This window comes from Herbiconiux liukaitaii (assembly GCF_041927495.1).
GTDB classification, from domain to species: Bacteria; Actinomycetota; Actinomycetes; order Actinomycetales; family Microbacteriaceae; genus Herbiconiux; species Herbiconiux liukaitaii.
In genome coordinates this window covers 53,850-110,875 of the sequence record NZ_JBHFHG010000005.1, presented here as the reverse complement: position 1 = coordinate 110,875, position 57,026 = coordinate 53,850, and the positions used below count along the sequence as shown (strand labels likewise).

The window sequence follows — 57,026 nt, the reverse complement described above, 5'->3', positions numbered from 1 at the left end:
TGGTGTCGTCGAACTCGGCGCCGGAGGATCTGCTGCCCGACCCGGTCTGGCACCGGATCATCGAGCCGGGCATCGCCCTCATCCTCGCCGGCATGGACGTGGTCGAGCTCGCGGGCGCCACCGACTACCGCACGGTCGAGACGCCCAGGGCGATCGGCGGCGGATCGGGTTTCGCGTCCGGTGCCTGGCTGCACCCGGAGGCGCTCACCGCGCACGGGCTGCGGCCACCCTCGCCCGAGGAGCGCACCCGGCTCGCCCTCGGCGGCCGGGAGTTCTCCGTCGACGCCGCCCGCGAGAGCGAGGGCGAGCTGTGGGTCTCGTTCGCCGAGCTCTGCGACCGACCGCTCTCCACCATGGAGTACCTCGACTGGGCCGGCCGCTTCGGCGAGCGCTGGGTCATCACGGGGCTGCCGTCGTTCGCCCGCTCGCCCCGCTCGGCGCAGCGCCGGTTCCTCATGGCGATCGACGTGCTGTGCGACTCCGAGATCCCCACCGTGCTCGTCTCCTCCGTCGACCGGCAGCAGTACCTCACCGAGGTCCTCGCCCGCCCCTCCGCGGCCCGCCTCGCCAGCCGCCTCTCCCTCCTCCGCTCCGCGTGAGCTACCCTCAACGGAACGGCAGGGGTGCTGAGGGAATGGGTGCGATGACGACGACGATGCGTGCACGTGGGATCGCACTGGCCGTGACGGTGGCTCTGCTGCTCGTCGGGGCGACCGGCGGCGCCGCCGCAGCCGACGTGCCGGTCCCCACCGAGAGCGCGATCGCCGAGACGGACCCCGCCACGTCCGCGGCTCCGGACGAGGCTGCGGACGCCGGCGTCGACGTGAACGTCGCAGCGGCCGAGGCTGCCGCTACGCCTGCCCTTCCGTTCGGGTCGCACGCCGTTGCCTACCCGAGCGGGGCGGCGGTGTCGCCGGGCGGTGTCGCGGTGGCGGACTCCGCCACCGCCGCCGCCTACGACAGGTGGAAGGCCGCCTACGTGCGGCAGGGCTGCGGAACGGGCCGCTACTACGTCGACGCCTCGAGCTCGGTGGCCGCCGGCAAGCGCGTGGTCTCGGAGGGCCAGGGCTACGGCATGGTCATCACCGCGCTCATGGCCGGGCACGATCCGCAGGCCCGCACCGTCTTTGACGGGCTCTTCCGCTACGCCGACGACCACCCGAGCGCGAGCGACGCCGACCTCATGGCCTGGCACCAGAACGCCTCGTGCGCGAGCACGCCCGGCGACAACAGCTCGGCCACCGACGGCGACCTCGACATCGCGTTCGGCCTGCTGCTCGCCGACACGCAATGGGGATCCGAGGGCACCATCGACTACGCGGCCGAGGCGCAGCGCATCATCGCGGCCATCAAGCGCAGCGAGATCAACCCGCAGACGTTCCTGCCGAAGCTCGGCGACTGGGTCTCGCCCGAGAGCCCGTACTGGTTCGGCACGCGCACCTCCGACCTCATGCTCGACCGCTTCACGGCCTTCGAGAACGCCACGGGCGACGCCTTCTGGGGCCAGGTGGGCCGGGCGACGTCGGCGCTCGTCACCGAATTGCAGACCACGTACTCCCCCGGCACCGGGCTGCTCCCCGACTTCGCGGTCGGCACCGTGCCGGCGCCGGCTCCCGCCGCTCCCGGCTACCTCGAGTCGCCCTACGACGGCGACCACAACTGGAACGCCGTGCGCACTCCCTGGCGCCTCGCGTCGAGCGCCCTCCTCGTGGGCGACGCCTCGTCGCGCGCGGCGGCCGAGCGTGTGAGCTCGTGGATCATCGAGTCCACCAGCTCTCGGCCCGACCGCGTGCGCGCGGGCTACGAGCTCGACGGAACGCCCCTGCAGACCTACGGCAACCTCGCCTTCACCGCCCAGTTCGGCGCGGGGGCGATGGCCGACGGGCGGCAGCAGCGCTGGGTGGATGCGGTCTGGACCGCCATCCGCGACGCACCAGCAGCCGGCTACTACGCCGATTCCCTGGCCTTGCAGAGCATGCTCCTGATGTCGAACAACTCCTGGCTCCCCACCCTCAGCGCTGCGCCCTCCGTGCAGCGGATCGGCGGCGCGGACCGCTACGCCGTCTCCGCGGCGGTCTCGGCCTCCACGTTCTCGCCGAGCACCGCCACGGTCTACGTCGCCTCCGGTCAGGTCTTCCCCGACGCCCTCTCCGCCTCCGCCGCGGCCGCAGCCGTCGGCGCCCCCGTGCTCCTCACCACGCGCGACGCCCTCCCCGCCCCCGTGCAGGCCGAGCTGGCGCGCCTCACCCCCGAGCGGATCGTCGTGCTCGGCGGGCCCGCCACCGTCTCCGGGGCCGTCGCCGCGGCCCTCGGTGCCACCGGCGCCGACGTCGTGCGGGTGGGCGGCGCCGACCGCTACGAGGTCTCGGCGGCGATCTCGGCCATGACCTTCGACGACGAGGCTCCACGCACGGCCTACGTCGCCTCCGGCCAGGTGTTCCCGGATGCGCTCTCGGGATCCGCGGCAGCCGGCGCCGACGGCGCCCCGGTGCTCCTCACCGCCGGCGATTCGGTTCCGGCCGCGATCGGCACCGAGCTCGACCGTCTCGATCTCGAGTCGATGGTCGTGCTCGGCGGCGTGAAGACGGTCTCGGCCCAGACGTTCGCCGCACTGAACGCCAGGGCTCCAGCCACCCGCGTGGGAGGTGCCGACCGCTACACCGTGGCGGCGGCCGTCTCGGCCCGCACGTTCTCCCCCGAGCGCGTGCACACCGTCTACGTGGCCTCCGGAGCCGTCTTCCCCGACGCCCTCTCAGCCTCGGCCACCGCGGCCGCGAACCACGCGCCCGTGCTGCTCGTCACGAGCGATTCCGTTCCGGAGTCGACCGCGGCCGAGCTCTCGCGCCTCGCGCCGTCGCGCATCGTGGTGCTCGGTGGCACCGCCACGGTCTCCGACGCGGTGGCAGCACGCCTCGCCGACTTCCTCGACCGCTGATTCAGAAGCGCTGAGTCACAAGCGCCCGGTCACAAGCGCCGGATCAGGAGCGCTGCTGCTCCTCGCGAGCACGGATGAGGTCGGCCACCGTCACGCGATGGGCCCGCTCGGGGAGCATGTCGGCCGTCATGCCGTCGAGCAGCACCGCGGGGTTCAGATTGAGCGCCCCGGCGATGCGAAGAATGGTGTGGAGAGACGGGTTCGCCTGGCCTCTTTCGATCTTGCCGAGGTTCGTGAAGTGCAGCGCGGCGAGGTCGGCGAGCTCCATCTGGTTGATGGCGAAGCGCTGGCGCTCCTCCCGGATGCGCGAGCCCAGCAGACGGGCGGCCTCGGAATTGACTGAACTCACACCACATGCTTACCTGCCGCATGCTCCTGTATACAGAGTGCAGGATCCGCATGCGTTCCAGCCACAGGTACAAACACTTCAGGAGAACGTCGGCCGCGACTCAGTGCATCCGATTTCGAGCATACCTCATCCCTCCCGCAGTTGATCGGAGTTCACCCACCAGTGACATGATGTGGGGATGGACGACGACATGATCTCGCTCGATGCCGGAGTCGGAACAGACTTCGACGACGACTACGACGAGCTGGCCGTGACCGCTGCGGGGCCCGCCCTGCCCGACGGTCGCTACCTCGACCGCGAACTCAGCTGGCTGGCGTTCAACACGCGAGTGCTCGAACTCGCCGAGGACAGGTCGCTCCCGGTGCTCGAGCGCGCGAACTTCCTCGCGATCTTCGCCTCGAACCTCGACGAGTTCTTCATGGTGCGCGTCGCCGGCCTCAAGCGCCGCATCCTCACCGACCTCGCCGTGCCCACCAACGTGGGCCGCCGCCCCACCGACGTGCTCGACGACATCTCGGTGAAGGCGCACGAGCTGCAGCTGCGCCACGCCCACGCCTGGAAGGATCTCGTCTGCCCGGATCTCGCCGAAGCCGGCATCCGGGTCATCACCTGGGACGACCTCGACGAAGCCGACCGCGAGAACCTGCACGACATCTTCTCGCAGCAGATCTTCCCCGTGCTCATGCCGCTCGCCGTCGACCCGGCGCATCCCTTCCCCTACATCTCGGGACTCTCGCTCAACCTCTCCATCCGGGTGCGCAACTCGAAGACCGGCAAGGAGGAGTTCGCTCGCCTCAAGGTGCCGCAGGTGCTCAACCGCTTCATCCGCGTCGACGACCGCGAGACCCCGGACGAACTGCGCTACATCGCCCTCGAAGACCTCATCTCGAGCTTCCTCGGCGACCTCTTCCCCGGCATGGAGATCGTGGAGCACCACGTGTTCCGGGTCACCCGCAACGAGGACGTCGAGGTCGAGGAGGACGAGACCGAGAACCTCCTGCAGGCGCTCGAGAAGGAGCTGCTGCGGCGCCGCTTCGGCCCGCCCATCCGCCTCGAGATCAGCGACGACATGGATCCGGTGACCCTCGAGCTCATCGTGCGCGAGCTCGACATCACCGAGCAGGAGGTCTACCGCCTGCCGTCGCCGCTCGATCTCGGCGGCCTCTTCGACCTCACGCGCATCCCGCGGCCCGACCTCAAGTACCCCAAGCACGTGCCCACCACGGCGGCGGCGCTGCTGCCGCCCGAGCCCAACGCCAAGCCCGACATCTTCAAGGCCATCTCGCGCGGCGACATCCTGCTGCACCACCCCTACGAGTCGTTCGCCACGAGTGTGCAGGCCTTCCTCGAGCAGGCCGCCGCCGACCCGAACGTGCTCGCCATCAAGCAGACGCTCTACCGCACGAGCGGTGACAGCCCCATCGTGGAGGCGCTCATCGATGCGGCGGAGGCCGGCAAGCAGGTGCTCGCCCTCGTGGAGATCAAGGCCCGCTTCGACGAGCAGGCCAACATCTCGTGGGCACGCAAGCTCGAGAAGGCCGGTGTGCACGTGGTCTACGGCCTCGTGGGGCTCAAGACGCACTGCAAGCTCGCCCTCGTGATCCGCCAGGAGAAGGGGCGGCTGAAGAGCTACAGCCACATCGGCACCGGCAACTACAACCCCAAGACCTCGCGCATCTACGAGGACCTGGGGCTGCTGACCGCCGACGACCAGGTGGGCAAGGATCTCACGAGGCTCTTCAACGAGCTTTCCGGCTACGCCATCGAGAAGAAGTTCAAGCGACTGCTCGTGGCGCCCCTGCACCTTCGGAAGGGTCTTCTCAAGCGGATCGCGACCGAGGCGGAGAACGCCCGCAACGGCCTGCCGTCGGGCATCCGCATCAAGGTCAACTCCATCGTGGACGAGGCGATCATCGACGGCCTCTACCGGGCCAGCCAGGCCGGGGTGCCCATCGAGGTGTGGGTGCGCGGCATCTGCGCGCTCAAGCCGGGGCAGGAGGGCCTGAGCGAGAACATCCAGGTGCGCTCGATCCTCGGCCGCTACCTCGAGCACTCGCGCATCTTCTCGTTCGTGAACGAGGGGGATCCGCAGGTCTTCATCGGCAGCGCAGACATGATGCACCGCAACCTCGACCGCCGCGTCGAGGCGCTCGTGCGACTCGTCGATCCGCAGCACCTCGCCGAGATCGACGACCTGTTCACGCGGGCCATGAGCGACACGGTGGCCTCCTGGTCGCTCGAAGCCGACGGCACCTGGGTGCGCAACGACGTCGACGCCGAGGGAGCTCCGCGCATCGACCTGCAGGACGAGCTCATGCAGCGGATCAGCAAGCGCAAGCGGCCCGGAACCACGCGGTGACGGTCTTCGCGGCGGGGGGTGTGGTGTGGCGGCTCGTGGAGGGCCGCATGATGGTGCTCGTCATCCACCGCACCGCGCACCGCGACGTGTCGCTGCCGAAGGGCAAGGTCGACCCTGGCGAGACCCTGCCGCAGACCGCCGTGAGGGAGATCGAGGAGGAGACCGGGCTCGCCGTGACCCTCGGCGTTCCCCTCGGCGTCACCCACTACACGATGCCCAACGGCCGCGAGAAGACCGTGCACTACTGGGCGACCGAGGCGACGGACAAGTCCGTGCGCGCCTCCACCTTCGTGCCGAACGGTGAGGTGGCGGCGCTCGAGTGGCTGCCGATCGCTGAGGCGGCAGCGGCGCTCACCTACGAGCGCGACGCCGAGATCGTGGAGCGCTTCGGCATGCTCGTCGATGACGGGGTCACCCGCACCTTCGCCATCATCGCGCTCCGGCACGCCAAGGCCACCCCGCCCTACCAGTTCGCCGGCACCGACGCCGAGCGACCGCTCACCGAGCGCGGACTCGTGCAGGCGCGGCTGATCGCGCCCAGCCTCCAGGCGTTCTCCCCGCAGAAGCTCGTGACGAGCACGGCCAGGCGCTGCCGCCAGACCGTGGCCCCCGTGGGCAAGCTGCTCGGGATCGAGCCCAAGACCACCGCGCTCATCAGCCAGGAGTCCTACGAGGAGGGCACGAGCGACGTGCGCGAGATCGTGGGCAAGCGCGTGCGCAAGCGCGTGAGCGCCGTGATCTGCAGCCACGGGCCCGTGCTGCCGGATATCGTGCGGGAGGTCGCCCTCGCCACGGGCACGGCCCCCGCCGCCACCATCTCGCGTGCGGCGGATCTGCCCGTCGCGGGTTTCTCGGTGCTTCACCTCTCGGTCGACCGCCCCGGCTCGGGCATCGTCGCGATCGAGACGCACGTACCCCAGTAGCCGCAGGCCCCTCCTCACGAGCGATCCGGTTGTTCACCTCCCGTTCACCCCGGGGCGGCAGTCTCGTAAGTCCCGTCGCTTAGCGTCTAGGTCGGGCCCGCACCGGCCCGAACTGAAATCACTCCGAAAGGGATTCCTCGTGAAGCTCAAGCGCTATGCCGCCCCCGCGGTCATCGCCCTCACCGCCGCCCTCGCCCTGAGCGCGTGCGCCTCGAACGAAGGCGGCGCCCCCGCCGCTGAAGGAACCGACTCCGGTTCCACCCTCTCCGGCACCCTGACCGGTATCGGCGCCTCCTCGCAGGGCTCGGCCCAGGAGGCCTGGATCGCAGCCTTCCAGACCGCCAACGAGGGCGTCACCATCAACTACGACCCCCAGGGCTCCGGCGCCGGCCGCGAGAGCTTCATCTCGGGTGCCGCCGCCTTCGCCGGCTCGGACTCGTTCCTCTCCGACGAGGAGCTCGCCGGAGAGTTCGGCAGCTGCGTCGCCGACACCGGCGCGATCGACCTGCCCGTCTACATCTCGCCGATCGCCCTGATCTTCAACGTCGAGGGCGTCGACACGCTGAACCTCGACGCGACCACCGCGGCGAACATCTTCAACGGCAGCATCACCACCTGGAACGACCCGGCCATCGCCGCGCTCAACCCGGAGGCGACCCTCCCCTCGGCGAACATCACCGCCGTGCACCGTTCGGACGACTCGGGCACCACCGAGAACTTCACCGACTACCTCGCTCAGAACGCGGGCGACGCGTGGGGCGAAGAGGCATCCGACACCTGGCCCTTCCAGTCCGGTGAGGGCGCTCAGGGCACCTCCGGTGTCGTCGACGCCGTCACCAACGGCGTGAACACCATCGGTTACGCCGACGCCTCGCGCGCCGGTGAGCTCGGCGTCGCCGCCCTCAAGGTCGGCGAAGAGTTCGTGGACTACACCCCCGAGGCCGCTGCAGCCGTCGTCGAGGGCTCGCCCCGCGTCGAGGGCCGTGGAGACAACGACATCGCCATCGAGGTCAACCGCACCACCACGACCGCCGGCGAGTACCCCCTCGTCCTGGTCAGCTACATCATCGCCTGCCAGGAGTACACCGACCCGGCCTCGGCCGAGCTGGTGAAGGCCTACGTCGGCTACATCGCGAGCGACGAGGGCCAGGCTGTCGCAGCCGACGCCGCCGGCATCGCGCCGCTGTCGCCCGACCTGTCGGCCGATGTCGCCGCAGCGATCGAGTCGATCAAGTAAGACTGCTCCACCCACTCTGTCCGGTTCCGTTCTCTCGAGATACGGGACCGGACAGAGTCGGGTCCGGCCCCAAGCCGCGACCCACCCCCTCGCACACACCCGCTCCTAGTCCGATGTCAGGAGACCAGGTCCTATGACCATCGCCCCCGCGAAGCAGGAAGCACCGCGTCCGATCAAAGCGAAGCAGCGCCCAGGTGACGCCATCTTCTCGGCCTCCACCGTCGTGGCCGGATCGCTCATCCTCGTGGTGCTCGCCGCCGTGGCCATCTTCCTGATCGCCGAGAGCATCCCGGCGTTCACCGCAGGGTCCGACGACCTCAAGGGCGGTGCGGAGAACTTCTGGTCCTACGTCGCCCCCCTGGTGTTCGGTACCGTCTGGGCCGCGTTCCTCGCGCTCCTGATCGCCGTGCCGCTCGCCATCGGCATCGCCCTCTTCATCTCGCACTACGCCCCGCGCAAGCTCGCGCAGGGCCTGGGCTACATCATCGACCTGCTCGCCGCCGTGCCGAGCGTCGTGTTCGGGCTCTGGGGCATCACGGTCCTGGCCCCCTTCGTGCAGCCCTTCTGGGCCACGCTCACCGAGCTCTTCGGCTGGATCCCGCTCTTCGCCGGACCCGTCTCGGGCACCGGCCGCACCGTTGCCACGGTGGCCATCGTGCTCGCGGTCATGATCCTCCCGATCGTCACGGCGCTCTGCCGCGAGATCTTCCTGCAGACCCCCAAGCTCCACGAGGAGGCCGCGCTCGCGCTCGGTGCCACCCGCTGGGAGATGATCCGCACCGCGGTGCTGCCCTTCGGTCGCGCCGGTATCGTCTCCGCCTCGATGCTCGGCCTCGGCCGCGCCCTCGGCGAGACGATGGCCGTGGCCATGGTGCTCTCGCCGCAGGTGCTCATCTCCTTCGCCCTGCTGCAGTCGACGAACCCCACCACGATCGCCGCGAACATCGCGTTGAACTTCCCCGAGGCCAACGGCGTCGGCGTCAACGTCCTGATCGCGACGGGCCTGATCCTCTTCGCCATCACCTTCGCCGTGAACTTCATCGCCCGCGCCATCGTCAACCGCCGCAAGGCCTTCTCGGGAGCCAACTAGATCATGTCGACGATCACCACTCCCCCGCCGTCGAAGACCTCGGCGCCGATCGCCAACACCCTCACCTCCGGCATCCTGCCGAAGCCCGTGCCGTGGATCCTGCTCGGCGCGAGCCTCGTGATCATGGCCGCCGTCTTCGGCATCCTGCTCGCCGCGGGAGTCAACGAGAGCTACAACGTCATCGGGGCCGTGTTCTTCGGAACCGTGCTCTGGGTGATCGTGAACTACGCGGTGTCGCGCTCGTTCGAGGGCGCACGGCCCGCCATGAACCGCTTCATCACCTCCCTGGTGACACTCGCGTTCCTGGTGGCGCTCCTGCCCCTGATCTCGCTGCTCTTCACCACGATCTCGAACGGCCTGCCGAGCTTCAACCTCGACTTCTTCACGGGGTCGATGCGCAACGTGGTCGGCGAGGGCGGCGGCGCCCTGCACGCCATCATCGGAACGCTCGAGATCACGGGCATGGCGACGATCATCTCGGTCCCCGTCGGCCTCCTCACCGCGATCTACCTCGTGGAGTACGGTCGCGGCCACCTGGCGCGCGCCATCACCTTCCTCGTCGACGTCATGACGGGCATCCCGTCGATCGTCGCGGGCCTCTTCGCCTTCGCCTTCTTCGCCCTCGTGCTCAACCAGCCCGGCATCCGCTTCGGCTTCGGTGGAGCCGTGGCCCTCTCGGTGCTCATGATCCCCGTGGTCGTGCGCTCGAGCGAGGAGATGCTCAAGCTCGTGCCGAACGAGCTCCGCGAGGCCTCGTACGCGCTCGGTGTGCCGAAGTGGCTCACGATCGTGAAGGTCGTGCTCCCCACCTCGATCGCCGGCATCACGACGGGTGTCATGCTCGCCATCTCCCGTGTCATCGGTGAGACCGCGCCGCTGCTCATCATCGCCGGCTTCACGCAGAGCATGAACTACAACCTGTTCAACGAGCGCATGATGACCCTCCCGGTGTTCGTGTACACCCAGTACGCGAACCAGGGTGTGCCGGCGGAGGCCTACATCGACCGGGCCTGGGCGGGTGCGCTCACCCTCGTCGTGATCGTCATGCTGCTCAACCTGGTCGCGCGAGTCGTCGCCAAAGTCTTCTCCCCCAAACTCGGCCGCTGACGCGGAACTGAAACCCGAAGGAACCCTCGTGTCAAAGAGCATCGAAGTCAACGACCTCAACGTCTACTACAGCAGCTTCCTCGCCGTCGAAGGCGTCTCGCTGCGCATCGAACCGCGCACGGTCACCGCGTTCATCGGCCCGTCCGGTTGCGGCAAGTCCACCTTCCTCCGCACGCTCAACCGCATGCACGAGGTCATCCCCGGCGCTCGCGTCGAGGGCGAGGTGCTGATCGACGGCAACAACCTCTACGGCCAGGGCGTCGACCCCGTGCTCGTGCGCCGACAGGTGGGCATGGTCTTCCAGCGCCCCAACCCGTTCCCCACCATGTCGATCGGCGAGAACGTGCTGGCGGGCGTCAAGCTCAACAACCGGCGCATCTCGAAGTCGGATGCCGACGACCTGATCGAGAAGTCGCTGCGCGGTGCCAACCTCTGGAACGAGGTGAAGGACCGCCTCGGCCTGCCGGGTTCCGGTCTCTCCGGCGGTCAGCAGCAGCGTCTGTGCATCGCCCGCGCGATCGCCGTCTCCCCCGACGTGATCCTCATGGACGAGCCCTGCTCGGCCCTCGACCCGATCTCGACGCTCGCCATCGAGGACCTCATCGAGGAGCTCAAGTCGGAGTACACGGTCGTGATCGTGACCCACAACATGCAGCAGGCCTCGCGCGTCTCGGACCGCACCGCGTTCTTCAACATCGCGGGCACCGGCAAGCCGGGCAAGCTCATCGAGTACGACGACACCACCACGATCTTCTCGAACCCCACGGTTCAGGACACCGAGGACTACGTCAGCGGCCGCTTCGGTTGATCCGCAGCCTCACAGCGAAGAACCCCCGCGCCCTTCTGGGTGCGGGGGTTCTTCGCTGCGTGCTGCGCTCTGTGATTCGTGCGGTGCAGGATCGGGTTGCGGCTAGGCCGACTCGACAACGATCACGGGGTCGGTGGTGGGCGACTCGGATCCGCCGGCGGGTTCGACCGTGACTCCCACCGTGACGCCCTCGGCCATGGTGCCGTCGAGCACGTGCCAGGCGGTGCCCGATCCGGCGGTGAACGTGCCGGCGGGCACGGCGCCCTCGGCGTCGATGTACCAGGCCTCGTAGACCTTGTCGTCGGGCAGGGCGGGCAGACCGTCGGCCACGACGGCCGAGCGGCCGAGCTCATCGGACCACACGAGGGTGGCCGTTGCGCCGCCCTCGAGCTCGACCGTGGTGCGCTGGGCGTCTGAGGCCGCGCTGATCTCGGCGAGCTGGGTGGCCGAGGCCTCGGAGACGGTCGGGGTTCCGGGGCCGGAGAGCGATCCGCCCACCACTCCTCCGCCCACGAAGAGGGCGGCAGCGGCGGCCACACCGGCCACGAGGCCGACCGGGCCGGCGAACCAGCGACGGCGCGCCTTGGCCTCGGCGGCGGTTGCGACAGGGGCCACGAAGACATCCCGATGCGCGTCGTCGACGGGCTCCGGAACGATCTTCTGCTCGGCCACCGGCATCTCCGTGGGCGTCGTCGACGTCGCGGTCGGCTTCTCCACCGGCAGCTGGGGGGTCATCGCGATCTTCGCCATCAGGTCGGCCTTCAGCCGCTCTGAGGGCTGCACGGGCGGGGCGGAGAGGGCGAGCACGAGCGCGGTCTCCCGCAGCTCGTCGGCCTCGGTCTGCAGCGAACCCGCTGCATCGGTGGCTCGTTCCACGGCGGCGCGCTCGTCGGCGTCCACCGCATCGAGGGCGTAGGCGCCCGTGAGTTCGCGCGGGTCGATGGCATCTCGGCGGTCGTTCATGAGCTAACCCCCATTTCATCTCGAAGTCTGATCATTCCGTCGCGCAATCGCGTCTTGACGGTTCCCACCGGTATTCCCAGAAGCCCCGCCACCTCGGTGTGGCTGTAGCCGCCGTAGTAGGCGAGCGAGATCGCCTGTCGCTGGAACTCGGTGAGCTGGGCCATCGCCTTCTTCACCCGCTCGTGCTCGATCCTGATCTCGACCGCCTCGGAGACGTGGTCGTACGAGGGCTCGATGTCGCGGAGCCCGATCCGCTCGTCTCGGTCGTGACCGGACTGCGAGGAGCGCACCCGGTCGACGGCCCTGCGGTGCGTCATCGTGAGGATCCACGACATCGCACTGCCCCGTGTGGGCTCGAACCTCGTGGCCGTGCGCCAGATCTCGAGGAAGACCTCCTGGGCCACCTCTTCGGACTGGGCATGGTCGACGAGCACGCGCTTCACGAGACCCAGCACCCGAGGGGCTGTGCGGTCGTAGAGCTCGGCGAACGCCGGCTGGTCTCCCCCGGCGATGTCGTGCATCAGCGATTCGAGCGACACCTCAGGCTCTGAAGCATCGTCTGGCCCTCGATCGGAAGTCACGAGTTCAAGCATGACAGGACTCGCTCTCTCTTGCTGATCCGGCACGGTGGTCGTGCACGATCGTTATTCGGAGAGGAGCCGGGATCGGATTGGCCGCGCGGCGGAGATGCGCCCGGGGGAATCACACCGGAGATGACACCGGGCCGCAGAAACGCCTCTCGGCGGAAGGCCGCTCGTAGCGGCGAATTTTGGAGCCCGGGGTTACTGCGGCCCGGCGAACACCATTCTACCGATCAGTCGAGGCTGTCGTGTCGCCAGAGGGTGGCGGAGTGCGCCAGATCGGCGGCGATGCTCTCGAAGCGCAGGGCTCGGGTGGTGAGTGTCGAGGCCGTCTCGGGGGCGCCGATCTCCGCGTCGTCGGCGATCGCGGCGCATCCCTGCGCCATGATCCGGCAGAAGGCGGCGGCCCGATCGAGGGCCACCGCAAAGTCCCCTGTGAAGAGTCCGCGCAGGATCTGATCGGCCAGATCGATGATCTCCTTGGGCCCCGTCGGCGACTCGGCGCCGGCCAGCACGGGGTCGATGCCGCGGAGCACCGTGCTGCCGCGCTCGTAGAAGTAGCTCGTCTGCTCAGGGTCCTGCCTGATGAGCACACGCAGCAGGTAGATGCGCCAGAGGCTGCCGGGAAGGCTGTGCGCGCTCGCCCGCGACCACAGCTCGGCGACCGCGTCGATGCCGTGCTCGTCGGTGAAGGTGAGCAGCCGTTCGATGATGTCGGGCTGCGGATCGTCGCGCACCCGGCTCAGCAGCGCACCGGCGGTCTCGTGTGCGACCCGGTTGATCTGCGCGGGATCCTCGCCGCCCTTGAAGGCGTCGAGCGCCCCGCTCTCGAACAGAGCAGGCTTGTGGAAGTCGTCGGCCATGGCGTCCATCCTGCCCCTTCTCCCCGCGCGTCGGACCCAGCAGCAGGCGCTAGTCTGGAACCGAGGGCCTGTAGCTCAGTTGGCAGAGCATCGGACTTTTAATCCGCGGGTCGAGGGTTCGAGCCCCTCCGGGCCCACCAACCTCTCCGGCACCTGCCACCGGAATGTCACCGAGCCCCCGACATCCGCAGCCGACGCCGACGCCGATCTCAGATGCTGCCGGCGGAGCGATCCCGCGTCCCGCATAGATCGAACACCTTGACGAGGGCAACGTAGAGCACCGCAATGAGCGCGGTGAGAACGAGAACCAGAACGATCGCAGCCACGACGAACGCGACGTAGACAGCACTGCTCATCCCCATGAGCCGATCGTATCCGACCCGCAACCAGCACGGTCTCGACGCCGGTCCGCCACGAACTCTGATCATCGGCCTCACGCCGACCTCGTCAGAACAGGCACTTCCAGCGCCGATCTGAGGGCGGAGGAACTCCGCACCGAGGCCCTTCCGTGTGCGCGGGTCGGCCCTTATAGCCATCAGCACCTCGGGTGGGTCTAACGCTCACATTGCGACCGCAGCCGTTCCAATCCTTCCAAGGAGTCCTCCTCCAGTCGGCGCATCAGTCGAAGCGGCTCCGTTTAGTCCGGACGGTCAGGGGGCTCGCGGGCTAGAGGCGGGGCCCTGCGCATCGAGGGTGGCTTGGAGGTGGGCTATCTGGGCGGAGAGGGCCTGGAGGTCGCGGCGCGTGGCCGCCGCGTCGTCATCCTCGCGGTGGGCCACCTTCTCGACGATCCACGAGGCGATCGTGGCCGTCACGACTCCGAGCAGCGCGATGCCGCCGAGCATGAGTCCCACGGCGATCAGGCGCCCCTCGACGGTGACGGGGAAGTAATCGCCGTAGCCCACGGTCGTGATCGTCACGAAGGCCCACCACAGAGCGTCTCCGAAGGTCTCGATGCTCGATCCGGGCGCACCCCTCTCGGCGTCGAGCACCGCGAGCGAAGCGACGAAGACGAGGAGAGCCGAAGCGCCCGCCACGTAGATCACGACCCGACCGCGGAAGGCACTGCCCGCTGTCCGGTTCAGGATGCTGAGGAGGGTGACCAGCCGGAGCAGCCGGAGCGGTCGGAGCATCGGGAGCACGACGATGGCGAGGTCGAGGAGATGCCGGGAGAACCATCTCCACCGCTGCCGCGCGAGGGCGAGGTTGACCAGGTAATCGACGACGAAGACGAGCCAGGTGATCCCGATGACGGTCTCGGTAATCACCGCCGCGGGGCCGGAGAGGTCGGCGATGATCTGCCAGGCGTAGACGAGGAGGAAGAGGGCGGCGACCCCGGCGAGGGGCCATTCCGTGAGACGCCGCCATCTCTCCTGGGTCATGCGCGAGCTCGCTGACCGACGCGGGTCAGCGGGGGGTTGCTTCTACCGTGAGGCGGGCCTGCTCCTGGAGGAGCTCGTCGAGGATCGTGACCGTGTAGGGGCCCGGGCCGATGTCGTAGCCGACCTGGCCCGTCGACCTGTCGCCGACCGGGACGTCGCCGGATCCGAGGGGCGTCTGCAGCGCGATCGCGTAGCCGCCCTGCACGCCGTTCGCATCCTTCGCATCGAAGTAGAACGGGTTCGACGACGTCACACCCTCGCTCGTCTCCCACAGCACATCGAGGATGAGATAGCCGCCGTTGCTCGCGGGGATGTCGAAGTCGCTGCCGGTCGTGGGGCCGTAGGTGGCTCTCAGGATGGTGATCTGCGCCACTCCCCCGCTCTGCACGAGCTCGATCGGCACACCGATCTGCAGCTCCTCGCCACCGGGAGACGGCTCGGTCGAGGTCTCGGGCGACGGCTCGATCGATGGTGCCTCGGTGGGGAGCACCGGCACCGGCTCCGGGGTGTACGACGAGATCGCGTCGTCGATCGACGTGATGGCCGCTCCGGCGAGCAGGAACGCGTAGACGAACGTCATGACGATGGCGAGGATGAACGCCAGCCCCGAGAGGATGGTGCCGATGAGCGCCCGCGTCTTCGCAGGCCCCTTCTTGATGAGCGCGATGATGCCGATGATCACGCCGGCCAGCGCCACGACGACCGCGAACACCGACACGGCCGGGATGAACGCCATGACGATCGAGACGATGCCGAGGATGAGCGCGGTCGTCGCCAGCCCGGTGCCCGCCTTCGGCGGCTGCGCCGGGGGCTGGCCCTGGGGCTGGTAGGGCTGCTGCCCGTACCCCGGATGCTGCTGCTGCGGCTGCTGGTACCCCGGCTGCTGGTAGGGCTGCTGCGCCTGGTAGGCGGGCTGCATCGGCGGCACGGGCGGCTGCGACTGCTGCGCCGAGGCGAGGGGCCTGCGCTGCTCGGTCCACGCCGATCCGTCCCAGTACCGCTCGGATGCCTGCCCCTGTTCCGGATACCACCCGGCGGCGGGTCGAGGACTCTGTGGATCGGTCATGGTGTTCCCCCTTGTAGCTGTGCTGCCCACCCTAGCGGCACCCTCCTCCCGACGATCCCCCTGGTGGGGCCTGTAGCGTGCGGGGGTGGATGACGTGCGCATGATGTGGGAGCTGCTGCTCGAGCGGGCCGCGGCGCCCGTGGGGGTGTCGGTGCTCGTGGCGGCCGGGATCGCGCTGCTCGTGGTGGCGATCACGCCGATCTGGCGCGTAGCGCGGTACGCCGTGACGCTCGCCCACGAGGGAGCCCACGCGATCGTGGCGGTGCTGGCGGGGCGCCGGTTGAGCGGCATCCGCGTGCACTCCGACACGAGCGGACTCACCATCTCCCGAGGGCGACCGCGCGGGCTCGGAGTCGTGCTGACCTTCGCGGCCGGCTACCCGGGGCCCGCGATCATCGGCCTCGCCGGAGTGTGGCTCACGGCCGCAGGTCAGGCGGTGGGGGTGGTCGTGGGGCTCGTGGTGCTGCTCCTCCTGGCCCTCGTCCTCGTGCGCAACGTCGTGGGCGGGGTGGTGGTGCTCGCGGTGGGGGCCGTGCTCGTGGCCGGTCTGCTGCTGCTCCCGATCGGAATCGGATCGGCGCTGCCGCTCCTCCTCTGCCTCGTGCTCGTGGCGGGATCGGTGCGCTCGGCGATCGAGCTGGGGTTCACCCGCCGGCGGCACCCGGGCACGTCCGACGCCGATGCGCTCGCCCGGCTCACCCACATCCCCGCCGTGGTCTGGGTCGCCGTCTTCGTGGTCCTCACCACCGGCGGCGCCGTCGCGGCCCTCGCGGCGCTCCTGACGACCACGGCGACGGCGACGGCCGTCACGGCTGCGGCTACGGCTGCGGCCGTGATGTGAGACGGATCCCCCAGCTGAGCGTCCACTCCTCCCCCGGCACGAGCCAGCGCAGACCCTCCCCCGAGTTGAGCGCGTTCGCGGGAGCGGTCATGGGCTCGAGCGCCACGGCCAGACGCGGGCCGTCGATCGAGGCGAAGTTCGGCGGCGTGAAGGCCTGCAGGTAGCGGAAGTTCTCGTCGGCCCACAGCTCGACCCGCCGCCCGTCCGGCGCATCCAGGGTCTGGCTGCTGCGGCCGTCGGTGAGCCGCACGCCGCCGAACCCGTGATCGATCGAGAGGTCTCCCACCCTCCGCCCCAGCGCGAGATCGAAGTCGGTGCCGGCCACGGCCTCCTGCGACACCGGGATCTGCTTCTCGTCGGTGAGGAAGCGGGTCTCCACGTCGAGCGTGAGCACGAGGTCGGAGCTCGGCACGTCGCCGATCCGCAGGTACGGATGCGCCCCGACCGCCACGGGCGCCGCCTCCGCGGAGTCGTTGCGGATGGTGTGCGTCACCGTCAGCCCGTCGGCCACGAGCTCGTGCTCCACGGTGGTCTCGAGCAGGAAGGGGTAGCCGTGCTGCGGATGCACGGTGGCCGCCTGCCGCACGCGGTGCCCCTCGTGCGCCAGCAGCCGGTAGCCCGTGTTGCGCAGCAGCCCGTGGGTGGCGTTGCCCTTCGCGGGCTCGGTGAGGTCGAGCTGCTGCGGCTCGCCGTTCAGCTCCCAGCGCCCGCCCGCGACCCGGTTGGGCCACGGCACGAGCACGATGCCCGCGGCCCCGGGAGGTGTGGCCGATTCCGCGAACGTCTCCACGAGCGCCGTGCCGTCGACCTCGAGCACGCGCAGCCCCGCCGCCAGCTCGGTCACGACCGCCGTGACGACGGATCCCCCGCTCTCGAGGCGGAGCGGGTACTGGGTTCCGGTGGGCGCGCGCACGCTCCCAGCCTAATCAGCGAGCGGCCCGGCGCTCCGCTTCGGCCACGACGTTCTCGACGAGCATCGCGCGCGTCATCGGCCCCACTCCCCCGGGAACGGGCGACAGGAATCCGGCCACCTCGGCCACTCCGGGGTCGACATCGCCGATCAGCCGCGCCTTGCCCGTGGTCTCGTCGACCACACGCGTGATGCCCACGTCGAGCACGGCCGCGCCGGGCTTGACCCACTCGGGCTGGATGAGGCCGGGCACGCCCACGGCGGCGATCACCACATCCGCACGCCGCACCTCCTCGGCCAGGTTCGTGGTGCGCGAGTGGGTGAGGGTGACCGTGGCGTCGATGCCCTTGCGCGTGAGCAGCAGCCCGAGCGGGCGGCCCACCGTGAGACCGCGACCGACCACCACCACGTGCTTGCCCGGCAGCGAGACGCCGTACCGGGTGAGCATCTCGACGATGCCCGCGGGCGTGCAGGGCAGCGGCGAATGCAGCTCGCCTGCCACGCCCAGCACGAGCCGGCCGAGGTTGGTGGGGTGCAGCCCATCGCTGTCTTTCGCGGGGTCGATGAGTTCGAGCATGGCGTTCTCGTCGATGCCCGCGGGCAGCGGGAGCTGCACGATGTAGCCCGTCACGGCGTCGTTCTCGTTGAGCGCGGTGATTGCATCCCGCACATCCTGCTCCGAGGCGGTGGCCGGGAGGTCGACGCGCACCGACTCGATGCCCACCTCTGCGCAGTCGCGGTGCTTGCCCGCCACGTACGAGAGCGATCCGGGATCGTCGCCCACCAGCAGCGTGCCGAGCCCGGGCACGATGCCCTGGGCCTTCAGACCGGCCACGCGCGAGGCGATCTCGGACTTGAGGGCCGCCGCGGTCGCGTTGCCGTCGAGCTTGGTGGCTACCACTCTTCGAGCCCCGGGTAGAGCGGGAAGCCGTCGGTGAGGGTGAGCACGCGAGCACGCAGCGCCTCGACATCAGGAGACGGCTTGAGCGCACTGCCGATGATGTCGGCCACCTCGGTGAACTCGACGTCGCCGAAGCCGCGCGTGGCGAGGGCCGGCGTGCCGATGCGGAGGCCGGAGGTGACCATCGGCGGGCGCGGGTCGAACGGCACAGAGTTGCGGTTGACCGTGATGCCCACCTCGTGCAGCACGTCCTCCGCCTGCTTGCCGTCGAGCGCGGAGTGGCGCAGGTCGGCGAGCACGAGGTGCACGTCGGTGCCTCCCGTGAGCACGTCGACGCCGGCGGCGCGGGTGTCGTCTGCGGTGAGGCGCTCGGCCAGGATGCGGGCTCCGGAGAGGGTGCGCACCTGGCGATCCTTGAACTCGGGCTCGGCCGCGAGCTTGAAGGCCGTGGCCTTGGCCGCGATCACGTGCATGAGCGGGCCGCCCTGCTGGCCGGGGAACACGTTGGAGTTGAGCTTCTTCGCGAGCTCGGTGTCGCGGCTCAGGATGAAGCCGGAGCGCGGGCCGCCGATGGTCTTGTGCACGGTGGAGGAGACCACGTCGGCGTAGGGAACGGGCGAGGGGTGCAGGCCCGCGGCCACGAGGCCGGCGAAGTGCGCCATGTCGACCCAGAGCTTGGCGCCCACCTCGTCGGCGATCGCGCGGAACGCGGCGAAGTCGAGCTGGCGCGGGTAGGCCGACCAGCCGGCGATGATGACCTGCGGCTTGTGCTCGAGGGCCTTGTCGCGCACCACGTCCATGTCGACGAGGAAGGTCTCGGGGTCGACGCCGTAGGCGACGGCGTTGTAGAGCTTGCCCGAGAAGTTGAGCTTCATGCCGTGCGTGAGGTGGCCGCCGTGGGCGAGCTCGAGGCCGAGGATGGTGTCGCCGGGGGTGGCGATCGCCGAGAGCACGGCCGCGTTGGCCGTGGCGCCGGAGTGGGGCTGCACGTTGGCGAACTCGGCACCGAAGAGCGACTTCGCGCGAGCGATGGCCAGCTCCTCGGCGATGTCGACGAACTCGCATCCGCCGTAGTAGCGGCGCCCGGGGTAGCCCTCGGCGTACTTGTTCGTGAGCACGGAGCCCTGGGACTCGAGGATGGCGCGGGGCACGAAATTCTCGGAGGCGATCATCTCGAGGGTGCCGCGCTGGCGGCCGAGCTCGAGCTTGAGCACCTCGGCGATCTCGGGGTCGACCTCGCTCAGCGGGGCGTTGAAGGTGGAGGGTGTCGCGGTGGCGGGGTCGGACATGACGGGCTCCTTTTCGGCGTGACGGACGTAGGGGTGATGTCGGGATCCGTATCGACCCAGGCGCGCGGCCGAATCCCTGTCCGTCGCTTCCCGATGGTGACCATCTGAACGCCAGTTGCGACGAGCCCAGCCTACCTCAGGAGCGCTGGGCGCGGCGAGTGAGAGCGGGGGTCGCCACGAGCAGTGCGAAGCCGCAGACGAGGCCGATGAGGTAGATCCACGGCAGCGAGGCGAGGCCGAACGAGTCGAGGAAGATGCCGCCCACGAGAGCGCCGAGACCGATGCCCGCGTTGAACGCCGTGGAGTAGAACGCACTGGCCGAATCGCGGATGGCCGGGCTGGCCTCGTGCATGAGCCTCGTCGGCAGCAGGGTCGGGATGACGCCGAACGCCACGCCCCACACGAAGAAGGCGCCGATGGCCACGACGGGGTTCGATGCGAACAGGGCGATCGCCAGCACCGAGGCCCCTGTGGCGCCGAGGGCGATGAGCAGCCCCGTGGTGGGTCGGCGGCCGAACACGGCGCCCGCCGCGATCACACCGAGCGCACCCGCGGCCCCGTAGACGAGCAGCAGCAGACCGATCTGCCCCTCCGGCACTCCCATCTCACCGATCATGAACGGCGCGATGTAGGTGTAGAAGGAGTAGTTGCCGATCATGATCACGGCCACGAGGATGCAGATGAGGGCGACCACGGGGATGGTGGGGTCGAGCGGGCCCTTGCGGCGCTGGGCGCGCAGGGCCGCCGTGCTGGTGGAGACCTCGAGGTGCTTGCGGTGGTCGACCCGAGGCAGCAGCACCCAGATGAACACCGCGCCGAGCAGGGCGAGCACACCGATGCCGAGGAACGGCACGCGCCAGCCGAAGGCGTGGCCCACCGCGGTGGCGAGCGGAACGCCCAGCACGAAGGCGAGCGTGCCGCCGCCCGTGGTGATGGCGACCGCACGGCCGATCTGCTCCTTGGGCACGAGGTGGGCGGAGTAGGCGCCCACGACGCCCCAGAACACGCCGTGCGCCATGCCGCCCACGATGCGGGCGACCACGAGCACCTCGAAGCTGGGGGCGAGCCCGCCCACGATGCTCGAGGCGGCGATGGCCACGAGCACCATCATGAGCAGCAGGTGCCTGGGCACGCGGCGGAAGAGGAAGGTCAGCGGAACGCTCGTGAGCACCACGGCGAACGCGAAGAAGCTGATGAGCAGGCCGACCTGCGACTCGGAGACGCTCAGCCCCTCGCTCATCTCGGGCAGGAGGCCCGTGGGGATCATCTCGGCGGTGACCGAGAGGAAGACGGAGACGGCGAGCACGAGCAGGCCGCCCCAGGGGAAGGGCTTGACGGCGGGAACGGATCCCGTCTTGGGCAGAAATGTGGTCACGGAGGCGCACCATTCGAAGACAACTCGAAATTCGGCGGACAGAGGAGGCTCGAGTGCCAGTCCTGACGACCTGAAGCACCGATCCGCTGCATCAGCGGGGACCACCACGATTACCGCGTGATCAGCTCGGCGACGACTTCGTACATGCCCGTGGCCGAACGATGACCGTGCGACCACTGACTATTCTAGCTGAGAGCCGCTCGCTGGCAAGAGGAGAACCGCATGACCCTTCCGCACAACCACCTGGTGCTGACCTTCGTCTGCGCCGACCTGCCCGGCATCGTGCACGCGGTCAGCGGAGCGGTGGTGCAGTCGGGGGGCAACATCACCGAGAGCCAGCAGTTCTCCTCGGCCGACACGGGTCGCTTCTTCATGCGGCTGCAGGTGGAGGCGCAGGCCGGTCGCGACGTATTCGAGGCCGCTCTCGCCCCCGTGGTGGAGCGCTACGACATGAACTGGCGGCTCGACGAGGTCGGTCGCCCGCTCCGCACGCTCGTGCTCGTCTCCACGGCCGCCCACTGCCTCAACGACCTGCTGTTTCGGCAGAGGGCGGGCCAACTGCCGGTCGAGATCCCCCTCGTGCTCTCGAACCACGGGGTGCTGCGCGATCTCGCGGGCTTCTACGACGTGCCGTTCGAATCGCTCCCCACGGTCGACGCCGCCTCGAAGGCCGCGTTCGAGGATCGCGTGATCCGCGCGGTGGAGGAGCACGACATCGAGCTCGTGGTGCTCGCCCGCTACATGCAGATCATCTCGCCCGAGCTGTGCGAGCGGCTCGCGGGCAGGCTCATCAACATCCACCACTCGTTCCTCCCGGGCTTCAAGGGCGCCAACCCCTACAAGCAGGCGCACGCGCGCGGGGTGAAGCTCATCGGCGCCACCGCGCACTTCGTGACGAGCGACCTCGACGAGGGGCCGATCATCGAGCAGAACGTGGTGCGTGTCGACCACTCGCGCACACCCGCCGAGCTCGTGGCGATCGGGCAGGACGAGGAGAGCCGCACGCTCACCCAGGCCGTGAAGTGGTTCGCCGAGGACCGCGTGCTGCAGGACGGCGCGCGCACCATCATCTTCCGCTGACCCTCGGGGTCCGCCCCTCGGGAGACGGGTCTCAGACGATCACGGGGTCCCAGGTGGGCTTCTGCGCGAACGCGTCGCGGTAGTACTCCTGCTCCGCGAGCATGCTCGCGGCCTCCTCGTCGACCACCACGGTGGCCCGCGGATGCAGCTGGATGGCCGAGGCGGGCAGACTCGCTGTGAGCGGGCCCTCCACCGCGGCGGCCACCGCGTGGGCCTTCTGCGCCCCGAAGGCGAGCAGCACGAGCCGCTTCGCCCGCAGGATGGTGCCGAGACCCTGCGTGATGCTGTGCACGGGCACCTCGTCGATCGAGTCGAAGAAGCGGGCGTTGTCGGCCCTGGTCTGCCTCGTGAGCGTCTTCACCCTCGTGAGCGAGGCGAACGACGATCCCGGCTCGTTGAAGCCGATGTGGCCGTCGGTGCCGATGCCGAGCAGCTGCAGATCCACGCCGCCCGAGGCGCGCAGGGCGTCTTCGTACCGCTCCCCCGCGGTCTCGATGCCGAGCGGCCGGCCATCCGGAACATGGACGGCCGCGGAGTCGAGCCCGAGCGGCTTCACGACCTCCCGCTCGATCACGCTGTGGTAGCTCTCTAGGTGGGTGGCGGGCAGCCCCACGTACTCGTCGAGCGCGAAGCCGCGCACGCGCGAGAGGTCGAGGCCGGCGCGCACCCTCTCGGCGAGGGCGCGATAGACCGGCAGCGGGGTGTCGCCCGTGGCGAGCCCCAGCACCGCGTCGGGCTTCGAGCCGACGAGCCGCTCGATGGCCTCGGCCACGAGGGCGCCTGCCGCTCGACGCGAGCCCAGGATGATGACTTCAGCCATGGGAGATCCTCTCCACCTCCGGCGCCAGCGGCGCACCCACGAGCGCAGCTCCCACCGCCGCCACCGGGAATCCGGCGGGCACGAGCAGCACGCGCCCGTCGAGGCCGAGGGAGGCGAGGAACGGCGACTCCTCGGCCCAGGATGCCAGAACGCCGCGCACGTCGTCGAGCAGCCAGGGTCCGAGGTTGCTGAGACCTCCCCCGATCATCACGGTCTCCACGTCGACCGTGAGCACGAGGGTGCGGATGGCCGCGGCCACACCCTCGACGAACCGGTCGCGGATGCGCACGGCCGTCGCGTCGCCCCCGCTCGCCGCCGCGAGCAGGGAGAGCACGGGAATGGGGTCGTCCGTCGCCCACTCGCGCGCGATGGCGGATCCGGAGGCCACGGTCTCGAGGCAGCCGCGCTGCCCGCACGGGCACAGCACGCCGGCAGGATCGACGGGGATGTGGCCGATCTCGCCCGCGGCACCACGGGCCCCGCGCCAGAGCTCGCCGTCGATCACGAGCCCCGCCGCGAGCCCCGTGCCGAGGTTGAGGTAGGCGAGGGAGCGGGCGGCCGCCGTGGGGTCGCCCGCCGAGGTCATGAGGCGGTAGGCACCGAGAGCGGCGGCCTTGACGTCGTTCTCGACCTTGACCTCGCGGCCGAGCAGGGCGGAGAGCCGCCCACCCACGTCGAGCTCGTCGAAGCCGAGGTTGACGGCGTGCGAGACGATGCCGCTCGTGGTGTCGACCTGGCCGGGGATGCCCACCCCGATCGAGGTGAACTCGCGCACGTCGTGCCCGGTCGCCGTGGCGATGCGCCCGACGCCGTCGAGGGCCGTGCCGATCACGGCGTCGGCCCCGAATCCCGTGACGAGCCGCACACGCTCCACGATCGACCCGCCGTCGTCCACGGCGACCGCATCGGTCTTCGTGCCGCCGATGTCCAGTCCGATCCTCACGCCCGCACTCCTCTCGCGCTCAGCAGTCCGGCGAGCGCCTCGCCCACGAGCGAGGAGGCCCCGAAGGTCGCCACCTCGGCGTAGGAGCTGTCGCCTCCCGGCCAACCCATGTCGACGGCGACCACGCGGGAGTGTCGACCCCGCAGAGTGTCGATGAGGCTCCGCACCCAGGGCCGTCGTTCGTTGTCCTTGCCCACCACGAGCACGTATGCCCCTTCGGGAATGTCATCGATGCGGGCGGCCCACCCGTCTTCGTCGACGGCGATCACGGGGAGACCCGATCCGCTCTCCTCCCAGCTGCGGAACGGCCCCCACGGCACGTCGCCGACCGCGATGTTCGCCTCGGTGTCGACGCGCACCGCCACCCATCCTTCGTCACGGAGGGTGTCGGCCGCAGTGGGCGCGACGGCGAAGGCGGCGACAAGGCGATCGACGGCGGGAGGCTCAACCGACGTGCGGCCCATGCCCGGCTGCGACCCGGTCAGCGAGCGCACGAGCGCCTGCACCCTGCCGAAAGCCTCTTCCACGCGGGCCCGGTCCAGTCCGGGAGCCGACTCGACGCGCGCCACGATCTCCTCGAGCTGCGCCTCCGTGTTCTTCGTGCCGATGCAGAGCAGGTCGCAGCCCGCGGCGAGCGCCCTCACCGCGGCCGTGGGGATGCCGGTCTCGGCACTCGCCCCCGCCATGTCGAGCGCATCCGACACGATCACACCGGTGAAGCCGAGCTCGCCGCGCAGCAGGCCCTGCAGGATGGCGGGCGAGAACGTGGCGGGCGCCTCGGCATCGATCGATGGCACGAGGATGTGGCTCGTCATCACGGTGAGCGCTCCCGCGCGGACGCCGGCCGCGAACGGCGCGAGCTCCCGCGCGCGCAGCTCGTCGGCGCCCACATCGATCGAGGGCAGCGCGAGATGCGAGTCCTGGGCGGTGTCGCCGTGCCCGGGGAAGTGCTTGAGGCTCGCGGCCACGCCCGTGGACTGCAGCCCGTCCGTCCACGCCGCGGTGTGCCTGGCCACGAGAGCGGCCTCGGCGCCGAAGCTGCGCACCCCGATCACGGGATTCCGCGGGTTCGAGTTGATGTCGGCGTCGGGGGCGAAGTCGAGGTTCACGCCCACCGCCCGCAGCTCGAGCCCCACGGCCACGGCCACGGCGCGAGTCGCGTCGACGTCGTCGGTCCGTCCGAGCAGCGCGTTGCCCGGGAACGGCGATCCGTGACGGTGGTGCACCCGCGTCACGTCGCCGCCCTCCTCGTCGATGGCGATCACGGCTGCGGGGTTGGCGGCGAGGATGGCGGAGGTGAGCTCCCGCAGCTGGCCCGTGGAGACCACGTTCTCGCCGAACAGGCACACACCCGCGAGGCCGTCGCGGAGCATCCGCTCCACCCAGTCGGGCAGGGTCGTGCCCACGAAACCGGGTAGCAGGGTGCCGAGCACGGCCCGGCGCGAGGCCCCGCTCATCCCTTCACCGCCCCGCTCACGAGACCGGAGGTCATCCGGCCCTGCACGAACAGGAAGAACACGATCACGGGGATGGCCATGAGCGTCGACCCCGCCATGATGGCGGCCCAGTTGGTGGTGCCGGTGACCTGCTGGAAGGTGCGCAGCCACACGGGCAGCGTCATCATCTCGGGCCGCGAGTTCACCACGAGGGCCAGCAGGAACTCGTTCCACGCCTGGATGAACCCGAACACACCGGTGGCCACGAGACCGGGCGCGAGCAGCGGGAACGTGATGCGCCAGAAAGCACCGGTGCGCGAGCAGCCGTCGATCATGGCGGACTCCTCGAGCTCGATGGGCACCCCGTTCACGAAGCCGCGGAGGGTCCAGATGGTGAATGGCAGCACGGTCGCCACGTACACGAGGGTGAGGCCCACGATGGTGTTGAGCAGTCCCCAGCCGTCGAGCACGCGGTAGGTCGAGACGATCATGGCCTCGGCGGGGATCATCTGGATGATGAGGATGACGAAGATGAACGTCTTGCGGCTCTTGAAGCGGTACCTCGTGACCGCGAGCGAGGCGAGGAACGCGAAGACCAGGGCGATGACGACCGTCGAGATCGTGACGAGCAGCGAGTTGCCGAGGGCCGGAAGGAAGGGAGCCCGACCCGGATCGAAGATCACGGTGGCGTAGTTGTCGAGGGTGGGGTTCGCCGGCACGAAGTTGGGCACGCTCCCCCGGATCTCGTTGTTGGGCTGGAGGGACGTGTTGATCATCCAGTAGACGGGGAACACCGAGAAGGCGAACACCACGATCGAGGCCGCACCGAGCAGGATGCCCGTGAGTCGTTTGCGGGACAGGGTCACTGCTCCTCCTCCTTGAGGCTCCGGCGCACGTAGAAGATCGAGATGGCGACCATGAGGATGACCATGATCACCGCGATCGCGCCGCCGGTTCCGTAATCGCCCTGACCGAGCGAGGTCTGATAGATGTACACGCCGAGCGTGGAGGTCTGCTCCTTGATGCCGCCGATGCCCTGCAGGGCGAAGATCTGGGTGAACACCCGCAGATCCCAGATGACCTGCAGGATGACGACCACCACGAAGATCGAGCGCAGATACGGGAACACGATGAGCCGGAAGCGCTGCCACGCGCCCGCGCCGTCGAGCTGGGAGGCCTCGAGCACCTCCTCCGGCACTTGCGTGAGGCCCGCGAAGATCGTGAAGGCCACGAAGGGCACGGCCCCCCAGGTGACGATCACGGTCGCCACCACGAAGAACGAGAACGGATCGATGAGCCACGAGTGGTTCGAGTAGTCCTGCCCCGAGACCGCCTCGAGCAGGAAGTTGACGACCCCGTACTGGGTGTCGAACATCCAGCCCCACACGATCGTGGCGGTGAGCGCCGGCATGGCCCAGGCGAGCAGGAGGCCCACCGAGACGAGCACCTTGAAGAAGCGGTTGACCCGGTTCATGAGCAGCGCCACGAGGGTGCCGATCACCATGGCGGTCACCACGTTGGCGAGGCAGAACAGCACGCTGCGGCCGAGCACCGCCCAGAACTGCGGATCGCTCAGCACCCTGGCGTAGTTGTCGAAGCCGATGAACGGGGCGGGGGCCCCGAACACCTGGGCGCGGCCGAACTCCTGGAACGACATCACGAAGAGCTGCACGAGCGGCCAGCCGATCACGACCCCGAGCACGAGCAGGGCCGGCAACAGCAGGGTCACCGGCGTGAAGCGGCCGGCCCGCCGTCTGTTCGTGCCGCGGCCGCGGCCGAGCTCGGGCGGCAGCTCCTGCAGCCCGCCCGATTCGTGCTCCCTGATGAGGGTCACCGTCGAGGTCATCCTGGGTCCTCCCGTTACGATTGCGGGGTGCCTCTCACCTTCCTAGGGCGATGGGCATCTGGGCCGGCGGTGGCCGCTGTTCGCGCAGCGGCCACCGCCGTTTCTCGTCTTGCTCCGGTGCCGTCGTCGACGACGACGACCCGGTGCGCTACGAGTTGAGGATGCCGTCGATCTTCGCGTCGAGCGCGGTCGCGAGCTCCTCCACGTCGCCGCCCTGGGCGATCGAGACGAAGAAGTCCTGCAGCGCTCCGGAGGCCTCCACGTCGGCCCACTTCGGCGACGCCGGGGTGAGCTTGCTGTTGGCCGCGGCCTCCGCGATCGCCGTGGCGACCTCGTCGGTGCCGAGGGTGTCGGCGAGCGAGACCTTGGCGGGCACGAGGCCGTTCTCGCCGAGGATCGACTGGTACTCGTCGCTCAGCATGATCTCGAGCGCGTCGGTGGCGAGCTCGGGGTGGGCCGACTTCGCGGCCACCGCGATGTTCGAGCCACCCGCGAACACGTGGGCGGCGCCGCCGTCGGCGCCGGGCAGCGCGTAGACACCGAGGTTGGCCTCCTGCTCGGGGCAGCCGGGCGCATCGGCGTCGGCGGGTGCGAGGATCGAGCCCTTGAGCCAGCTCGGTGCGGAGAGGTTGGCCACCACTCCCTCGCAGAACGGCACCTGCGGGTCGGTCTCGTTGCAGTCCTTCGCGGCCACCGAGGCCTTCGTCATGACCTCCTGCACCTGCTTCAGGCCCTCGATCGATTCGGGGCTCGAGAAGGTGGAGGTCCAGGTGTCGCCGTCCTGCTCGGCGATCTCGCCTCCGGCCTCCCAGATGTAGGGCAGGGCGTTGTACCAGTCCTGGCCGGGGAAGTAGATGCCCGAGACGCCGGGGTTGGCCTCGGCGAGCGCGATGCCGTTGGAGACGTACTCGTCGAGGGTGGTGGGCACCGAGAGCCCCGCGTTCGCGAGCAGGTCCTTCTTGTAGAACACGAGTCGGGCGCCCGAGTAGTAGGGAGCGGCGTACAGCGTGCCGTCGTAGGTGCCGGCCTCCACGAAGCCGGGCAGCAGGTCGTCGCCGCCGATCTCCTCGTAGACGTCGGTGAGGGGCAGGAACGCGCCTGCCGAGGTGAAGGCCGCTGCCTGGGTGTTGCCCACCTCCACCACGTCGGGGCTGTCGCTGCCGGAGAGGTTGGTGGTGAGCTTGTCCACGAGGCCCGTCCAGCTCTGCTCCTCGATGGTGAGGGTGCTCCCGGGGTGTTCCTCCTCGAAGGTGGTCTTCAGGTACTCGCGGGCGGCGTCCGGGGTGTCGGTGCCGTTCAGCCAGACCCGGAGCTCTGCAGAGTCTCCGCCTCCGGAGCCGTCTCCGGAGGTGCCGCCGCCTGCGCAGCCGGCGAGCGCGAGCGCGGCCGAGACTCCGAGGGCGGTGACGGCGAGTGTCGTCTTCCTCATGGTGTTCTACCTTTCCTAGGGCGATGGTCGCCGGCTGGGCACCGGCCTGTGAGTGCGTGTGGAGCTGTGCTGCTGATGGTGCTGTGGTGCGTCAGGAGACTCCGAGTCGCGCGGAGAGCACCATGACGGCCGCACCGCGCAGAACGATGTCCTGCCCGAGCGCGGTCATCCGGAGCGAGACGGAGCCGTGGAACGCGGCCATCGTCCTGCTGCGGAGGGTCTCGAGGGTGGCGCTCGCGAGAGTGCCGTCGAGAAGTTCGGTGGGGCCGCTCAGGATGACCTCGCCGAGGTCGAGCGCACCCACCACGGGGGCGAGCGCGATGCCGAGGCGCTCACCCGCCTCGCGGAGCACGGCGTCGCGTTCGCGCGCGTCGACGTTCTCCGGGCGGCCGAGCCGCTCGATGAGGTTCGGGATGCTCAGCCAGGTCTCGAGGCAGCCCCGCTTGCCGCAGGCGCAGACGGCCCCGCCGTCGGTGCCCACCACGACGTGGCCGATCTCACCCGCGGCGAAACGGCTGCCGAAGAGCGGGGTGCCGCCGAGCAGCAGGCCGCCACCCACACCGTGACCGATCTTCACGAGCATGGCGTCGCTCTCGGCACCCCCGAAGCTGTGCTCGGCGAGCATGGCGGCGTTCGCGTCGTTCGACACCACCACGGGCACACCGAAGCGCTCGGCGAGCAGATCCTGCAGGGGCACACCGCTCCAGCCGAGGTTGGGAGCAGACAGCACCACTCCCGCGAGGTCGACCACGCCGGGCGACCCGACGCCGATGCCGAGCACCGGGGCGGTCGCCTCGGCGAGCAGGCGCTCGGCGAGGGCCACGACCTTCTCCACCGCCTCGTCACCGGTGGAGCCCGCGAGCTCGACCTCGGCCCGGGACGAGATGGCGCCGTCGAGGTCGAGAAGGGCGCCCGAGAAGGTGGAGTGCTCGGAGAGGTCGAGGCCCACGATCACGAAGGCCGACCGATCGAGGTCGAGCAGGGTCGCGGGCTTGCCCGGCCGGGTCTCCTCGCGCTGGCCCAGCTCCACGAGCAGGCCGTCGGCGATGAGCTCGGCCACGAGGGCGCTCACGGTCACGCGGGTGAGCCCGGTCTCGCGCGCGATGTCGGCGCGACTGCGCCGGCCGTCGCGGTACAGGGTTTGCAGCACGAGCGAGCGGTTGTGGCCCCTCGTGTACTCCGGCAGCACCTTCGAGCTCGGCCTCAGTGCCTTCCGCATCCCCGTCATGTTTGTTAGTAAAGCTTACGAACATAATCGGATCAAGAGTCGTCGAGGAATTCGTTCGCACACTTTACAAACCCGTAACTTCGGCGCAGTCGAGCATCTAGCATGGAGTCCGTGCCAGATCAGACCCGTCAGAGCAGTGTGAGCATCAACGACGTCGCGCACCTCGTGCTCACGCTGTTCCTCTTCGTCACCCTGGGTGTCTGGGGGTTCGTGGCCTGGCCGTTCCCGATCAACATCGCCGTGGGCATCGGAGCCCCGCTGCTGGCGATCGTGGTCTGGGCGCTGTTCCTCTCCCCCCGGGCCGTCATCGCCATCGACTCGTTCGGCCGGGCGCTCGTGGAGATCGCGCTCGTGATGGCCGCGGCGCTGGCCTGGTTCACGCTGGGCCAACCGATCGTCGCCGTGGTGTTCGCGGTGCTGGCTGTCGCGAGCGGTGTCGTGGCGGGGCGCAAGGCGCTCCGGTGAGCCTCCTCCTCCACGGGGCGCGGAAGCTCGATGCCGACGGGATCGTCGACGACTTCTGGCTCCTCGTGGAGGGGGACCGCATCGAGGCGGTCGGCACGGGCGACTCCTGGCGCACTCGCGTCCCCTCCCCCGACGGCGGCGAGACTCGGTCGTTCGAGATCGTCGACGCGGCGGGTGCCTGGCTGACGCCCGGCTTCATCGACCTGCACGTGCACGGCGCCGGTGGCCACTCGTTCGACGACGGGCACGACGCCATCCTCGCCGGCCTCGCCGTGCATCGACGGCACGGCACCACCCGCTCGGCCGTCTCGCTCGTGGCGAACCCGCCGCACGAGCTCGAGGCGAGCCTCGACGCGATCGCCCGTCTCGCGCGCGTCGATCCGCTCGTGCTCGGCGCACACCTTGAAGGCCCCTTCCTCGCGCCCGCCCGCAAGGGCGCCCACGATGCCGCGTTCCTCGGCCACCCCACCCCGCACCTCGTGCGCGACCTCGTGGCAGCCGGTCAGGGCAGCCTCCTGCAGATCACGATCGCTCCGGAGCTCCCGGATGCGCTCACCGCGATCGCGACGTTCGCAGAAGCGGGCGTCGTGGTCGCCGTGGGCCACACCGACGCCTCCTTCGACGAGGCGCGCGCCGCCTTCGACCGCGGCGCCACCCTGCTCACCCACGCCTTCAACGCCATGCCGGGCATCCACCACCGCGATCCCGGCCCGCTCGTGGCCGCGTTCGACGACCCGCGCGTGGTGCTCGAGCTCATCGCCGACGGCGTGCACGTGCATCCGGCGGTCGTGGAGCTCGCCTTCCGCAGCGCTCCCGGGCGCATCGCGCTCATCACCGATGCCATGGCCGCCACCTGCTCCTCCGACGGCGACTACCGGCTCGGATCCCGCGAGGTCACCGTGCAGGTGGGCCGCGCGCGGCTGACCGGCACCGACACCATCGCGGGCTCCACCCTCACGCAGGACGCGGCCCTGCGCACAGCCGTCACCGCGGGCGTCGATCCGGTTGCCGCGATCACCGCGCTCACGGCCACTCCCGCCCGCGCGATCGGCCGCCGCCACGAGCTCGGCGCCCTGCGCCCCGGCCTCGTCGCCGACCTCGTGCTGCTCACGCCCGCCTTCGAGGTGGTCGACGTCATCGCCGCCGGGCAACGGCAGAGCCCCCGCCCGGTGTGACCGGGGCGGGGGCTCTGTCGAGGTGCGTGCTGAGGGTGCCTAGGCGCCCATGCGCTCCTTGAGGTTGGCGTCGAGGGTCGCGAGGAACTCCTCGGTGGTCTGGTACGGCTGGTCGGGGCTGACCAGCAGAGCCAGGTCCTTCGTCATCTTGCCCGACTCGACCGTCTTGATCACGACGTCTTCGAGGGCGAGCGAGAAGTCGATGAGCGCCTGGTTGCCGTCGAGCTTGCCACGGTGGGCGAGGCCACGGGTCCAGGCGTAGATCGAGGCGATCGGGTTGGTGGAGGTGGGCTTGCCCGCCTGGTGCTGGCGGTAGTGGCGCGTCACGGTGCCGTGCGCGGCCTCGGCCTCCACGACCTTGCCGTCGGGAGTGGCGAGCACGCTCGTCATGAGGCCGAGCGAGCCGAAGCCCTGGGCCACGGTGTCCGACTGCACGTCGCCGTCGTAGTTCTTGCAGGCCCAGACGTAGCCGCCCTCCCACTTCATGGCCGAAGCGACCATGTCGTCGATGAGGCGGTGCTCGTAGGTGAGGCCGGCTGCGTCGAAGCGCTCCTTGAACTCGGCCTCGAAGATCTCCTGGAAGATGTCCTTGAAGCGACCGTCGTAGGCCTTCAGGATGGTGTTCTTCGTCGAGAGGTAGACCGGGTAGTTGCGCGTGAGGCCGTAGTTGAGCGAGGCGCGTGCGAAGTCGCGGATCGAGGCGTCCTGGTTGTACTGCACCTGGGCGATGCCGTCGTCGGGCGCGTCGTAGACCTCGAACTTCATCGGCTCCGAGCCGTCCTCGGGGGTGAACTCGACCGTGAGCTTGCCCTTGCCCTTGAACACGAAGTCGGTGGCGCGGTACTGGTCGCCGAAGGCGTGACGGCCGATGATGATCGGCTTGTTCCAGCCCGGCACGAGGCGCGGGATGTTCGAGATGATGATCGGCTCGCGGAAGATGACGCCGCCGAGGATGTTGCGGATGGTGCCGTTCGGCGACTTCCACATCTTCTTGAGGCCGAACTCCTCCACTCGCGCCTCGTCGGGCGTGATGGTGGCGCACTTGACGCCGACGCCGTGCTTCTGGATGGCGTGCGCCGCGTCGATCGTGACCTGGTCGTCGGTCTGGTCGCGGTACTCGATGCCGAGGTCGTAGTACTCGAGGTTCACATCGAGGTACGGGTGGATGAGCGTGTCTTTGATGGCCTGCCAGATGATGCGAGTCATCTCGTCGCCGTCGAGTTCGACGACCGTGCCTTCAACCTTGATCTTCTGCAATTCAGCTCCTTGGCGGCCGCCGGAAATTAGGCCGCTCCCCAGTTTACCCGGTCCGTCAACTATCTCGACATAGAGATATCTTGGCGCCCGGGTGGGGCAGCGGATAGCCTGAGTCCATGAGCGAACTGAGGCTGGAAGAACTCGCGGCGTCGAACATCGTCGCGGCCAACACCCTCACGCTGAAGCCCGGCCAGGAGCAGTACGTGGCTCCCGTCTCGCACTCCATCGCCGAGGCCTACGTCAATCCCCACACCGCGTGGCCGCGCGTGGTGATCGAAGACGACGAGGTGGTCGGCTTCATCATGGGCAACTTCGATCCCGATGCCACCGAAGACGTGTTCCGCGGCTGCATCTGGCGCATCAACGTGGCGGCGAGCGCCCAAGGGCACGGTGTCGGCCGCTTCGCGGTGCTCGCGCTGGCCGACGAGGCGCGCAGTCGCGGCTTCGAGCGGATCACCGTGATGTTCGAACCGGGCGAAGACGGCCCGGCCGCGTTCTTCGAGCGCATCGGCTTCGAGACCATCGGCGAGACGCCCTACGGCGAGACGATCGCCGCGCTCACTCTGTGAGGCGAGTGCTGTGAGCTTCGTCGACGACGTCCTCGACGTGGTCGACTCCATCCCCTCCGGCCAGGTGCTGAGCTACGGAGACGTCGCCGCGCTGCTCGGCTCGCGCGCCGCACGGGCGGTCGGTGGGGTGCTGCGCGCCTACGGCCACGCGCATCCGTGGTGGCGGGTCGTGCGTTCCGGAGGCCTCCCGCCGACGGGCCACGAGGCCACGGCCCGCCCGCACTACGAGGCGGAGGGCACCCCGCTCCGAGCCATCTCGCGGGAACCGGGGTATGCCGTCGACTACGCTGTAGCTCGGTGGCGGCCGTCGCATCCGGCCGCTCAGCACGAGAGGACCGACCACAGCAGATGAGCAAGCGCGCACTCCTCGCCGGAATCACGGCGGCAGGCCTCCTGGCCGCGCTGTCCGGCTGCTCCCTCGCGACCGCCATCACACCGCCGGTCGAGTCGCAGCTGTACCCCACCATCGCCGAGGCCCGCGGGCCCGACGCCACGATCGCCATCCCCGACTGGGTTCCGGATGACGCGGTGGGCATCCGCATCAAGGAGAACGCCGAAACCGGCGACGCCATCATGCAGTTCGGCGACCCGGCCCCCGAGACCATCGGCACGGCGTGCGACGCCTCGGTGGCCGGCAACACGGCGCCGCTCGACGACACGTGGTGGCCGCAGACCCTGCCGCCGCCCGAGGAGATCACGTGCCAGGACGGCTGGCACATCGCCTTCCTCTACGGCTCGCAGTTCTTCGCCTGGAAGCCCTGACCCGCAGCTGACCTGCGGCTAGACCAGCGACTCCCGCCACGACGCGTGCAGCTGGGCGAAGCGCCCGGTGCCCGCGATGAGCGCCTCGGGGGTGCCGTCCTCCACGATGCGGCCGTGCTCCATCACGAGCACGCGGTCGGCGATCGAGACCGTCGACAGGCGGTGCGCGATGATCACGGCCGTGCGGTCGGCGAGCAGCGTCTGCAGCGCCCCCTGCACGAGGCGCTCGCTCGGGATATCGAGCGAGGCGGTCGCCTCGTCGAGGATGAGCACGGCGGGGTCGGCGAGGAAGGCGCGCGCGAACGAGATCAGCTGGCGCTGACCGGCCGAGACCCGCCCGCCGCGCTTGTTCACATCCGTCTCATACCCGTTCGGCAGCCCTCGGATGAACTCGTCGGCGCCCACGGCCTTCGCCGCGGCGATGATCTCGTCGCGTGAGGCCTCCGGCTTGCCGATGGCGATGTTGTCGGCCACGGTGCCCGAGAAGAGGTACGCCTCCTGGGTCACCATCACGATCGCGCGGCGCAGATCCTTGGGGTGGAGCTCGCGCAGGTCGATGTCGTCGAGCGTGATGCGCCCGCCGGTGGGGTCGTAGAAACGCGAGATGAGCTTGGCGAGGGTCGACTTGCCCGCTCCCGTCGACCCGACGAGCGCGATGGTCTGGCCGGCGGGGATCTCGAGATCGAACTCAGGGAGGATGGGCCGCCCGGCGGTGTAGCCGAATGAGACGCCGTGGAACTCCACGGCGCCCTTCGAGGTCCACAGGTCGACCGGGTTCTCGGGGTCGGGCACGCTCGGCTGCTCCTCGAGCACGCCGGAGATCTTCTCGAGCGCCGCGGTGGCGCTCTGGTAGCTGTTGTAGAACATCGCCATGTCCTCCATCGGATCGAAGAACCGACGCGTGTACAGCACCGCCGCGAGCAGCACGCCGATCTCGAGCCCTCCATCGATCACCCGGAAGCCGCCGATGAGCAGCACCACGGCCACCGCCACGTTGCCGATGAGCACGAGCCCCGGATCGTAGATGCCGAAGAGGCGGATGACTCGCGCGTTGGCCTCGCGGTTCTTCTCCACGAGGCCCGCGAACTCGTCGCCGTTCCGCTTCTGGGTGCGGAACGCCTTGACGGCGCGCACACCCGTCATGGTCTCCACGAAGTGCACGATCAGTCGGGCCGACGCCACCCTGGTGCGCCGGAACATGCGCTGCGAGCGCACCTGGAACCAGCGGGTGAGGATGCCGAGCGGCACGAGCGCGGCGAGCAGGATGAATCCGGACTCCACGTCGAGCAGGAACAGCGCGATCGCCGTGAAGAGCATGTACAGCACACCCTGCACGAGCTGGTTGATGCCGGAGTCCAGCAGCTCGCTGATGGCGTCGAGGTCGCTCGTCTGCCGCGAGATGATGCGGCCCGAGGTGTAGCTCTCGTGGAACTCGAGGCTCAACCGCTGGGTGTGCAGGAACACCCGTCGGCGCAGGTCGAACAGGATCGCCTGGCTGATCTGCGCCGAGAGCACCGTGAACCAGGCGATGAGCCCTGCGCCCACCACGCCGGCCAGGAGGTAGGCCACACCCGCGAGTGCCACGGGCATCCAGTCGTTCGCGAGCAGGGCGGGGAGGCCGGTGTCGATGCCGTAGGCGATAATCGAGGGGCCGGCGACCTGCGAGACCGTGCTGATGACGACCACCACGATGCTGAGCACGAGGCGCGCGCGGAGCGGGTGGATGAGCGAGCCGAGCAGCCGCAGCGAACGGCGGCGGATCTGCGTGCTCTCGGCGCGCGAGAAGTCGTCGCGCTCCTCGCCGGAGACCCCGGAGACGGACGTGGTGCTCATCGGGGGACCTCCTCGGTGGTGGGCGCGGTGCTGGCTGCGTCTGTGTCTGTGTCGGTGCTGGTGTCTGTGTCCGGGGCGTCGAAGCTCGAGATCACGAATCGGTAGTGCGGGCTCGTGGCGAGCAGCTCGGAGTGGGTGCCCACGGCCGTGATGCGCCCGTTCTCGAGCAGTGCCACCCGATCCGCGAGCGCCACGGTCGAGGGCCGGTGCGCCACGATGAGCGCGGTCGTCGTGGCGAGCACCCGCCTGAGCGCCGCCTCCACGAGGGCCTCGGTGTCGACGTCGAGCGCGGAGAGCGGATCGTCGAGCACGAGGATCTCGGGGCGCGCGGCGATGGCCCGTGCCAGCGCGAGTCGCTGGCGCTGGCCGCCGGAGAGGCTGAGCCCCTCCTCCCCCACCATCGTGTCGAGGCCCTCGGGCAGGTCGTCCACGAAGCCGGCCTGCGCGATCTCGAGCGCCTCGCGCAGGTCACCCTCCGAGGCCTCCGGCCGGCCGAGCAGCACGTTCTCCCGCACGGTGCGGCTGAACAGCGTGGCCTCCTCGAAGGCCATCGCGATCCTGGCGCGCAGGTCGTCGAGCGTGAGGTCGCGCACGTCGACGCCGTCGACCCGCACCGATCCGCCCGTCACGTCGTAGAGCCGCGTGGTGAGCGCGGTGAGCGTCGACTTGCCGGATCCGGTGAGCCCCACGAGCGCCATCGTCTCGCCCGGTCGCACCGTGAGCGAGACGCCGTCCACGAGGTCGGGGAACGACTCTGGCGCATCCTGGTAGCGGAAGTGCACGTCGTCGAAGACGAGCTCGCCACCACCGCGCGCGGGAGAGGCGGGTCGATCCGGATCCTGGATCGTGTTCTCGGAGTCCATCACCTCGAAGAAGCGCAGCGTCGCCGTCTTGGCGTCGAGGGTCATGGCGAGGAAGTAGCCGAGCGACCAGATGGGGAAGAGCAGCACGGTGCCCGTGGCGAAGAACGCCACGAGCTCCCCCACCGACGACTGCCCGGTGGAGGCGAGCCACACGCCCACCACGAGGCACACGCCGAAGGCGAGGTCGGGGATGAGGGTGAGGTAGAGCCAGATGCCGGCGATCGCCTTGGCCTTCTCGATCTCGGTGCCGCGCAGCTCCTCGGCCTGCGACTCGAAGCGCTTGAGCGCGTAGCGGCCGCGGCCGAAGGCCTTGAGCACGCGGATGCCGTGCACGGCCTCCTCCACGCTCGTGGCCAGGTCGCCCGTCTGGTCCTGGCTGCGGCGCGCGACGTCGGAGTACTTGCGCTCGAAGCCGAAGCTGTAGAGGATGACCGGCACCGCGGCGGCCACGAAGATGAGGCCGAGCACCCAGTTGAGGCTCACCAGGATGACAGCACCGCCGATGATCGTGAGCACGTTCACCACGAGCAGCACGAGCCCGAACGACAGCCAGCGGCGGATGAGGTTGAGGTCGCCCACGGCGCGCGAGAGCAGCTGACCGCTCGGCCAGCGGTCGTGGAACGCCACCGGCAGGTTCTGCAGGCGCTCATAGAGGCTGTTGCGCATGCGAGCCTCCACGTGCGTGCCCGGCGTGAGCACGAGGGCTCGCCTGGCGGCGATGAGCGCCGCCTCGATCACGCCGAGGACGAGCACGATGCCGGCGGCGATCCAGATCTCACCTGCGTCGCCGTCGGCGAGCGGGCCGTCGACCATCCACTGCAGCACCTGCGGGATGGCGAGCGCCACGGCACTCGCGAGCAGCGACACCACCATGGCGATGTAGATGCGCGGCAGCGCCTCGCGCACGTAGGGTCGCAGGCGCGACAGCACGGCGACCGTCCCCACGGCCGACTTGGGGTTCGTGGGCTCTGGCATGATCCGTTTCCTCGTAAGCAGCCTTACAGAATACGTTCGCGCGCGGCCGCCTGCAAGTCGACGGCGGAGGTCAGCGGATGCGCACCGAGAGGCAGGTCACGCAGCCCTCGAGCTTCTCGAACTCCGAGATGTCGACCGAGATCACCCGGTAGCCGAGCCCCTCGATGAGCCGCGCGGTCTCGGGCGCGGAGGAGGCGATGAGCACGGTGTCGTCGGCGAGGATCACGACGTGCGCGCCGCTCGGCTCGGGCACCTCGAGAAAGCGGTCGTAGACGAACGGGTCGTCGACGAGCGGCCGGTAGCCGATCACGGTGCCGTCCGGCAGCGCCGTCACCGTGCTCTTGAGGTGCAGGGCCTTGGTGAGCGGCACCGCCACCACCGAGTAGCCGCGCGGCGCGAGGATCTTGCGGAGCTGGCGGATGCCGTCGGAGTTCGTGCGCCCTCCGCGCCCCACGAAGACGGTCGTGCCGATCTTCAGCACGTCGCCACCGTCGAGGGTGCCGGGTTTCTCGATGCGCGTCACGTCGACGCCGAGGGCCGTGAGGCTCGCCTCCACGCCCTCGAGCTCGCCCTCGCGCTCCTTCGCCCCCGGGCTCCCGAGCACGGCGAGGGCACCGAACATCACCACGGCGTCCTCCACGAACACCGAGTCGGGCAGCTCGTCGGCCGACTCGACCTCCACCGGGTCCCAGCCCGCACCCGTGAGGGCGGCCACGTAGGCCTCCCACTGCTCCTCGGCGAGCTCCAGATCCACCGGCTCGCGCTCGATGTGCGTCACGATGCCGTCCTCGAGGCGGGCGGCGGGGCGGCGCACGAGCACGTACCTCTTGCGCAGCACCTCCTCCTCCTCGCTGAGACCGACCCTGGCGTGGATGCGCGGTGCCAGCGTCACCGAGGCCACCACCGCGCCCAGCACGAAGATGAGGTTGTTGCCCACAAGCGTCGCCACGAGCGGGGCGAGCAGGTCGCCGAGCTGCACACCCATGACGAGCGCCGAGACGCCCGTGCCCACGAGAGCCGCCACCGCACCGGAGACGAGGCCCGCGATGAGCGCCGTGTACCAGCGGCGGAAGGCGCCGACGAGGCCGAAGACGGCCACGAGCAGGAACAGCACGAGCGTGGAGTTGAGGAAGTACTCCGTGTAGACGGTGAAGACCTGGGCGTTCTGGGCGTTGCCCACGAAGAACGCCAGATCCGCGACGGCCAGGGCCACGACGGCCACCACGAGGGCCGCGACGATCGAGGCGATGACCGAACGGAGCCGGAAGGATGACATGGACACGACCTTAAACGAGCCTGGCTGGACGAATTCGGTGCATCGGCTGATGCTCAGGGGGGTCAGTGGGTCTTCAGTGGAAGAAGTGCCGCTCACCGGTGAAGTACATGGTGACGCCGGCCTTCTGCGCCGCCTCCACGACCTCGGAGTCGCGCACCGACCCGCCGGGCTGCACGACGGCCTTGACGCCTGCGGCGAGGAGCACCTCGAGCCCGTCGGCGAAGGGGAAGAAGGCATCGGAGGCGGCCACGGACCCCGCGGCCCGGTCACCCGCCCGGCTCACGGCGAGCTGACACGAATCCACGCGGTTCACCTGGCCCATGCCCACTCCCACCGAGGCGCCGCCGTGCGCGAGCAGGATGGCGTTCGACTTGACCGAACGGCACGCCTTCCAGGCGAACTCGAGGTCGTCGAGGGTAGCGGCGTCGGCGGGCTCCCCGGCCGCGAGCGTCCAGCTCGAGCGGTCGAGACCCTCGAAGCCGTCGGGAGTCTGCGCGAGGAAGCCGCCGCTCAGCTGCCGCAGCTCCACCGCCTCGCGGCTGAAGCCCTCTGGCAGGGTGAGCAGCCGCAGGTTCTTCTTGCCGCTCAGCACCTGGAAGGCGTCGGCGTCGAAGCCGGGGGCCACGAGCACCTCGGTGAACACGTCCTTCACCGACTCCGCCATGGCGAGGGTGACCGTGCGGTTCGCGGCGATGACGCCGCCGAACGCCGAGACGGGGTCGCAGGCGTGCGCCTTGGCGTGCGCGTCGGCGATGCGGTCGGGGGCCGTGGCCGTTCCCACGGCGATGCCGCACGGGTTGGCGTGCTTGATGATCGCGACGGCGGGCTCGTCGAAATCGAAGGCGGCCCGCACGGCGGCATCCGCATCCACGTAGTTGTTGTAAGACATCTCCTTGCCGTGCAGCTGCACCGCCTGGGCGATGCCGTGGCCGTCGGCGAGCGTGTAGAGAGCCGCCTGCTGGTGCGAGTTCTCGCCATAGCGGAGGGTCGCGGCACGCGAGGCGGAGACGGAGAGCTCGGCGGGGAACCCGGAGGCGTCGCCGGCCTGCGCTGCATCGCCGGCCTGCGCTGCGTCGCCGGCCCGCTCTGCGTCGGCCCCGAGCTGCTCGGCGAACCAGCCCGCCACCGCGGTGTCGTAGGAGGCGGTGTGCGCGAACGCCTGGGCGGCGAGCTCGCGGCGGAGCCCCAGCGAGGTGCCCCCGGCGATGATCGCGGCCGTGACGTCGGAGTAGCGCTCGGGCGAGACCACGATGGCCACGTTGGCGAAGTTCTTGGCCGAGGCGCGCACGAGAGCGGGCCCGCCGATGTCGATCTGCTCGATCACGGCATCCGGGGCCGCCCCCGATGCGACGGTCTCGCGGAATGGGTAGAGGTTCACCACCACGAGGTCGAAGGCGCGGATGCCGAGCTCCTCGAGCTGGTGCTTGTGCGACTCGAGACGCAGGTCGGCGAGGATGCCGGCGTGCACTCCGGGGTGCAGGGTCTTCACGCGGCCGTCGAGCGACTCGGGGAACCCGGTCACGCTCGAGACCTCGGTGACGGCCACACCCGCGTCGGCGATGGTCTTGGCGGTGGAGCCGGTGGAGACGATCTCGACCCCGGCGGCGGCGAGCGCCTGCACGAGCTCCACGAGCCCGGTCTTGTCGCTGACCGAGATGAGCGCCCGCGTGGCGGGCACGACATCGCGGTGGGTGTAGAGGCTCGGGTCGTGCTGGGGGCCACTCATCGTGCTGCTGTCTCCTTGAGGTCGACTACTCCGTCGGCGATGTCGCGCACGGCCTGCACCAGCAGCTCGCGCTCCACCACCTTGATGCGCTCGTGCAGTGCGTGCTCGGTGTCGCCCGGCAGGACGGCCACCTCGCGCTGCACGATGACAGGGCCGGTGTCGACGCCTTCGTCGATCACGTGGACGGTGACCCCGGTGGTCTCGACTCCCGCGGCCAGGGCGTCGCGCACGGCGTGCGCGCCGGGGAAGGCGGGGAGGAGGGCGGGGTGGGTGTTGATGATGCGCGGGGCGAGCGCGGTGACCACGGCGGGCGGCAGGATGCGCATGAAGCCCGCGCACACCACGAGGTCGGGCGACCAGTGCTCGATCTGGGCCAGGAGCTCGGCCCCCCACGCCGCTCGGTTCTCGAACGAGGAGGCGAGCACGGTGAAGGTCGGCACCTCGAACAGCTCGGCGTGCGCGAGGCCCTCGGCCTCGGTGTCGGAGCCCACCGCGATGACACGGGCAGGATAGGCGTCGTCGCTCGCGGCCTCGAGGAGCGCCCGGAGGTTGGAGCCTCCCCCGGAGATCAGGACGAGGAGCGTGAGCACCGTCACAGTGTATCGGCAGCGCCGCCCGAGCCCGTGCCCTGCACGCGGTCGCCCTGTGTGCGCTCGTTCTGGGCGCGATCGTTGTGCGCCCGCTCGTTGTGGGCGCGGTCCCGTCCATCCCGTCGCACGGCCCCCGCCACGAAGCCCAGGAGCATCGCCACGGTGAACTCGCCGAACGCGCACAGCCACACCCAGCCGGCATCCGGCCCCACATCGGCCAACCGGCCCGGCCCGGCGGCGCCCTGAGACCAGAGGGCGAGCAGCGCGATGATGGTCGCCCCGACAGCGCCGGCGAGGACGGCCGTCACCACGGTGCGCCACACGGATCCCGCCCGGCCCTGCACCCGCTGGGTGAGCGCGGGGCGCAGCACCGCCGCGGCCAGGAAGCCCGCCGCCACGGGCACGAGCAGCCCCACGAAGCCGAGGGCCGGCGTGTCCTGCGGCAGCGCTCCGAGCACGGGGAGCGACGGCACGAGGCCGAGCTGGGTGCCGAGGGGCGAGACGGCGGTGCCCGTGCCGAGTGCGAAGCCGGGGCCCACGAACCAGCTCGCCGTCCACACGATCAGGTTCGGCAGCAGGGCGAGCTGGGCCACGGTGAGGGTGATGCCGCCGAGCACTCCCGCCTGCAGGCTCTCGTAGAGCGAGACGATGGGCGAGAAGTTGGTCACGAGGATGATCGCCATGGCGACCGCCGAGAAGCCCACCACGGCGGTGGCGGCCACCGTGCCGGCGCGCAGGGCGACTCCGATGAGTCCGCGATCCCGATCGTCGAACCGTTCGAGGGCGGCACGCGCCTGCCGACGGATCGCCGAGCTCGAGCCGAACTCGAGGGGCGCCGTGCGGCGGGCGTTCGAGGCGTAGCCCACGGCGAGCCCGAGGGCGTAGACGAACCCGGGGAGCACGGCGCTCTGCGGCAGCGACGGCGCGGCACCCTCCGCCGTCGAGCCGAGGGCCACGAGCACGCCGAGCCCCGCGAACACGAGGGTGCCGGCCACGGCACCGGTGACGGGGAACTCGGTCGCACCGAGCCTCCGACCGGAGCGCACGCCCAGCAGCACCGTCACGAGCGCGAGCCCGAGGGGCGCGATGCCCACCACGAAGGGCACGTCGGCGCCCGCCACCCCGAGCTGCTGGGCGAGAGCGGGGTCGAGCACGAGCGAGAGGTCCACGCCGTTGCCGAGCAGCCAGAGGTCGCCGGAGGCGCGCCAGAAGTCGAGCCAGTCGACGGCGAGCTCGAACTGGATCGCCCACAGCAGGGTGAGCGGGATGAGCGGGATCCCCAGGCCGATGGCGACGACGATGAGCGCGTCGAGAGCGGCGAGAAGGGCGGTGACTGGGCGATTCATGCGTGGCGAGCCTACCCCGCCGTCCGGCCGATCCCGTGGCGGCACGACGTCAGTGCAGAACGACCTTCAGCATGATCACGGCGAGGCCCAGGAGACCCGTGGCGAGGCCTCCCACGACGCACGAGTACCACTTCGCCCCGCGCTCGGCGAAGGCCAGCACGCCGAGGCCTGTGAGGATGAGCACCGAGGTGAGGAGCGCGAGCACGTAGGCGAGATCGTCGTCGATCAGACCGCTCGCTCCGAGGGCGAGCATGCCGATGGGCAGGATGGCCGAGACGGGCAGACCGGCGGCATGGCGCACGGCACGGGCGAGGGCCTCGCCGAGCGGGATCTCCACGCCGTTGCGCTTGCCGTGGGTGGCCACGGTGGCGGCGAACACGTGCGCGATCCAGAACACGAAGACCGTGATGGAGACGGAGGCGATCATGTCGAAGTCGGTGTCGCCGTCTTCGATGAGCACGATGAGGGCGGCCACGATGATCGTGCCGTAGATCGACTCGGGAGTCACGAACTCGTGCCGCAGCCGCCGCCACAACCCCCCGCCGGCCGCCCCGCTCACCTTCGTCACGCCTCGATCATGCCAGAACTCGCGCACTCAGGGCCCCGCCGCTCGAACCACGCAACAGGCCGTACTCGCCGACCCAAGGTGAGTGCGCGGCCGCGAAGCGACCGCACGCGAACATATCGCCCGCGCCGCAGAAGCGGCGGCGCGGACCGAGGGGATCGCGCGAAGCACGATCCCCTCGGCAGAATCACAGCGCCGCGATGTGCCTATGGTTCGCCGCCTAGAGGGCGGCGAACACCTCGCGCAGGAGGGCTGCGGTCTCGCTGGGCGTCTTGCCCACGCGCACTCCGGCGGCCTCGAGGGCCTCCTTCTTCGCCTGGGCGGTTCCTGCCGAGCCGGAGACGATGGCGCCGGCGTGGCCCATCGTCTTGCCCTCGGGAGCGGTGAACCCTGCCACGTAGCCCACGACGGGCTTGGTGACGTTGGCCTTGATGAAGTCGGCGGCACGCTCCTCGGCGTCTCCACCGATCTCGCCGATCATCACGATGGCCTTGGTCTCGGGGTCGGCCTCGAACGCGGCGAGGGCGTCGATGTGGGTGGTGCCCACGATCGGGTCGCCGCCGATGCCGATGGCGGTCGAGAAGCCCAGGTCGCGCAGCTCGTACATCATCTGGTAGGTCAGGGTGCCCGACTTCGAGACGAGGCCGATGGGGCCCTTGCCGGTGATGTTCGCGGGCGTGATGCCCACGAGCGACTCACCGGGGCTGATGATGCCGGGGCAGTTCGGCCCGATGATGCGGGTCGTGTTGCCCTTCGACTTGGCGTAGGCCCAGGCCTCGGCAGAGTCCTGCACGGGGATGCCCTCGGTGATCACCACGAGCAGCGGGATCTCGGCGTCGATGGCCTCGAGGATCGCATCCTTCGAGAAGGCGGGCGGCACGAAGGCGATCGACACGTCGGCGCCGGTGGCCTCCATGGCCTCCTTCACCGAGGCGAAGACGGGCAGCTCCACGGCGTTGCCGTCCTTGTCGGTGTGGCTCACGGTGGTGCCGGCCTTGCGGGCGTTCACGCCGCCGAGCACCTGGGTGCCGGCCTTCAGCATGAGGGCCGTGTGCTTGGTGCCCTCGCCGCCCGTGATGCCCTGGACGATGACCTTGGAATCCTTGTTCAGAAAAATCGACATGCTCTCTCGTCCTTTGCTTACTTCGCCGCGGCGGCGAGCTCGGCGGCCTTGTCGGCGCCGTCGTCCATCGTGAGGGCCAGGGTCACGAGGGGGTGCGCTGCCTCCTCGAGGATGCGGCGGCCCTCCTCGACCTTGTTGCCGTCGAGGCGCACCACGAGGGGCTTGGTGGCGGTGTCGCCGAGCACCTCGAGGGCGCCCACGATGCCGTTCGCCACGGCGTCGCACGCGGTGATGCCGCCGAAGACGTTCACGAACACGCTCTTGACCTGCGGGTCGCCGAGGATGACGTCGAGACCGTTGGCCATCACCTGAGCGGAGGCTCCGCCGCCGATGTCGAGGAAGTTGGCGGGCTTCACGCCGCCGTGCTTCTCACCCGCGTAGCTCACCACGTCGAGGGTCGACATCACGAGGCCGGCACCGTTTCCGATCACGCCCACCTCGCCGTCGAGCTTCACGTAGTTGAGGTCGTTCTGCTTGGCCTTGGCCTCGAGCGGATCGGCGGCCTCGGCGTCTTCGAGGGCCTCGTGGCCCGGGTGGCGGAATCCGGCGTTCTCGTCGAGCGAGACCTTGCCGTCGAGGGCGATGATGTCGCCCTCCTCGGTGAGCACGAGCGGGTTGACCTCCACGAGAGTGGCGTCCTCGCCCTTGTAGACCTCCCACAGCTTCACGAAGACGGGGGCGACCTTGTCGACGAGCTCGGCCGGGAACTTCGCGTCGATGGCGATCTGCTTGGCGGTCTCGAGGTCGATGCCCTTGATCGGGTCGACCTCGATGCGCGCGAGCGCCTCGGGGCGCTCCACGGCGAGCTGCTCGATCTCCATGCCGCCCTCGTAGCTCGTGAGCGAGAGGTAGGAGCGGTTGGCACGGTCGAGCAGCACGGAGAAGTAGAACTCCTCGGCGATGCGGGCGCCGCCCGCCACCATCACGCGCTTGACGATGTGGCCCTTGATGTCGAGGCCGAGGATCGACTTGGCCGCTTCCTCCGCCGCATCGGCATCCTTGGCGACCTTCACGCCGCCGGCCTTGCCGCGGCCGCCGACCTTCACCTGGGCCTTCACCACGGTGACGCCGCCGAGCTTCTCGGCCGCCGCCCTCACGTCCTCAGGGGTATCGGCGATGATGCCCGGCAGAACCGGTACTCCATAGCTCTCGAAGAGGTCTCGGGCTTGGTACTCGAATAGATCCACGCTGGTCTTCCAATCCGCTTTCAACTCGTCGTCCCGGAGGGAAAAACGGGACATGACAGACGGCGCGACGAATGGGATGTCCCCTCCATCGCTCCGGACACCATCTAGAACTCTACCCCTGTGCGCCCCGGCCCCCATGCCGTCGCTCCCAGCCGCGACTGCTCCTCCCCCGCGGGCGTCTGCGTACGCGCTCTCCACAGATGGGGTGCGCGCGGCCCGCGCCGGAGTGCGTGCCGGGAGGCTGTGCGCATGACTCGATGCCTCCGACTTCTCTGCACGTCCGCGCTCGCCCTGCTGGTCCTTCCCCTCGCACTCCTCGTCGGTGCGCCACCGGCCGTCGCCGCTACGGCGCTGGCGCACGGGCAGGGTGTGCTGTGGGCGGTCGACCGCACGTCGTGGCTCGGCAACTACGTGCTCGACGACGGGCTGCACGGCTACTGCATCGACGTCGAGAAGCCGCCTCCCCTGGGGTCGGCCGTCGACTACCTGCCTGGCCGCGAGGCCGCCTGGTTCGGGCTCGACGACTCGGCCAGGCTCGCGTTCATCTCGCGGGAATGGGGCGATCCGGCCGATCCGCTCACCGCGGCGGCCGCGCAGCTCGCGACCTGGACGGTCACGGGGCTCGCCGGCCACGACCAGGCGTACTTCGCCCGGCGCGCGAACGCCGACGCGGATCTCGTGCTGACCGCGGCGAACCACATGCTGCGCATCGCCGACGGCACGGCGGGGGCCTCGCGGGGCGTGACCGCCACGGTGCAGCTCGACCTCGAGGGCCACGGCGGCCGCGTCACGTCGGATCTCGTGGTCGACTACCTGGGCGGCGCGCGCTCGCCCGCTCCGCGCTCGTTCTCGGCCACCGTCACGCTGCGCGGGGCCGTGTTCGCCGACGGGTCGCGCACGGCGTCGGTACCCAACGGGGTCTCCCTGCCCATCAAGCCCGATCAGGCGGGCGCCACCGAGAAGGTGGCGGTCGATGTCGTCTATCGCAACCTGCCCTTCGGCGCCGACTACCGGCTGGGGCGCAGCGCAGGAGACACGCAGAGCCTCCTGGTGTCGAACCCCTACCCGGCGGAGGCCCGCGCGTCGGCCTCGGCGACCGCGCCGAACGAGCTGCCGTTCGCGCCCAGGGTCGTCACCACCACGAGCGAGGCCATCGCCGCCCCCGGCACCGAGCTGAGCGACATCGTCACCCTCTCGGCGCATCCGGAGTCGGCCACGGGAGCGGAGTGGGGCCGCTACCGAGCTCGCGACGGCTCGCTCGAACCCATCCCGGTCGTCATCGAGAGTGTGCTGTGGGGGCCGTTCGGCGCCCCACCCGCCCTGACCGACCGGGCGCCGTCGGGCGCACCGCAGGTGTGCACGGTCGAGCTGCTGGTCGAAGGAGGCCCAGGCACGTACCGTACCCCCGCCTGCACCATCGACGCTCCGGGTTTCTACGTCTGGACCGACTCGATAGATCCCGCACGCACTCCCGGCTGGCAAGGAGGCGATCGCTTGCGCCCCTGGAACTCCCCCTTCGGCGTGACATCGGAGACGACAGTGGTCCCCGCGTCCCCCCGCATCACCACAACCGCCTCCCACCACCGCCTCACAGCCCCCGCTTGCGTCAGCGACACCCTCACAGTCACCGGCCTCCCCGAGGGCACAGCGCCCCTCGCGGTCACCTCCACGCTGCTCGGACCACTCGAGCACCGTCCGCCGAGCGGCGCGACGCCGCCGGGGTGGGAGGAGTTCCCGGTGGCAGGCGAGGTGGTCACGGCGATCGACCGCGACGGCGAGCACGAGTCCCCCTGCATAGGAGTCTTCGAACCGGGCTTCTACTACTTCGTCTTCTCCTCCCCCGGCACGTCCCGCTCCCCCGCAAGCCCTTCGGCGGCGGCCTCTGCCCTGACGTCGGCGCTGGTGCCGCCGTTCTCCGACACCCGGGTGCACGACGCGGAATCCCTCGAGTTCGTGGCGCCCGCGCCAACCCCGCCGCCCACCGCGCCGCCGGCCGGCCCACCCACGCCGCCCGCCACACCACCCGCTGTCGTTCCACCGCCCGCGCCGCCCATCACCGAACCACCCGCCACCGCGCCGCCCAGCACCCCGGCCACCCCGCAGGCCCAGCTCCCGCGCACGGGCTCGATGCCCCCGGCCCTCTCCACCGCGCTAGCGGTCGCCGCCGTGCTGGCAGCCCTCGCCGGCCTCGGCTTCGCCCTCAGGCACCGCTCATGACCGAGCAGCCACCACCGTGCCCGGCGCCTCGGCGTTCGGACCCTCTCGGGCCTCAGGTCAGAGCTTCTCGATGGGGGCGATCTTGATGAGGAGCTTCTTGGGGCCGGCCGCTTCGAAGTTCACGTGCGCCACGCGCTTCGACCCCTCGCCCGTGACCTGGTTCACGCGGCCCTCACCGAAGTCGGTGTGCCGGATGCGGTCACCGGGAGCGAGTTCGAGGTCGCCGTTGTCGCGCACCTGGCCGGTCACCCGGTTGGCCCACTCGGTCTTCACCCGGGGAGCGGCGGGCGGCAGCCCGAACGACGAGTCGCTGTTCCACCGCGATCCGCCGCCCCCGCCACCCGATCCTCCGTACGACCGGCCGCCGCGCGAGGCGTTCAGCGCGCGCGGCTCCGTGCCCCCGCGCGACGTGGCCATGCCGGGCGACTGCACCCAGTCCATGAGCTCGGCCGGGATCTCCTGCAGGTAGCGGCTCGGCATCGCCACCGCGGTCTCGCCGAACTGCGCCCGGGTCATGGCGAGCGAGATGAAGAGCCGCTGCTTGGCGCGCGTGATGCCCACGTAGAAGAGCCTCCGCTCCTCGGCAGGGCCGCCCGGCTCGCTCGCCGACATGCGGTGCGGCAGCAGATCCTCCTCCACACCCGTGAGGAAGACGGCGTCGTACTCGAGCCCCTTCGCGGTGTGCAGCGTCATGAGCGAGACCGTGCCGCTCGAGTCGTCGAGGTCGTCGACCGCCGCCACGAGCGACACCTCGGTGAGGAAGTCGATGAGCGTGCCGTCGGGGTTGTTGCGATTGAACTCCTTCGTCACCGCGAGGAGCTCCTCCACGTTCTCGGCCCGCGCCTCGTCCTGCGGATCGCGACTCGCGCGCAGCAGCGTCACGTAGTTGCTCTTCTCCATGAGCAGAGAGAGCACCTCGCTCACGGGGGCCTCGCCGCCGGGGCGCTCGGGGTCGTTGAGCGCCGTCGCCTCGTCGAGCAGCCCGGCGAGCTGCAGGATGGCGCCCGTGACCTTCGGCCCCATGCCCAGCTCGCCCGCACGCCGCATGGCGTCGCGGTAGCCGATGCCCTCGCGCTCGGCGAACGCGGCCAGCTGCGTCTCGGTGGCCGGCCCGATGCCGCGCTTCGGCGTGTTCAGGATGCGCCGCAGGGCGAGCGCGTCGAACGGATTGGCGACGCTCGTGAGGTACGCCATCGCGTCCTTGATCTCGGCGCGCTCGTAGAACTTGGTGCCTCCCAGCACCCGATAGGGCAGCGCGGAGCGGATGAAGATCTCCTCCAGCGCTCGCGTCTGCGAGTTGGTGCGGTAGAAGACGGCGATCTGGTTGTACGCCATGCCGCCCTCGCGGAGCTTGGCGATCTCGTCGGCCACGAACTGCGCCTCGTCGTGCCCGGAGTACCCGGTGAACCCCACGATCTTCTCGCCGTCGCCCACGGCCGTCCACAGCTTCTTGTCTTTGCGGTCGAAGTTGTTCGAGATGACGGCGTTGGCCGCCGAGAGGATGTTCTGGGTCGAGCGGTAGTTCTGCTCGAGCAGCACCACCCGCGCACCGGGGAAGTCGCGCTCGAACTCCACGATGTTCCGGATGTCGGCCCCGCGGAACGCGTAGATCGACTGGTCGGAGTCACCCACCACCGTGAGCGAGGCCCCACCGCCGCCGAACGCCGGCAGGCCCGCGAGCTCGTTGGACTGCGGCGGCCGGGTGAGCTCGCGGATGAGGGAGTACTGCGCGTGGTTGGTGTCCTGGTACTCGTCGACCAGGATGTGCCGGAAGCGGCGCTGGTACTTCTCGGCCACCTGCGGGAAGGCACGGAACAGGAAGACGGTCTGGCTGATCAGGTCATCGAAGTCGAAGGCGTTCGCGTCGCGGAGCGCCCTCGTGTAGGCCCGGAAGACCTCCACGAACATCGCCTCCTGCGGATCGGAGAAGTTCGCCTGGCGAGCGTAGCTGTCGGCATCGCTCAGCTCGTTCTTGAGCTTCGAGATCTTGCCCGTGACCTGCGAGACGGTGAAGCCGTAGGTGTCGGCCTGCAGATCTTTGATGATCCGCTTCACGAGCGCCCTGCTGTCGGCCGAGTCGTAGATGGTGAAGCTCTTCGTGAAGCCGAAGTTCTCGGCCTCCCGGCGGAGGATGCGCACGCACGCCGAGTGGAACGTCGAGATCCACATGCCCTCAGCCACCTGCCCCAGCAGGTGCCCCACCCGCTCGCGCATCTCCGCGGCGGCCTTGTTGGTGAAGGTGATGGCGAGGATCTGGCTCGGCCACGCCTCGCCGTTGCGGATGAGGCTCGCGATCCGGTGCGTTAGCACCCTGGTCTTGCCACTGCCGGCCCCCGCCACGATGAGCAGTGCGGGGCCCCGGTGCACGACCGCCTCACGCTGCTCGGGATTGAGCCCTTCGAGCAGCTCGTCCTCCTCCTCGGATCGGGAGTCTCCGACCACGATGGGGGTGATGCGCGGGTTCGATGCGGTGGTTTCGCTCATGCTGCGTCAAGTGTAGGCCGCACCTCCGACGCTGCTGCGAGCGGCGACGGCGAGATCGGGCTGGTCGGCGAAGACGCCGTCGACGCCCGTGGCGAGGATGGCCCGGAACTCGTCCTCCCACCTTCCGAAGGCCGCCTTGTCGCGCCCGATGCGATAGTTGCGGGGCAGGAAGCGGTTCTCCGCCCGGAGCGTCCAGGTGAACACCTCGAGACCCGCGGCGTGGGCCCGGTCGACCACGTCGGAGGCGTCGTGGGCGGCACCCAGGGCATCCCGCGGCAGGATGGTCGCCTTGTCGAGACTGATTCCGTCGACCGATTCCGCGAGCACCCGCAGACCCTCGTCGGTCAACTGGTCGGCGTACCGGAGGGCCTCCCTGCCGTCCCTGGCCAGGAGATCGAACGGCGCACCGGAGTCCTCGAGCAGATAGATCCAGCGGGCCTCGAGGCCCGTCGCCCTCAGCTCGCCGAGCACAGTCTGCTCGAACGACTCCACCACGAGCGCATCCCGCCCGGCCGAGCCCCACCCGGCCTCCGCGATCTCGCGGGCCACAGCGTCGGCGAGCGGCAGATCGGCGGCGGCGAAGTGGGTGGCGTGCTTGAGCTCGACCACCGCACCGCCCCCGGCCTTCTCCGCGATGCGCAGCACATCGGCGAGCCGCAGCAGCCCGAACCGGCCGTCGAAGCTCGCGCTCGAGGGCCTCGTGCCCGGCAGTCGCTCCACGGCGCGGAGGGTCTGCAGCTCCGCCCACGTGAAGTCCTCGGTGAACCACCCGGTGTGCAGAGCGCCGTCGACCTCGCGCGTCGTGCGCCGACCGGCGAACTCGGGGTGCGACGCCACGTCGGTGGTGCCCGAGATCTCGTTCTCGTGCCTCACCACGGGCACACCGTCTCGAGAGAGCACCACGTCGGGCTCCACGGCATCCGCGCCGAGCGCGAAGGCGAGCTCGTAGGCCGAGGCCGTGTGCTCGGGGCGGTAACCGCTCGCCCCGCGATGTCCGATGATCCGTGTCCGCTGCTGCACGATCCACACGCTACGCGCCCCTGCCCCGGCCTGTTCGCCGAGGGCGTGCAGAACCGCCGTATGGCGGCGGACTTCCAGCGAATTCAAGCGAACCGTGCACTACCCTGGGAGCACCACGTTCACGTTCCCACGACAGATTGAGACTGACATGGCAGGCCCCGCGTCCTCCAGCAATCCCGCCTTCTCCCGCAACCCCGTGTTCAACGGCAAGCAGGTGCAGAACATCTCGGCCGAGGGTCTGCAGACGATGTACGAGAAGCCGTCAGCCACCCCGTCGCAGACCGACCGCATGAGCTACGACGGCGTGATCGTCAAGACCGCCGGCATGTTCGTGGTGCTCCTCGTCACGGCCACCGTGAGCTTCCTGGTCAACCAGCCGGTGCCCACCGTGCTGGGCCTCGGCCTCACCGTCGGCGGCGCCATCATCGGCCTCATCCTCGGTCTCGTCAACGCCTTCAAGCGCGAGCCGTCGGTGCCGCTCATCATGCTGTACGCGGCGTTCCAGGGTCTCTTCATCGGCGGCATCTCGAGCATCTTCGAGTCGCAGTGGTCCGGCATCATCGTGCAGGCGGTGCTCGCCACCCTCGCGGTGTTCGGCGTCACCCTCGCCCTCTTCGCGAGCGGCAAGATCCGCGCCTCCAAGCGGGCCACCAAGGTCTTCCTCATCGCGATCATAGGCTACGGGCTGTTCTCGCTGCTCAACGTCGTGCTCATGATCACCGGCGTGGTCGACGACCCGTTCGGTCTGCGCGGCGCCACGATCTTCGGCTTCCCCGTGGGCATCGTGATCGGCCTCTTCGCGGTGCTGCTCGCGGCCTACTCCCTCGTGCTCGACTTCGACTCGATCCAGCGCGGCGTGAAGAGCGGCGCTCCCCGCAAGTACGAGTGGTCGGGAGCGTTCGGCCTCGTGCTCACGCTCATCTGGCTCTACCTCGAGCTGCTCCGGATCATCGCCATCTTCCGCAACTAGGGCGGGCGAGAGCCGGCGCACAGGCGGAAGCCATCGACATCACGAACGGGGTCGTCCTTCAGGGCGGCCCCGTTCGCCGTTCCCGCGGCACCGGAGGCGCGTGACGGCCCCCGCGCGCCGCCGCATCCTCGGCCTCGACACCGCTCGCGGTCTCGCCCTGCTCGGCATGCTCGCCGCCCACACCGTTCCCGAGGGCGAGGAGGAGGCGCTGTGGGACGGCCGTTCCTCGGTGCTCTTCGCCCTCGTGGCCGGCATCTCGCTCGGCCTGCTCGCCGGCGGCACCCGGCGCCCCCACCCCGGCACACGGGCCCGCATGGCTCGCATCGTCGCCCTCCGCGCCCTCCTCCTCGTCATCCTCGGCATCGCCCTCACCCTGCTCGAGACGCCGATCGCCATCATCCTCGACACCTACGGGTTCCTCTTCGCCGTGGCCATCCCACTGCTCTTCGCGCCGCGCTGGCTGCTCGGGGTGGTGGCCGCGCTGAGCGCCGTCGCCGGCCCACCACTCGTCACCTGGCTGTCCGACGCGGCCACCGCCGCGGAATCCACCGGAGGTCCGGCCGCCCAGCTGATCGGCAGCCCGTGGGCGTACTTCCCCGAGGCGTGGCTCTACGGCGTCTACCCCGCGCCCGTCTGGCTCGCCTACATCGCCACGGGCATCCTCATCGCCCGCTGCGACCTGCGCCGCCGACGCACCCAGGTCGGCATGCTCGTCACCGGGGCCGTGCTCGCCGCCATCGGCTACCTGGGCGGGGTGCTGCGCGACGATCCCGTGATCGCGCACACGAACACCACGGCCGAGGTGGTGGCGACAGGCGGGCTCGCGGTCGCCGTGGTGGGCCTCGTGCTGCTCGTCACCGCGCCGGGAGAGTCGACCCGAGCGAGATGGGCACGCGTCATCGCGCATCCCGTCGCCGCGGCGGGCTCGATGCCGCTCACCCTCTACACGGCGCAGATCGTGGTGATCGCCATCATCGTGCGCACCGTGCCGGGTGCCGAGGTGGGCCTCGACTGGCAGACCACTCCGCTGTTCTTCGCTCTCGCTGTTCCCGCGCTGGCCGTCGCGACCCTCTGGAGCCTCCGCTTCGAGCAAGGTCCCCTGGAGTGGCTCTTCAGCCGGCTCAGCACGCAGCGCCCCTGGCGCGCACCGACACGAGAACCCTCAGCACCTCAGGAGTGAAGGGCCGACACCTCAGGAGCAACGGGTCGATGCCTCAGCGGGCGACCCGCCATCACTCCCACTCGATGGTTCCCGGCGGCTTCGACGTGACGTCGAGCACGACCCGGTTGACCCCGGCCACCTCGTTGGTGATGCGGTTCGAGATGCGCGCGAGCACGTCGTAGGGGAGCCTCGTCCAGTCCGCGGTCATCGCGTCCTCGCTCGAGACGGGCCGCAGCACGATCGGGTGCCCGTACGTGCGACCGTCGCCCTGCACGCCCACGGAGCGCACATCGGCCAGGAGCACGACGGGGCACTGCCAGATCTCGGCGTCGAGACCGGCCGCGGTGAGCTCGGCGCGCACGATCGCATCGGCGTGCCTCAGCAGTTCGAGGCGCTCGAACGTGACCTCGCCCACGATCCGGATGCCGAGACCGGGGCCGGGGAACGGCTGGCGCCCCACGATGACCTCGGGCAGCCCGAGCTCGCGACCGATCGCCCGCACCTCGTCCTTGAAGAGCGCACGCAGCGGCTCCACGAGTTCGAACTGCAGGTCCTCGGGCAGACCGCCCACGTTGTGGTGGCTCTTGATGTTGGCGGTGCCGCTGCCGCCGCCCGACTCCACCACGTCGGGGTAGAGCGTGCCCTGCACGAGGTAGCGGATGGGATCGCCGTCAGCCGCGGCCTCCGCGAGGAGGTCGGCCTGCGCCTGCTCGAACGAGCGGATGAACTCCCGGCCGATGATCTTGCGCTTCTGCTCGGGGTCGCTCACTCCGGCGAGTGCGCCGAGGAACTGCTCCCGCGCGTCGATCGTGACGAGACGCACACCCGTGGAGGCCACGTAGTCCTCCTCGACCTGCCGGCGCTCGCCCTCGCGGAGCAGCCCGTGGTCGACGAAGATGCAGACCAGCTGATCGCCGACGGCCTCGTGCACGAGAGCGGCGGCCACGGCCGAGTCGACCCCGCCAGAGAGCCCGCAGATGACCTTGCCCGTGCCCACCTGGGCGCGGATGGCGGCGACCTGATCGGCGATGACGTTGCCCGGGTTCCAGTCGGCCGGGATGCCGGCGGCGCGGTGCAGGAAGTTCTCGATCACGGCCTGCCCGTAGGGCGAGTGCTTGACCTCGGGGTGCCACTGCACGCCGTAGAGGCCACGCCCGGTGTGGGCGAAGGCGGCCACCGGGGTCGAGGAGGTGCTGGCCAGCACCTCGAAGCCCTCTGGCGCCTGCACCACGGAGTCGCCGTGGCTCATCCAAACCGTCTGAGCCGACGGCTGCTCCCCCAGGAGCGAGCTCCCGGGAGCGTCGAGCGCCACGTCGGTCGAGCCGTACTCGCGCGCACCGGTCTTGGCGACCTCGCCGCCGAGCGCCTTGGCCATCACCTGGAAGCCGTAGCAGATGCCCATCACCGGAACACCGAGCTCGAGGATGGCGGGGTCGAGCGACGGCGCCCCCGGCTCGTACACGCTCGAGGGCCCACCGCTCAGCACGATGCCCACGGGGTTCTTCGCCGCCACCTCGGCCGCCGAGATGGAGTGCGGCACGATCTCGGAGTAGACACTCGCCTCGCGCACGCGCCTCGCGATCAACTGGGCGTACTGCGCCCCGAAGTCGACGACGAGCACGGGCCGGGTGAGCTCACCGTGGTCGGGGGTGGTGTCCTCGCTAATGGGTTGCCTCCACGGAGTCGGGTCGAGCGGTGCCCGGCCTGTCGGAATCGGGTCGGGCCTCGGCTTCGCGCGCGGCCAGATAGGTCTTGACGCGTCGTGCCACCGAGGCCTCGAGGAAGAAGGAGAGGAAGGGGATGACACCGCCGAGCGCGATCACGAGGAAGGCCCAGAACGGCCACCTCATGAGGCTCCAGAGGCGGAAGTCGGAGAAGAGGTAGACCACGTAGAACCAGCCGTGGGCGATCAGGATGCCGGTGCTGAGGTTGACCGCCACCACCGTGCCGGCCGGCACGAGCGCGAGCAGGCCGCGCGGCCCGCCGAACTCCACCTCGAGGCCGAGGGGCGTGTACTTCAGCAGCATCTCGGCGCACAGGAGCAGCAGCATGACGCCCGTGATGACGGAGGCGACCTGGTAGAACTTCAGCGCCCCGCGGATGCGCGGGAAGTCCTTCTGTTTGGGTGCGAGGGCCATGGATCGAGTCTACCGGCGCAGCTCGAGGGCGCCGCCCTCGCCCACGTCGCCGAGCTCGTCGTCATCCTCGTTCTCGCGCTCCCACGCGTCGCGCACCAACCGGTACCAGAGGTACACGGCGAAGCCCGCGAACACGACCCACTCGGCGGCGTAGAAGATGTTGAGCCAGTTGAGCTGCACCGAGCGGTCGGGCTCGGGCGAGATGATGGCGGTGAGCCCCTCGGGCGGGTCGTCGAGCACGAGGTAGCCCCCGTAGACCTCGGCGCCCTCGTCGAACTCCGTCCAGCGGTTCACGAGCGAGGCGACCGACATGGTGGTCTCGAGCGGCGAACCGTCGAGCGAGGTCACTCCCTCGGCGGGCTCATAGAGGTCGGAGGCCTGCGGCGCCTCGGTGGGCAGGTAGCGGCCCGAGATCGTCGTGAGCACGTCGAGGCCGCCGCTCGAAAGCCCCTCGGCCACCTCCCTGGCCTCGTCGGCGTCGGCCGACCAGCCGAGCGCCACCGCGAGGTAGGTGTCTGCGGGGTCGTCGACCTCGAACTGCCCGATCACCCAGTAGCCGCCCTCGTCCCCGTTCAGGCGGTCGCCGATGATGTCGTAGCCGGTCGTCACGAAGCCACCCGTCGCCTCGGCCCGCTGGGCCGCCTGCGATTCGAAGACGGGAGCCTGGGGAACCCCCACCTCGGTGAGCGGGCGCACGGTCTCGCTCTGCGTGCCGACCACCTCACCGCTCGAGACCGCGCGCTCGAGCTGCCACTGGCCCAACAGGGCGAAGCCGGCCGCCACGGCGAGCGCGAGCACGAGCATCGCGATCCAGCGGGGTCGGCGCATCACCTCGAACACGGTCGATCCCGTGCGGGTGGTCTCAGCGGTGCTCAATACTCGTCATCCCTCGCTCGCGGACCGTCTTCATCCGACTGCTGCATAGCCTGCTCGATCAACCTGTCCGTCTCCCGGTCGCCGCTCGAGACCACCGAGACGGCCCCGGTCGGTGTCTTCGCGGGTGCCGGATCCCGCCCGGGCACGGCGTCGGCGGCCTCCATGAGGGCGATGGCCTCGGCCGCCTCCTGCTCGCGTCTCGACGCGAAGGCCGCCGCGGCCCGCTTCTTGCGGGTGGTGCCGAGCACGACGGCGCCGATCCGCTCGGAGTTGACGGCGAGGATGGGCCCGAGGATGGCCATGATGAGCACGTAGAGACCGGCGAAGGGCTGGATGCGCTCGTCGAGCCCCGCGGCGAGGGCGAGGGTCGCGAGGATGAGCGCGAACTCCCCCCGGTTCTGCAGGATGGCGGTGGTGTTGATGCCCGCTTGCGGCCCCAGCCCGTTGAGCCACGCCACGAACTGGCCGGCGATGATGTTGAGCACCATTGTCATCGCCACGGCGCACAGCACGGGCACGATCACGGCGGGGAACTTCGAGGGATCGAGCCCGAGCCCGAAGTTGAGGAAGAAGAACGCGCCGAACACGTCGCGGAGCGGGATGGCGACCTGCTCGATCCGGTTGCGGTAGCGCGTGGCGCCCAGCACGAGACCGATGAGGAACGCGCCGATCGCATCCGTCACCCC

The 57,026-nt window shown here is 69.9% G+C and carries 52 protein-coding genes, 1 tRNA gene and 1 riboswitch (2 of these 54 cut by a window edge); of the genes, 19 read left to right on the top strand and 34 right to left on the bottom strand.

Translation table 11 applies throughout. The features are described from left to right. Both zapE and ACEXQC_RS12150 read left to right on the top strand, forming a co-directional pair. On the top strand, positions 1-599 hold the 3' portion of the coding sequence (gene zapE / locus ACEXQC_RS12155; RefSeq protein WP_374822383.1) for a cell division protein ZapE. 541 nt of this gene lie to the left of the window's left edge; the window shows 599 of its 1,140 coding nt (coding positions 542-1,140); its start codon lies off the left edge, out of view; its stop codon occupies positions 597-599. 44 nt (positions 600-643) lie between these two features. Continuing rightward, positions 644-2,935, top strand: coding sequence for a glycosyl hydrolase family 8 (locus tag ACEXQC_RS12150; protein ID WP_374822380.1), 2,292 nt, complete (start codon positions 644-646; stop codon positions 2,933-2,935). Positions 2,936-2,978: 43 nt separating this feature from the next. On the opposite strand, the gene ACEXQC_RS12145 is transcribed toward ACEXQC_RS12150, so the two are convergent. Then, positions 2,979-3,284, bottom strand: coding sequence for a helix-turn-helix domain-containing protein (locus ACEXQC_RS12145; RefSeq protein WP_374822378.1), 306 nt, complete (start codon positions 3,282-3,284; stop codon positions 2,979-2,981). Between the two features lie 178 nt (positions 3,285-3,462). Here ACEXQC_RS12145 and ACEXQC_RS12140 point away from each other — a divergent pair, with 178 nt between their 5' ends. The 6 genes from ACEXQC_RS12140 (at position 3,463) to pstB (ending at position 10,808) form a co-directional block, all read left to right on the top strand. Beyond that, positions 3,463-5,643, top strand: a complete 2,181-nt coding sequence (locus ACEXQC_RS12140; protein WP_374822375.1) for an RNA degradosome polyphosphate kinase — start codon at positions 3,463-3,465, stop codon at positions 5,641-5,643. After that, positions 5,640-6,566, top strand: coding sequence for an NUDIX hydrolase (locus tag ACEXQC_RS12135; RefSeq protein ID WP_374822372.1), 927 nt, complete (start codon positions 5,640-5,642; stop codon positions 6,564-6,566). The genes ACEXQC_RS12140 and ACEXQC_RS12135 overlap by 4 nt, the downstream gene beginning before the upstream one ends. A 139-nt stretch (positions 6,567-6,705) precedes the next feature. Then, positions 6,706-7,803 carry a phosphate ABC transporter substrate-binding protein PstS gene (gene pstS / locus ACEXQC_RS12130; protein ID WP_374822370.1) on the top strand — a complete coding sequence of 366 codons (1,098 nt, stop codon included), beginning with the start codon at positions 6,706-6,708 and terminating at the stop codon, positions 7,801-7,803. 133 nt (positions 7,804-7,936) lie between these two features. Then, entirely contained in the window at positions 7,937-8,893 is a 957-nt protein-coding gene (gene pstC / locus ACEXQC_RS12125) for a phosphate ABC transporter permease subunit PstC (RefSeq protein ID WP_374822367.1), read from the top strand. Positions 8,894-8,896: 3 nt separating this feature from the next. Next, complete coding sequence (pstA, locus tag ACEXQC_RS12120) at positions 8,897-10,000, top strand: phosphate ABC transporter permease PstA (RefSeq protein ID WP_374822364.1); 1,104 nt, start codon at positions 8,897-8,899, stop codon at positions 9,998-10,000. A 28-nt stretch (positions 10,001-10,028) separates the two neighbouring features. After that, complete coding sequence (gene pstB, locus ACEXQC_RS12115; RefSeq protein WP_374822361.1) at positions 10,029-10,808, top strand: phosphate ABC transporter ATP-binding protein PstB; 780 nt, start codon at positions 10,029-10,031, stop codon at positions 10,806-10,808. Between the two features lie 102 nt (positions 10,809-10,910). On the opposite strand, the gene ACEXQC_RS12110 is transcribed toward pstB, so the two are convergent. The 3 genes from ACEXQC_RS12110 to ACEXQC_RS12100 all read right to left on the bottom strand — a co-directional run bounded on the left by ACEXQC_RS12110 (position 10,911) and on the right by ACEXQC_RS12100 (position 13,215). Next, positions 10,911-11,771, bottom strand: a complete 861-nt coding sequence (locus ACEXQC_RS12110) for an anti-sigma factor (RefSeq protein ID WP_374822358.1) — start codon at positions 11,769-11,771, stop codon at positions 10,911-10,913. After that, positions 11,768-12,364, bottom strand: a complete 597-nt coding sequence (locus ACEXQC_RS12105; RefSeq protein WP_374822355.1) for a sigma-70 family RNA polymerase sigma factor — start codon at positions 12,362-12,364, stop codon at positions 11,768-11,770. The genes ACEXQC_RS12110 and ACEXQC_RS12105 overlap by 4 nt, the downstream gene beginning before the upstream one ends. Before the next feature lie 221 nt (positions 12,365-12,585). Beyond that, positions 12,586-13,215 (bottom strand): DNA-directed RNA polymerase subunit beta, encoded by a 630-nt coding sequence (locus ACEXQC_RS12100; protein WP_374822352.1) that lies wholly within the window; start codon positions 13,213-13,215, stop codon positions 12,586-12,588. Positions 13,216-13,279: 64 nt separating this feature from the next. Here ACEXQC_RS12100 and ACEXQC_RS12095 point away from each other — a divergent pair. Next, positions 13,280-13,355 (top strand) — tRNA-Lys (locus tag ACEXQC_RS12095). Positions 13,356-13,424: 69 nt separating this feature from the next. Here ACEXQC_RS12095 and ACEXQC_RS12090 read toward each other — a convergent pair. From ACEXQC_RS12090 to ACEXQC_RS12080, 3 genes are all read right to left on the bottom strand, one after another. Then, complete coding sequence (locus ACEXQC_RS12090) at positions 13,425-13,571, bottom strand: hypothetical protein (RefSeq protein ID WP_374822349.1); 147 nt, start codon at positions 13,569-13,571, stop codon at positions 13,425-13,427. 294 nt (positions 13,572-13,865) lie between these two features. Then, positions 13,866-14,597 (bottom strand): potassium channel family protein, encoded by a 732-nt coding sequence (locus tag ACEXQC_RS12085; protein ID WP_374822346.1) that lies wholly within the window; start codon positions 14,595-14,597, stop codon positions 13,866-13,868. A gap of 25 nt (positions 14,598-14,622) precedes the next feature. Further along, positions 14,623-15,663, bottom strand: coding sequence for a DUF2510 domain-containing protein (locus ACEXQC_RS12080; protein WP_374822343.1), 1,041 nt, complete (start codon positions 15,661-15,663; stop codon positions 14,623-14,625). Positions 15,664-15,748: 85 nt separating this feature from the next. Here ACEXQC_RS12080 and ACEXQC_RS12075 point away from each other — a divergent pair, with 85 nt between their 5' ends. Further along, entirely contained in the window at positions 15,749-16,504 is a 756-nt protein-coding gene (locus ACEXQC_RS12075; protein ID WP_374822341.1) for a M50 family metallopeptidase, read from the top strand. On the opposite strand, the gene ACEXQC_RS12070 is transcribed toward ACEXQC_RS12075, so the two are convergent. The 4 genes from ACEXQC_RS12070 to ACEXQC_RS12055 form a co-directional block, all read right to left on the bottom strand. Continuing rightward, positions 16,482-17,417: an aldose 1-epimerase family protein gene (locus ACEXQC_RS12070; protein WP_374822338.1), complete on the bottom strand. Its 936-nt coding sequence runs from the start codon at positions 17,415-17,417 to the stop codon at positions 16,482-16,484. The two genes, ACEXQC_RS12075 and ACEXQC_RS12070, sit on opposite strands and share 23 nt — an antisense overlap. A gap of 13 nt (positions 17,418-17,430) precedes the next feature. Then, positions 17,431-18,315: a bifunctional methylenetetrahydrofolate dehydrogenase/methenyltetrahydrofolate cyclohydrolase gene (locus ACEXQC_RS12065; RefSeq protein ID WP_374822335.1), complete on the bottom strand. Its 885-nt coding sequence runs from the start codon at positions 18,313-18,315 to the stop codon at positions 17,431-17,433. Further along, on the bottom strand, positions 18,309-19,604 hold the full coding sequence (gene glyA / locus ACEXQC_RS12060) for a serine hydroxymethyltransferase (RefSeq protein ID WP_374822332.1): 1,296 nt from the start codon (positions 19,602-19,604) through the stop codon (positions 18,309-18,311). Before glyA ends, ACEXQC_RS12065 begins: the two co-directional genes overlap by 7 nt. A 47-nt stretch (positions 19,605-19,651) precedes the next feature. Further along, positions 19,652-19,733, bottom strand: a riboswitch (ZMP/ZTP riboswitch). A 7-nt stretch (positions 19,734-19,740) separates the two neighbouring features. Continuing rightward, positions 19,741-20,979, bottom strand: a complete 1,239-nt coding sequence (locus ACEXQC_RS12055; protein WP_374822329.1) for an MFS transporter — start codon at positions 20,977-20,979, stop codon at positions 19,741-19,743. Between the two features lie 222 nt (positions 20,980-21,201). Here ACEXQC_RS12055 and purU point away from each other — a divergent pair, with 222 nt between their 5' ends. After that, entirely contained in the window at positions 21,202-22,059 is an 858-nt protein-coding gene (gene purU, locus ACEXQC_RS12050; protein WP_374822326.1) for a formyltetrahydrofolate deformylase, read from the top strand. Between the two features lie 31 nt (positions 22,060-22,090). Here purU and ACEXQC_RS12045 read toward each other — a convergent pair whose 3' ends face one another. From ACEXQC_RS12045 to ACEXQC_RS12015, 7 genes are all read right to left on the bottom strand, one after another. Continuing rightward, positions 22,091-22,879, bottom strand: a complete 789-nt coding sequence (locus ACEXQC_RS12045) for a glucosamine-6-phosphate deaminase (RefSeq protein WP_374822323.1) — start codon at positions 22,877-22,879, stop codon at positions 22,091-22,093. After that, complete coding sequence (locus ACEXQC_RS12040) at positions 22,872-23,822, bottom strand: ROK family protein (protein ID WP_374822320.1); 951 nt, start codon at positions 23,820-23,822, stop codon at positions 22,872-22,874. Before ACEXQC_RS12040 ends, ACEXQC_RS12045 begins: the two co-directional genes overlap by 8 nt. After that, positions 23,819-25,279 carry a glycoside hydrolase family 3 protein gene (locus ACEXQC_RS12035; protein ID WP_374822317.1) on the bottom strand — a complete coding sequence of 487 codons (1,461 nt, stop codon included), beginning with the start codon at positions 25,277-25,279 and terminating at the stop codon, positions 23,819-23,821. The genes ACEXQC_RS12040 and ACEXQC_RS12035 overlap by 4 nt, the downstream gene beginning before the upstream one ends. Continuing rightward, entirely contained in the window at positions 25,276-26,124 is an 849-nt protein-coding gene (locus ACEXQC_RS12030) for a carbohydrate ABC transporter permease (RefSeq protein ID WP_374822314.1), read from the bottom strand. Before ACEXQC_RS12030 ends, ACEXQC_RS12035 begins: the two co-directional genes overlap by 4 nt. After that, complete coding sequence (locus ACEXQC_RS12025) at positions 26,121-27,104, bottom strand: carbohydrate ABC transporter permease (protein ID WP_374822311.1); 984 nt, start codon at positions 27,102-27,104, stop codon at positions 26,121-26,123. The genes ACEXQC_RS12030 and ACEXQC_RS12025 overlap by 4 nt, the downstream gene beginning before the upstream one ends. A 148-nt stretch (positions 27,105-27,252) precedes the next feature. Further along, the gene (locus ACEXQC_RS12020; RefSeq protein WP_374822308.1) at positions 27,253-28,533 is read right to left on the bottom strand and encodes an extracellular solute-binding protein; all 1,281 of its coding nucleotides are present in this window, start codon (positions 28,531-28,533) and stop codon (positions 27,253-27,255) included. Positions 28,534-28,624: 91 nt separating this feature from the next. Next, positions 28,625-29,752, bottom strand: a complete 1,128-nt coding sequence (locus ACEXQC_RS12015; RefSeq protein WP_374822545.1) for an ROK family transcriptional regulator — start codon at positions 29,750-29,752, stop codon at positions 28,625-28,627. A gap of 111 nt (positions 29,753-29,863) precedes the next feature. On the opposite strand from ACEXQC_RS12015, the gene ACEXQC_RS12010 reads away from it, so the two are divergent. Both ACEXQC_RS12010 and nagA read left to right on the top strand, forming a co-directional pair. Next, positions 29,864-30,226 (top strand): YrdB family protein, encoded by a 363-nt coding sequence (locus ACEXQC_RS12010; protein WP_374822305.1) that lies wholly within the window; start codon positions 29,864-29,866, stop codon positions 30,224-30,226. After that, the gene (gene nagA, locus ACEXQC_RS12005) at positions 30,223-31,401 is read left to right on the top strand and encodes an N-acetylglucosamine-6-phosphate deacetylase (RefSeq protein WP_374822302.1); all 1,179 of its coding nucleotides are present in this window, start codon (positions 30,223-30,225) and stop codon (positions 31,399-31,401) included. The genes ACEXQC_RS12010 and nagA overlap by 4 nt, the downstream gene beginning before the upstream one ends. Positions 31,402-31,440: 39 nt before the next feature. Here nagA and ACEXQC_RS12000 read toward each other — a convergent pair whose 3' ends face one another. Further along, positions 31,441-32,658 carry an NADP-dependent isocitrate dehydrogenase gene (locus ACEXQC_RS12000; protein ID WP_374822299.1) on the bottom strand — a complete coding sequence of 406 codons (1,218 nt, stop codon included), beginning with the start codon at positions 32,656-32,658 and terminating at the stop codon, positions 31,441-31,443. Between the two features lie 116 nt (positions 32,659-32,774). Here ACEXQC_RS12000 and ACEXQC_RS11995 point away from each other — a divergent pair, with 116 nt between their 5' ends. Genes ACEXQC_RS11995 through ACEXQC_RS11985 form a run of 3 tightly spaced genes read left to right on the top strand, consistent with a single transcriptional unit; the run spans position 32,775 to position 33,989 of the window. Then, positions 32,775-33,227, top strand: coding sequence for a GNAT family N-acetyltransferase (locus ACEXQC_RS11995; protein WP_374822296.1), 453 nt, complete (start codon positions 32,775-32,777; stop codon positions 33,225-33,227). 10 nt (positions 33,228-33,237) lie between these two features. Further along, entirely contained in the window at positions 33,238-33,579 is a 342-nt protein-coding gene (locus ACEXQC_RS11990; protein WP_374822293.1) for an MGMT family protein, read from the top strand. Beyond that, positions 33,576-33,989: a hypothetical protein gene (locus ACEXQC_RS11985; RefSeq protein ID WP_374822290.1), complete on the top strand. Its 414-nt coding sequence runs from the start codon at positions 33,576-33,578 to the stop codon at positions 33,987-33,989. Before ACEXQC_RS11990 ends, ACEXQC_RS11985 begins: the two co-directional genes overlap by 4 nt. A gap of 18 nt (positions 33,990-34,007) precedes the next feature. Here ACEXQC_RS11985 and ACEXQC_RS11980 read toward each other — a convergent pair whose 3' ends face one another. From ACEXQC_RS11980 to sucC, 9 genes are all read right to left on the bottom strand, one after another. Beyond that, on the bottom strand, positions 34,008-35,822 hold the full coding sequence (locus ACEXQC_RS11980; protein WP_374822287.1) for an ABC transporter ATP-binding protein: 1,815 nt from the start codon (positions 35,820-35,822) through the stop codon (positions 34,008-34,010). Beyond that, positions 35,819-37,660, bottom strand: a complete 1,842-nt coding sequence (locus tag ACEXQC_RS11975) for an ABC transporter ATP-binding protein (protein ID WP_374822284.1) — start codon at positions 37,658-37,660, stop codon at positions 35,819-35,821. The genes ACEXQC_RS11980 and ACEXQC_RS11975 overlap by 4 nt, the downstream gene beginning before the upstream one ends. Positions 37,661-37,730: 70 nt before the next feature. Continuing rightward, positions 37,731-38,936 (bottom strand): dimethylargininase, encoded by a 1,206-nt coding sequence (gene ddaH / locus ACEXQC_RS11970; protein WP_374822281.1) that lies wholly within the window; start codon positions 38,934-38,936, stop codon positions 37,731-37,733. Between the two features lie 73 nt (positions 38,937-39,009). Then, positions 39,010-40,662, bottom strand: coding sequence for a bifunctional phosphoribosylaminoimidazolecarboxamide formyltransferase/IMP cyclohydrolase (purH, locus tag ACEXQC_RS11965; RefSeq protein ID WP_374822278.1), 1,653 nt, complete (start codon positions 40,660-40,662; stop codon positions 39,010-39,012). After that, positions 40,659-41,252 (bottom strand): phosphoribosylglycinamide formyltransferase, encoded by a 594-nt coding sequence (gene purN, locus ACEXQC_RS11960; protein WP_374822276.1) that lies wholly within the window; start codon positions 41,250-41,252, stop codon positions 40,659-40,661. The genes purH and purN overlap by 4 nt, the downstream gene beginning before the upstream one ends. A gap of 2 nt (positions 41,253-41,254) precedes the next feature. Beyond that, positions 41,255-42,598 (bottom strand): cell division protein PerM, encoded by a 1,344-nt coding sequence (locus ACEXQC_RS11955; RefSeq protein ID WP_374822273.1) that lies wholly within the window; start codon positions 42,596-42,598, stop codon positions 41,255-41,257. A 49-nt stretch (positions 42,599-42,647) separates the two neighbouring features. Beyond that, positions 42,648-43,166 (bottom strand): hypothetical protein, encoded by a 519-nt coding sequence (locus ACEXQC_RS11950; protein WP_374822270.1) that lies wholly within the window; start codon positions 43,164-43,166, stop codon positions 42,648-42,650. Between the two features lie 217 nt (positions 43,167-43,383). Continuing rightward, positions 43,384-44,286, bottom strand: a complete 903-nt coding sequence (gene sucD, locus ACEXQC_RS11945; RefSeq protein ID WP_374822267.1) for a succinate--CoA ligase subunit alpha — start codon at positions 44,284-44,286, stop codon at positions 43,384-43,386. A 17-nt stretch (positions 44,287-44,303) separates the two neighbouring features. Beyond that, on the bottom strand, positions 44,304-45,473 hold the full coding sequence (gene sucC, locus ACEXQC_RS11940) for an ADP-forming succinate--CoA ligase subunit beta (RefSeq protein WP_374822264.1): 1,170 nt from the start codon (positions 45,471-45,473) through the stop codon (positions 44,304-44,306). Between the two features lie 249 nt (positions 45,474-45,722). Here sucC and ACEXQC_RS11935 point away from each other — a divergent pair, with 249 nt between their 5' ends. Further along, the gene (locus ACEXQC_RS11935; RefSeq protein ID WP_374822260.1) at positions 45,723-47,690 is read left to right on the top strand and encodes a hypothetical protein; all 1,968 of its coding nucleotides are present in this window, start codon (positions 45,723-45,725) and stop codon (positions 47,688-47,690) included. 57 nt (positions 47,691-47,747) lie between these two features. Here ACEXQC_RS11935 and ACEXQC_RS11930 read toward each other — a convergent pair whose 3' ends face one another. Beyond that, entirely contained in the window at positions 47,748-50,174 is a 2,427-nt protein-coding gene (locus ACEXQC_RS11930; protein WP_374822257.1) for an ATP-dependent helicase, read from the bottom strand. A gap of 6 nt (positions 50,175-50,180) precedes the next feature. After that, positions 50,181-51,194, bottom strand: coding sequence for a glycerophosphodiester phosphodiesterase family protein (locus tag ACEXQC_RS11925; RefSeq protein ID WP_445451970.1), 1,014 nt, complete (start codon positions 51,192-51,194; stop codon positions 50,181-50,183). Positions 51,195-51,342: 148 nt separating this feature from the next. Between ACEXQC_RS11925 and ACEXQC_RS11920 the strand changes: the two genes are divergently transcribed. Then, positions 51,343-52,164, top strand: coding sequence for a Bax inhibitor-1/YccA family protein (locus ACEXQC_RS11920; RefSeq protein WP_374822254.1), 822 nt, complete (start codon positions 51,343-51,345; stop codon positions 52,162-52,164). Positions 52,165-52,264: 100 nt separating this feature from the next. Continuing rightward, positions 52,265-53,344 carry a DUF418 domain-containing protein gene (locus tag ACEXQC_RS11915; RefSeq protein WP_374822251.1) on the top strand — a complete coding sequence of 360 codons (1,080 nt, stop codon included), beginning with the start codon at positions 52,265-52,267 and terminating at the stop codon, positions 53,342-53,344. A 52-nt stretch (positions 53,345-53,396) separates the two neighbouring features. Here ACEXQC_RS11915 and guaA read toward each other — a convergent pair whose 3' ends face one another. The 4 genes in view from guaA to ACEXQC_RS11895 are tightly spaced (at most 9 nt apart) and all read right to left on the bottom strand, a layout consistent with a single transcriptional unit that may run on beyond the window. Beyond that, positions 53,397-54,992, bottom strand: a complete 1,596-nt coding sequence (guaA, locus tag ACEXQC_RS11910) for a glutamine-hydrolyzing GMP synthase (protein ID WP_445451971.1) — start codon at positions 54,990-54,992, stop codon at positions 53,397-53,399. Then, a complete protein-coding gene (locus ACEXQC_RS11905) occupies positions 54,988-55,464 on the bottom strand; it encodes a DUF3817 domain-containing protein (protein ID WP_374822245.1) in 477 nt (158 codons plus the stop codon). Before ACEXQC_RS11905 ends, guaA begins: the two co-directional genes overlap by 5 nt. Before the next feature lie 9 nt (positions 55,465-55,473). After that, positions 55,474-56,340 carry an SURF1 family protein gene (locus ACEXQC_RS11900; RefSeq protein ID WP_374822241.1) on the bottom strand — a complete coding sequence of 289 codons (867 nt, stop codon included), beginning with the start codon at positions 56,338-56,340 and terminating at the stop codon, positions 55,474-55,476. Then, positions 56,337-57,026: the final stretch of a cation:proton antiporter gene (locus ACEXQC_RS11895; RefSeq protein WP_374822238.1), read on the bottom strand. Its footprint extends 714 nt past the window's final position; the window shows 690 of its 1,404 coding nt (coding positions 715-1,404); its start codon lies off the right edge, out of view; its stop codon occupies positions 56,337-56,339. The genes ACEXQC_RS11900 and ACEXQC_RS11895 overlap by 4 nt, the downstream gene beginning before the upstream one ends.

Coding starts and splice junctions, on each gene's coding strand:
- ACEXQC_RS12010 (WP_374822305.1), top strand. CDS start 29,864: ATGGAGTCCGTGCCAGATCAGACCCGTCAGAGCAGTGTGAGCATCAAC.
- ACEXQC_RS12015 (WP_374822545.1), bottom strand. CDS start 29,752: ATGCGGAAGGCACTGAGGCCGAGCTCGAAGGTGCTGCCGGAGTACACG.
- ACEXQC_RS11930 (WP_374822257.1), bottom strand. CDS start 50,174: ATGAGCGAAACCACCGCATCGAACCCGCGCATCACCCCCATCGTGGTC.
- pstC (WP_374822367.1), top strand. CDS start 7,937: ATGACCATCGCCCCCGCGAAGCAGGAAGCACCGCGTCCGATCAAAGCG.
- pstA (WP_374822364.1), top strand. CDS start 8,897: ATGTCGACGATCACCACTCCCCCGCCGTCGAAGACCTCGGCGCCGATC.
- ACEXQC_RS12035 (WP_374822317.1), bottom strand. CDS start 25,279: ATGAGCGGGGCCTCGCGCCGGGCCGTGCTCGGCACCCTGCTACCCGGT.
- ACEXQC_RS11975 (WP_374822284.1), bottom strand. CDS start 37,660: ATGCCAGAGCCCACGAACCCCAAGTCGGCCGTGGGGACGGTCGCCGTG.
- ACEXQC_RS12025 (WP_374822311.1), bottom strand. CDS start 27,104: ATGACCTCGACGGTGACCCTCATCAGGGAGCACGAATCGGGCGGGCTG.
- ddaH (WP_374822281.1), bottom strand. CDS start 38,936: ATGTCATCCTTCCGGCTCCGTTCGGTCATCGCCTCGATCGTCGCGGCC.
- ACEXQC_RS11995 (WP_374822296.1), top strand. CDS start 32,775: ATGAGCGAACTGAGGCTGGAAGAACTCGCGGCGTCGAACATCGTCGCG.
- ACEXQC_RS12150 (WP_374822380.1), top strand. CDS start 644: ATGACGACGACGATGCGTGCACGTGGGATCGCACTGGCCGTGACGGTG.
- ACEXQC_RS11905 (WP_374822245.1), bottom strand. CDS start 55,464: ATGGCCCTCGCACCCAAACAGAAGGACTTCCCGCGCATCCGCGGGGCG.
- ACEXQC_RS11985 (WP_374822290.1), top strand. CDS start 33,576: ATGAGCAAGCGCGCACTCCTCGCCGGAATCACGGCGGCAGGCCTCCTG.
- ACEXQC_RS11935 (WP_374822260.1), top strand. CDS start 45,723: ATGACTCGATGCCTCCGACTTCTCTGCACGTCCGCGCTCGCCCTGCTG.
- ACEXQC_RS12020 (WP_374822308.1), bottom strand. CDS start 28,533: ATGAGGAAGACGACACTCGCCGTCACCGCCCTCGGAGTCTCGGCCGCG.
- sucD (WP_374822267.1), bottom strand. CDS start 44,286: ATGTCGATTTTTCTGAACAAGGATTCCAAGGTCATCGTCCAGGGCATC.
- ACEXQC_RS12100 (WP_374822352.1), bottom strand. CDS start 13,215: ATGGCCGACGACTTCCACAAGCCTGCTCTGTTCGAGAGCGGGGCGCTC.
- purH (WP_374822278.1), bottom strand. CDS start 40,662: ATGAGTGGCCCCCAGCACGACCCGAGCCTCTACACCCACCGCGATGTC.
- ACEXQC_RS12110 (WP_374822358.1), bottom strand. CDS start 11,771: ATGAACGACCGCCGAGATGCCATCGACCCGCGCGAACTCACGGGCGCC.
- ACEXQC_RS11980 (WP_374822287.1), bottom strand. CDS start 35,822: ATGAGCACCACGTCCGTCTCCGGGGTCTCCGGCGAGGAGCGCGACGAC.
- ACEXQC_RS11920 (WP_374822254.1), top strand. CDS start 51,343: ATGGCAGGCCCCGCGTCCTCCAGCAATCCCGCCTTCTCCCGCAACCCC.
- ACEXQC_RS12105 (WP_374822355.1), bottom strand. CDS start 12,364: ATGCTTGAACTCGTGACTTCCGATCGAGGGCCAGACGATGCTTCAGAG.
- ACEXQC_RS12045 (WP_374822323.1), bottom strand. CDS start 22,879: ATGGCTGAAGTCATCATCCTGGGCTCGCGTCGAGCGGCAGGCGCCCTC.
- ACEXQC_RS12085 (WP_374822346.1), bottom strand. CDS start 14,597: ATGACCCAGGAGAGATGGCGGCGTCTCACGGAATGGCCCCTCGCCGGG.
- ACEXQC_RS11955 (WP_374822273.1), bottom strand. CDS start 42,598: ATGAATCGCCCAGTCACCGCCCTTCTCGCCGCTCTCGACGCGCTCATC.
- ACEXQC_RS12140 (WP_374822375.1), top strand. CDS start 3,463: ATGGACGACGACATGATCTCGCTCGATGCCGGAGTCGGAACAGACTTC.
- purU (WP_374822326.1), top strand. CDS start 21,202: ATGACCCTTCCGCACAACCACCTGGTGCTGACCTTCGTCTGCGCCGAC.
- ACEXQC_RS12080 (WP_374822343.1), bottom strand. CDS start 15,663: ATGACCGATCCACAGAGTCCTCGACCCGCCGCCGGGTGGTATCCGGAA.
- glyA (WP_374822332.1), bottom strand. CDS start 19,604: ATGTCCGACCCCGCCACCGCGACACCCTCCACCTTCAACGCCCCGCTG.
- ACEXQC_RS12090 (WP_374822349.1), bottom strand. CDS start 13,571: ATGAGCAGTGCTGTCTACGTCGCGTTCGTCGTGGCTGCGATCGTTCTG.